Annotated in this window: 45 protein-coding genes and 1 riboswitch (2 of these 46 running past the window's edge); of the genes, 18 read left to right on the plus strand and 27 right to left on the minus strand. The window is 64.0% G+C overall.

All coding sequences use genetic code 11. The annotated features are described in order from the left end of the window. From AC3FOF_RS29175 to AC3FOF_RS29205, 7 genes are all read right to left on the minus strand, one after another. Positions 1 to 169, minus strand: the beginning of a protein-coding gene (locus AC3FOF_RS29175) for a M81 family metallopeptidase (RefSeq protein WP_488728551.1). 1,325 nt of this gene lie to the left of the window's left edge; only the first 169 of its 1,494 coding nucleotides appear in the window; its start codon is at positions 167 to 169; its stop codon lies off the left edge, out of view. 8 nt (positions 170 to 177) lie between these two features. Beyond that, the gene (locus AC3FOF_RS29180; RefSeq protein WP_488728552.1) at positions 178 to 1,437 is read right to left on the minus strand and encodes a Zn-dependent hydrolase; all 1,260 of its coding nucleotides are present in this window, start codon (positions 1,435 to 1,437) and stop codon (positions 178 to 180) included. A gap of 72 nt (positions 1,438 to 1,509) precedes the next feature. Further along, positions 1,510 to 2,214 (minus strand): ABC transporter ATP-binding protein, encoded by a 705-nt coding sequence (locus tag AC3FOF_RS29185; RefSeq protein WP_035811111.1) that lies wholly within the window; start codon positions 2,212 to 2,214, stop codon positions 1,510 to 1,512. Between the two features lie 2 nt (positions 2,215 to 2,216). Beyond that, positions 2,217 to 2,984 carry an ABC transporter ATP-binding protein gene (locus tag AC3FOF_RS29190; RefSeq protein ID WP_017226533.1) on the minus strand — a complete coding sequence of 256 codons (768 nt, stop codon included), beginning with the start codon at positions 2,982 to 2,984 and terminating at the stop codon, positions 2,217 to 2,219. After that, the gene (locus AC3FOF_RS29195; protein ID WP_017226532.1) at positions 2,981 to 3,964 is read right to left on the minus strand and encodes a branched-chain amino acid ABC transporter permease; all 984 of its coding nucleotides are present in this window, start codon (positions 3,962 to 3,964) and stop codon (positions 2,981 to 2,983) included. Before AC3FOF_RS29195 ends, AC3FOF_RS29190 begins: the two co-directional genes overlap by 4 nt. Further along, on the minus strand, positions 3,964 to 4,821 hold the full coding sequence (locus AC3FOF_RS29200; protein WP_017226531.1) for a branched-chain amino acid ABC transporter permease: 858 nt from the start codon (positions 4,819 to 4,821) through the stop codon (positions 3,964 to 3,966). The genes AC3FOF_RS29195 and AC3FOF_RS29200 overlap by 1 nt, the downstream gene beginning before the upstream one ends. 87 nt (positions 4,822 to 4,908) lie before the next feature. Continuing rightward, the gene (locus AC3FOF_RS29205) at positions 4,909 to 6,114 is read right to left on the minus strand and encodes an ABC transporter substrate-binding protein (RefSeq protein ID WP_017226530.1); all 1,206 of its coding nucleotides are present in this window, start codon (positions 6,112 to 6,114) and stop codon (positions 4,909 to 4,911) included. Positions 6,115 to 6,384: 270 nt separating this feature from the next. Between AC3FOF_RS29205 and AC3FOF_RS29210 the strand changes: the two genes are divergently transcribed. Further along, a complete protein-coding gene (locus tag AC3FOF_RS29210) occupies positions 6,385 to 7,200 on the plus strand; it encodes a FadR/GntR family transcriptional regulator (RefSeq protein WP_017226529.1) in 816 nt (271 codons plus the stop codon). Between the two features lie 97 nt (positions 7,201 to 7,297). Next, positions 7,298 to 7,792, plus strand: a complete 495-nt coding sequence (locus AC3FOF_RS29215) for a hypothetical protein (RefSeq protein WP_488728553.1) — start codon at positions 7,298 to 7,300, stop codon at positions 7,790 to 7,792. A 59-nt stretch (positions 7,793 to 7,851) separates the two neighbouring features. Here the strand turns inward: AC3FOF_RS29215 and AC3FOF_RS29220 are convergent, their stop codons facing one another. After that, positions 7,852 to 8,187: a nucleotide pyrophosphohydrolase gene (locus tag AC3FOF_RS29220; RefSeq protein WP_017226527.1), complete on the minus strand. Its 336-nt coding sequence runs from the start codon at positions 8,185 to 8,187 to the stop codon at positions 7,852 to 7,854. A 256-nt stretch (positions 8,188 to 8,443) separates the two neighbouring features. Between AC3FOF_RS29220 and AC3FOF_RS29225 the strand changes: the two genes are divergently transcribed. Then, positions 8,444 to 10,168 (plus strand): alkaline phosphatase family protein, encoded by a 1,725-nt coding sequence (locus AC3FOF_RS29225; protein WP_488728554.1) that lies wholly within the window; start codon positions 8,444 to 8,446, stop codon positions 10,166 to 10,168. 114 nt (positions 10,169 to 10,282) lie between these two features. Here the strand turns inward: AC3FOF_RS29225 and AC3FOF_RS29230 are convergent, their stop codons facing one another. The 4 genes from AC3FOF_RS29230 to AC3FOF_RS29245 all read right to left on the minus strand — a co-directional run bounded on the left by AC3FOF_RS29230 (position 10,283) and on the right by AC3FOF_RS29245 (position 13,746). Then, positions 10,283 to 10,831 (minus strand): hypothetical protein, encoded by a 549-nt coding sequence (locus tag AC3FOF_RS29230; protein WP_488728555.1) that lies wholly within the window; start codon positions 10,829 to 10,831, stop codon positions 10,283 to 10,285. A 102-nt stretch (positions 10,832 to 10,933) separates the two neighbouring features. Beyond that, positions 10,934 to 12,205: a DUF445 domain-containing protein gene (locus tag AC3FOF_RS29235; RefSeq protein WP_488728556.1), complete on the minus strand. Its 1,272-nt coding sequence runs from the start codon at positions 12,203 to 12,205 to the stop codon at positions 10,934 to 10,936. Positions 12,206 to 12,305: 100 nt separating this feature from the next. Beyond that, positions 12,306 to 12,740 (minus strand): DUF3293 domain-containing protein, encoded by a 435-nt coding sequence (locus AC3FOF_RS29240; protein WP_488728557.1) that lies wholly within the window; start codon positions 12,738 to 12,740, stop codon positions 12,306 to 12,308. 28 nt (positions 12,741 to 12,768) lie between these two features. Next, positions 12,769 to 12,881: riboswitch (SAM-I-IV-variant riboswitch) on the minus strand. Positions 12,882 to 12,990: 109 nt separating this feature from the next. Then, positions 12,991 to 13,746, minus strand: coding sequence for a hypothetical protein (locus tag AC3FOF_RS29245; protein ID WP_488728558.1), 756 nt, complete (start codon positions 13,744 to 13,746; stop codon positions 12,991 to 12,993). 197 nt (positions 13,747 to 13,943) lie between these two features. On the opposite strand from AC3FOF_RS29245, the gene AC3FOF_RS29250 reads away from it, so the two are divergent. Beyond that, positions 13,944 to 14,075: a hypothetical protein gene (locus AC3FOF_RS29250; RefSeq protein ID WP_488728559.1), complete on the plus strand. Its 132-nt coding sequence runs from the start codon at positions 13,944 to 13,946 to the stop codon at positions 14,073 to 14,075. Positions 14,076 to 14,318: 243 nt separating this feature from the next. On the opposite strand, the gene AC3FOF_RS29255 is transcribed toward AC3FOF_RS29250, so the two are convergent. Beyond that, positions 14,319 to 15,578: a hypothetical protein gene (locus AC3FOF_RS29255; RefSeq protein ID WP_488728560.1), complete on the minus strand. Its 1,260-nt coding sequence runs from the start codon at positions 15,576 to 15,578 to the stop codon at positions 14,319 to 14,321. 117 nt (positions 15,579 to 15,695) lie between these two features. On the opposite strand from AC3FOF_RS29255, the gene AC3FOF_RS29260 reads away from it, so the two are divergent. Further along, the gene (locus AC3FOF_RS29260; protein WP_488728561.1) at positions 15,696 to 16,730 is read left to right on the plus strand and encodes a helix-turn-helix transcriptional regulator; all 1,035 of its coding nucleotides are present in this window, start codon (positions 15,696 to 15,698) and stop codon (positions 16,728 to 16,730) included. A 10-nt stretch (positions 16,731 to 16,740) separates the two neighbouring features. Here the strand turns inward: AC3FOF_RS29260 and AC3FOF_RS29265 are convergent, their stop codons facing one another. Continuing rightward, positions 16,741 to 17,493 (minus strand): hypothetical protein, encoded by a 753-nt coding sequence (locus tag AC3FOF_RS29265; RefSeq protein WP_488728562.1) that lies wholly within the window; start codon positions 17,491 to 17,493, stop codon positions 16,741 to 16,743. 289 nt (positions 17,494 to 17,782) lie between these two features. Here AC3FOF_RS29265 and AC3FOF_RS29270 point away from each other — a divergent pair, with 289 nt between their 5' ends. Beyond that, positions 17,783 to 18,613: an SIR2 family NAD-dependent protein deacylase gene (locus AC3FOF_RS29270; RefSeq protein ID WP_488728563.1), complete on the plus strand. Its 831-nt coding sequence runs from the start codon at positions 17,783 to 17,785 to the stop codon at positions 18,611 to 18,613. A 110-nt stretch (positions 18,614 to 18,723) separates the two neighbouring features. Here AC3FOF_RS29270 and AC3FOF_RS29275 read toward each other — a convergent pair whose 3' ends face one another. From AC3FOF_RS29275 to AC3FOF_RS29290, 4 genes are read right to left on the minus strand one after another with little or no spacing between them, the layout of a single operon-like run. Then, positions 18,724 to 19,356 (minus strand): OmpA family protein, encoded by a 633-nt coding sequence (locus tag AC3FOF_RS29275; protein WP_017226515.1) that lies wholly within the window; start codon positions 19,354 to 19,356, stop codon positions 18,724 to 18,726. Positions 19,357 to 19,374: 18 nt separating this feature from the next. Continuing rightward, the gene (locus AC3FOF_RS29280) at positions 19,375 to 20,949 is read right to left on the minus strand and encodes a hypothetical protein (RefSeq protein ID WP_488728564.1); all 1,575 of its coding nucleotides are present in this window, start codon (positions 20,947 to 20,949) and stop codon (positions 19,375 to 19,377) included. Continuing rightward, entirely contained in the window at positions 20,949 to 22,220 is a 1,272-nt protein-coding gene (locus AC3FOF_RS29285; RefSeq protein ID WP_488728565.1) for a hypothetical protein, read from the minus strand. Before AC3FOF_RS29285 ends, AC3FOF_RS29280 begins: the two co-directional genes overlap by 1 nt. Before the next feature lie 13 nt (positions 22,221 to 22,233). Then, a complete protein-coding gene (locus AC3FOF_RS29290; RefSeq protein WP_488728566.1) occupies positions 22,234 to 23,253 on the minus strand; it encodes an ATP-binding protein in 1,020 nt (339 codons plus the stop codon). A 656-nt stretch (positions 23,254 to 23,909) separates the two neighbouring features. Between AC3FOF_RS29290 and AC3FOF_RS29295 the strand changes: the two genes are divergently transcribed. Together AC3FOF_RS29295 and AC3FOF_RS29300 are read left to right on the plus strand one after the other, a co-directional pair. Beyond that, positions 23,910 to 26,570, plus strand: coding sequence for a PD-(D/E)XK nuclease family protein (locus tag AC3FOF_RS29295; RefSeq protein ID WP_488728567.1), 2,661 nt, complete (start codon positions 23,910 to 23,912; stop codon positions 26,568 to 26,570). After that, positions 26,570 to 29,956: a UvrD-helicase domain-containing protein gene (locus AC3FOF_RS29300; RefSeq protein ID WP_488728568.1), complete on the plus strand. Its 3,387-nt coding sequence runs from the start codon at positions 26,570 to 26,572 to the stop codon at positions 29,954 to 29,956. Before AC3FOF_RS29295 ends, AC3FOF_RS29300 begins: the two co-directional genes overlap by 1 nt. Positions 29,957 to 30,040: 84 nt before the next feature. Here the strand turns inward: AC3FOF_RS29300 and AC3FOF_RS29305 are convergent, their stop codons facing one another. Continuing rightward, positions 30,041 to 31,672 carry an ATP-binding domain-containing protein gene (locus AC3FOF_RS29305; protein ID WP_488728569.1) on the minus strand — a complete coding sequence of 544 codons (1,632 nt, stop codon included), beginning with the start codon at positions 31,670 to 31,672 and terminating at the stop codon, positions 30,041 to 30,043. A 232-nt stretch (positions 31,673 to 31,904) separates the two neighbouring features. On the opposite strand from AC3FOF_RS29305, the gene AC3FOF_RS29310 reads away from it, so the two are divergent. The 5 genes from AC3FOF_RS29310 to AC3FOF_RS29330 all read left to right on the plus strand — a co-directional run bounded on the left by AC3FOF_RS29310 (position 31,905) and on the right by AC3FOF_RS29330 (position 41,410). Then, positions 31,905 to 33,995 (plus strand): AAA family ATPase, encoded by a 2,091-nt coding sequence (locus AC3FOF_RS29310; RefSeq protein WP_488728570.1) that lies wholly within the window; start codon positions 31,905 to 31,907, stop codon positions 33,993 to 33,995. A gap of 147 nt (positions 33,996 to 34,142) precedes the next feature. Beyond that, complete coding sequence (locus tag AC3FOF_RS29315) at positions 34,143 to 35,156, plus strand: helix-turn-helix transcriptional regulator (protein ID WP_488728571.1); 1,014 nt, start codon at positions 34,143 to 34,145, stop codon at positions 35,154 to 35,156. Positions 35,157 to 35,385: 229 nt separating this feature from the next. Beyond that, on the plus strand, positions 35,386 to 36,711 hold the full coding sequence (locus AC3FOF_RS29320) for a hypothetical protein (RefSeq protein ID WP_488728572.1): 1,326 nt from the start codon (positions 35,386 to 35,388) through the stop codon (positions 36,709 to 36,711). Continuing rightward, on the plus strand, positions 36,708 to 38,711 hold the full coding sequence (locus tag AC3FOF_RS29325; protein WP_488728573.1) for a hypothetical protein: 2,004 nt from the start codon (positions 36,708 to 36,710) through the stop codon (positions 38,709 to 38,711). Before AC3FOF_RS29320 ends, AC3FOF_RS29325 begins: the two co-directional genes overlap by 4 nt. Next, complete coding sequence (locus AC3FOF_RS29330) at positions 38,708 to 41,410, plus strand: helicase-related protein (protein ID WP_488728574.1); 2,703 nt, start codon at positions 38,708 to 38,710, stop codon at positions 41,408 to 41,410. Before AC3FOF_RS29325 ends, AC3FOF_RS29330 begins: the two co-directional genes overlap by 4 nt. Before the next feature lie 316 nt (positions 41,411 to 41,726). Here the strand turns inward: AC3FOF_RS29330 and AC3FOF_RS29335 are convergent, their stop codons facing one another. Then, complete coding sequence (locus AC3FOF_RS29335; protein ID WP_488728575.1) at positions 41,727 to 42,020, minus strand: prevent-host-death protein; 294 nt, start codon at positions 42,018 to 42,020, stop codon at positions 41,727 to 41,729. 248 nt (positions 42,021 to 42,268) lie between these two features. Between AC3FOF_RS29335 and AC3FOF_RS29340 the strand changes: the two genes are divergently transcribed. Next, on the plus strand, positions 42,269 to 44,068 hold the full coding sequence (locus AC3FOF_RS29340) for a methyl-accepting chemotaxis protein (RefSeq protein ID WP_488728576.1): 1,800 nt from the start codon (positions 42,269 to 42,271) through the stop codon (positions 44,066 to 44,068). Positions 44,069 to 45,881: 1,813 nt separating this feature from the next. Here the strand turns inward: AC3FOF_RS29340 and AC3FOF_RS29345 are convergent. From AC3FOF_RS29345 to AC3FOF_RS29365, 5 genes are all read right to left on the minus strand, one after another. Next, on the minus strand, positions 45,882 to 46,898 hold the full coding sequence (locus AC3FOF_RS29345; RefSeq protein ID WP_488728577.1) for a restriction endonuclease: 1,017 nt from the start codon (positions 46,896 to 46,898) through the stop codon (positions 45,882 to 45,884). Between the two features lie 359 nt (positions 46,899 to 47,257). Continuing rightward, on the minus strand, positions 47,258 to 47,698 hold the full coding sequence (locus AC3FOF_RS29350) for a hypothetical protein (protein WP_488728578.1): 441 nt from the start codon (positions 47,696 to 47,698) through the stop codon (positions 47,258 to 47,260). 103 nt (positions 47,699 to 47,801) lie between these two features. Beyond that, positions 47,802 to 48,239: a hypothetical protein gene (locus AC3FOF_RS29355; RefSeq protein WP_488728579.1), complete on the minus strand. Its 438-nt coding sequence runs from the start codon at positions 48,237 to 48,239 to the stop codon at positions 47,802 to 47,804. Then, positions 48,226 to 49,188, minus strand: a complete 963-nt coding sequence (locus AC3FOF_RS29360) for a M35 family metalloendopeptidase (protein WP_488728580.1) — start codon at positions 49,186 to 49,188, stop codon at positions 48,226 to 48,228. Before AC3FOF_RS29360 ends, AC3FOF_RS29355 begins: the two co-directional genes overlap by 14 nt. Positions 49,189 to 49,690: 502 nt before the next feature. Further along, positions 49,691 to 49,984 carry a DUF1484 family protein gene (locus AC3FOF_RS29365; RefSeq protein ID WP_488728581.1) on the minus strand — a complete coding sequence of 98 codons (294 nt, stop codon included), beginning with the start codon at positions 49,982 to 49,984 and terminating at the stop codon, positions 49,691 to 49,693. A gap of 269 nt (positions 49,985 to 50,253) precedes the next feature. Between AC3FOF_RS29365 and AC3FOF_RS29370 the strand changes: the two genes are divergently transcribed. After that, on the plus strand, positions 50,254 to 50,499 hold the full coding sequence (locus AC3FOF_RS29370) for a helix-turn-helix domain-containing protein (protein WP_488728582.1): 246 nt from the start codon (positions 50,254 to 50,256) through the stop codon (positions 50,497 to 50,499). 1,585 nt (positions 50,500 to 52,084) lie between these two features. Here the strand turns inward: AC3FOF_RS29370 and AC3FOF_RS29375 are convergent. Continuing rightward, on the minus strand, positions 52,085 to 52,453 hold the full coding sequence (locus AC3FOF_RS29375; protein ID WP_488728583.1) for a hypothetical protein: 369 nt from the start codon (positions 52,451 to 52,453) through the stop codon (positions 52,085 to 52,087). Between the two features lie 53 nt (positions 52,454 to 52,506). Between AC3FOF_RS29375 and AC3FOF_RS29380 the strand changes: the two genes are divergently transcribed. From AC3FOF_RS29380 to AC3FOF_RS29390, 3 genes are all read left to right on the plus strand, one after another. Beyond that, entirely contained in the window at positions 52,507 to 54,525 is a 2,019-nt protein-coding gene (locus AC3FOF_RS29380) for a hypothetical protein (protein ID WP_488728584.1), read from the plus strand. A 267-nt stretch (positions 54,526 to 54,792) separates the two neighbouring features. Next, complete coding sequence (locus tag AC3FOF_RS29385) at positions 54,793 to 55,485, plus strand: hypothetical protein (protein ID WP_488728585.1); 693 nt, start codon at positions 54,793 to 54,795, stop codon at positions 55,483 to 55,485. A 401-nt stretch (positions 55,486 to 55,886) separates the two neighbouring features. Continuing rightward, complete coding sequence (locus tag AC3FOF_RS29390) at positions 55,887 to 56,801, plus strand: hypothetical protein (RefSeq protein WP_488728586.1); 915 nt, start codon at positions 55,887 to 55,889, stop codon at positions 56,799 to 56,801. 820 nt (positions 56,802 to 57,621) lie between these two features. On the opposite strand, the gene AC3FOF_RS29395 is transcribed toward AC3FOF_RS29390, so the two are convergent. Further along, on the minus strand, positions 57,622 to 57,671 hold the 3' portion of the coding sequence (locus AC3FOF_RS29395; protein ID WP_488728587.1) for an nSTAND3 domain-containing NTPase. Its footprint extends 4,165 nt past the window's final position; the window shows 50 of its 4,215 coding nt (coding positions 4,166-4,215); its start codon lies off the right edge, out of view — the gene reads right to left on this strand; the stop codon is at positions 57,622 to 57,624.

The raw sequence follows: 57,671 nt of genomic DNA on the forward strand, positions 1-57,671 counted from the left end.
CGGCGCCCGCCGCTTCAGCCAGATCGATAAAGGCGCCGATGGCCGTGCGCGTGCCCTTGCTGGCCTGGTAGGCGTCTTCGCCGTAGCTTGGGTGGAAGGACGGCAGCGGCGTCGCCACCGGCGAGAAGGTATTGGTTTCGTGGTTCAGGCGTGCGATCAGGATCTTCATGGGCTTCCTCATGGCAGGTTCGCGGCTTCGAGCATCACTTGCAGCAGGACGTTGCAGCCTGCCTCCAGGTGCTCGGGCCTGGCGTCTTCGATCTCGTTATGGCTGATGCCGTCCTTGCAGGGCACGAAGATCATGGCGGCCGGCGCCACGCGCGCGAGATAGACGGCATCGTGGCCGGCGCCGCTGATGACGTCCATCTCCGGCAAGTCCAGCCGCCGCGCGGCGGCGCGCACCGATGCGACCATCCGCGCATCGAAAGGCTGCGGCGGAAAGTAGACCACCTGTTCGATCTGGATGCTCAGCCCGGTACGCGCGGCCAGCTGCGCGGCGCCCTCACGGAAAGCACGGTCCATGCCCGACAGCGCGGCGTCGGTGTCCGAGCGCAGGTCCACCGTCATGGCAATGCGTCCGGGAATGACATTGCGGGAGTTCGGATGCACTTCCATGCAGCCTACCGTCGCGCGTCCGTGGGGCTGCCGCTCCATTGCGATGCGGTTGACCATGCCGACCAGTTCCGCGCTCACCAGCATGGCGTCCCGGCGCATGGCCATGGGCGTGGGGCCGGCGTGCGCCTCCATCCCGGTGACCACCACGTCGTACCAGCGCTGCCCCAGCGCGCCGGTGACGACCCCGATCGGCACATCGCTGGCCTCCAACACCGGGCCCTGCTCGATATGCGCCTCGAAATACGCGGCCACCGGACGGCCGCCGACCGCCTCGCTACCGGCATAGCCGATCGCCGCCAGCGCCTGCCTCACGGAAATGCCATCGCGATCGCGCTGGCCCAGCACATGGTCCAGCGCGAACTCGCCCACGAAGGCGCCGGAGCCCATCATGACCGGCACGAAGCGCGAGCCCTCTTCATTGGTCCACACCGCCACTTCGAGCGGACGCTCGGTTTGCACGCCGGCATCGTTGAGCGCGCGCAGCACTTCCAGCCCCGCCAGCACGCCATAGTTGCCATCGAACCTGCCGCCGGTGGGCTGGGTATCGATGTGGCTGCCGGTCATCACCGGCGGCAGGCCGTCGTTCCTGCCCGCCCGGCGCGCGAACAGGTTGCCCACCGCGTCGACCCGCACTTCGCAGCCGGCGGCCCTGGCTTGCGCCACGAAGAAATCCCGGCCCAGGCGGTCCTGCCCGGTCAGGGCCAGCCGGCATACGCCGCCTTTCGGCGTCGCCCCGATCGCGGCCAGGCGCATCAGTGAGTCCCATAGGCGCGCGCCGTCGATGCGAAGGCCGGCCAGCGTGGCGTCGTGCTGCGTCAACATGGTGCCTCCTCTCGCTGCTTGCAATTGTGATTGCTTGTGAATGCTTGTGAATACCTGCGAATAAGCGGCCGCTCAGGCCGCCAGGCCCACGCCCAGATAACGGTCCTTGACGGCCTCGTCGTCCCGGAACGCGGCGTTGCTGCCGCTGTAGACCACCGTCCCTTGCTCCAGGACGAAATGCCGGTCGGCCAGCTGCATGCAGACCTCCAGGTTCTGCTCCACCAGCAGGATCGATACGCCGGCGGCTTTGATCATCTTGAGCTGCGCCACGATCTCCTCGACGATGACCGGCGCCAGGCCTTCCACCGGCTCGTCGAGCATCAGCAGGCGCGGATGATTCATCAGCGCGCGGCCGATCGCGAGCATCTGCTGCTCGCCGCCGGACAGTTGCGCGCCGCCGTTGCGGCGCCGCTCGCGCAGGCGCGGGAAGATGCGGTAGATGTCATCCAGTTGCCAGGGAGACGCCTTGCGCGCGCCGAGCTTGAGGTTCTCTTCCACGGTCAGCAGGCGGAAGATGCCGCGGTGCTCTGGCACCAGGCAAAGGCCGTCCGCCGCGATCCGGTGCGGCATCATCCCGGCGATGTCGCGGCCCTGGAACAGCACGCGTCCGCCGCGCGGGCGCACCACGCCCGCGATGGCCTTCAGGGTGGTGGATTTGCCGGCGCCGTTGCGGCCCAGCAGCGTGACCAGTTCGCCAGCGCCCACCGCCAGCGATACGCCTTGCAGCACGTGGCTCTTGTCGTAGTAGCCATGCACGTCCTGGACCTCCAGCATCATCGTCATTTGCGGCCTCCGGTAATCATGTTGCCGAGGTAGGCGGCGCGCACGCGCGGATCGTTGCGCACCGCATCGGGCGGGCCTTCCATCAATACCTTGCCCTGCTGCATCACGGTCACCGTGTCGGAGATATCCATGACGATATCCATATTGTGTTCGATCAGCACCACGGTGTGATCCGCGCTCAAGCCGCGAATGAGGTGCTTCATGGCGGCCAGGTCATCGATGCCCATGCCGGACGTGGGCTCGTCGAGAAAAATGGCGCGCGGCCTGGCGGCCAGCGCCATGCCCACTTCCAGCCGCCGCTGCTGGCCGTGCGACAGCGTGCCGGCTTCCGCGTTGGCGACACGGGTCAGCTCGAGCCGTTGCAGCACGCCGTCCACGGTGTCCGCGCAGGCCAGTTGGCCGCCCGGCCGCCGCCAGCAATCCATGGCGCGGAGCGGGCTGGTGCCGAGCGCCGCCAGCCGCAGGTTCTCGCGCACCGGAAGATGCGTGAACAGGCTGGTGACCTGGAATGAACGGGCAATGCCCCGCTGCACGCGTTGATGGTCAGGCTCGTGCGTCACGTCCCTGCCGTCGAACAGGATGGTGCCCGCGGTCACCGTGCCGGTGCCGGTCAGCATGTGGAACAGCGTGGTCTTGCCCGCGCCGTTGGGCCCGATCACCGAATGCACGGTCCCGGGCATCACCCGCAGGTCGACACCACCCAGCGCATTGAACTTGCCGTACGCCTTGGTAATCCCGCGCGCTTCCAGAATCGCCGTTGTCATGCTTGCTCCTCCTGTCCGAGCGGCTGCGCCGGGGCCCGGCCCGCCTTGCGCCACAGCATCTCGCCCAAGCCCCACAGCCCGCGCGGAATAAACAGGCTGACCGCGATCAGCAGGAAGCCGAGCAGCATCAGCCAGCGCGGCCACAGGGTCGACAGCCAGTCCGACAGCAGCACATAGAAGGCCGCGCCCAGGACCGAAGCAAAGGCGTTTCCGGTGCCGCCGATCACCGTCATGATCAGGATCATCTCGCTGGTGTGGTAGTCGATATTGGTCAGCGGCGCGATGCCCATCAGCATGGCGTGGAGCGCGCCGGCCAGTCCGGTGATCGCGCCGGAGAGCACGAAGGCCAGCAGCTTGAAATGCCTGACGTTGTAGCCGACCGCCTGCGCGCGCTCCTCGTTGTTGCGGATCGCGAGCAGCGTGCGGCCAAACACGGACTCCGTCACGCGCAGCACCAGGAAGAACACCAGCAGGAACAGCACCGCGACAAACGCGTAGAACTGCCACGGTCCGGCCAGGGACGCCAGGCTGCCGCCGAACAGCGAGAGCGGCGGGCGCGGGATATCCAGCAAGCCGTTGTCGCCGCCGGTCAGCTCCGGCGTCGTATAGGCAAGGAAGTAGAACATCTGCGCGAACGCCAGCGTCAGCATCACGAAGTACGTGCCGCGCTGGCGAATGGCAAACCATCCGACCAGCGCCGCCGCCGCCGCGCCCAGGACGATGGCAAGGCCCAGCCCCAGCGGCAGCGGCAACGCCAGCCGCGTCAGCGAGATGCCCAGCCCATAGCTGCCCAGGCCGAAGAAGATGCCCTGGCCGAAGGACAGCAGGCCGGTGTAGCCCAGCAGCAGGTTGCAGGCCATCACCGCCATGGCATAGACCAGCACTTCGGTGGCCAGCGTGCCGGAGCGCATCGTCAGCGGCAACACCAGGGTCACGCCCAGCGCCAGCAGCCAGAAGCGATAGCGTTTGAGCATCTCCATCATCCCCTCCCCAGCAAGCCATGCGGACGCAGCAGCAACACCGCGGCCATGGCCACATAGATCATCAGCCACGCGCCTTCCGGCCACAGCGTGCTCATCAGGCTTTGCACCACACCAACCAGCACGCCGCCCACCAGCGCCCCGGTGAAACTGCCCAGCCCGCCCACCACCACCACCACGAACGCCACGCCCAGCGCCTCCACGCCCATGAACGGCTCGGCCCCGCGGATCGGCGCCGCCAGCACGCCGGCAATGGCCGCGGTGGCCGCTCCCAGCGCGAACATCAGGCTGAACAGGCGGAAGATATTGATGCCGAGCAGCGACACCATCTCGGTCGATTCGCTGCCCGCGCGCACGGCGCTGCCCAGGCGCGTGCCTTCGAGCAGCCACCACAGGCCCACTGCCAGCAGCGCGGTGAAACCGATCACGAACAGGCGGTACTTCGGATAGACGAAGCTGCCCCACATCACCACGCCCTGGAGCGACTCGGGCGGCGCCACGTTGACCCCGAGCGGACCCCAGCCGGTGATGATCAGCTCCTGCGCGACCATCGCCAGGCCGACCGTCACCAGGATATGGAACTCATGTGCAAGCGCATAGACGTGGCGCAGCATGAGCTTCTCGGTCAACCAGGCGAACGCGCCGACCAGCAGCGGCGCGGCGACCAGCGCGACCCAGAAATTCAGGCCAAGCTGCAAGGCCTGGAAGCACAGGTAGGCGCCCAGGGCATAGAAGGCGCCGTGGGCAAAATTGACGAAGCGCAACAGGCCGAAGATGATCGACAAACCCACTGCCAGCAGGAAGTAGAGCATGCCGATGCCGACGCCGTTGACCACCTGCAGCAGGTAGACGTTCATAGGCTCGAGCGGGAAGCTTGGACGGGAAGGACGGGCCTGGCACGCCCCGTTGCCGGGGCGCGCGGCCTGCGGGTTCCTGGCGGCTGGTCAGGCCATCTTGCACAGGGTCTTGTCGACGGGCAGGAAGGACTTGCCGGCGCTGATCACCTCGGCATAGTCGTCCTTGTCCTTCATGCGGCTCTTTGCCTTGCCCTTGAGCAGGTAGTAGTCCTTGATGACCTGGTGATCGGCCGCGCGCACCTCTTCCGGTCCGGTCAGGCCGTCGTACTTCATGCCCTCGATGGCCGCCACCACCGCCTTGGGATCGGTGGTGCCCGCCTTGAGCATGCCGTCCAGCATGATCTTGGTGCAGATATAGGAACCCGCCAGGCTGTAGTTCGGATTGCTCTTGAAGCGCGCGTTCGCCCGCTTGACCAGCTCGCGATTCAGCGGCGAATCGGCGCCGTGCCAGTATTGCGCGCCGAAGTACACGCCTTCGCACAACTCCGCGCCCAGCGATTCGAACTGCTCCAGCCCCGACGCCCATGCCACCAGGATCGTGGTGTCCTTCTTCATGCCGAAGCTCGCCGCCTGGCGCAGCGTGTCGGACGACTGCTGGCCGAAGTTCAGGATCAGCAGCACATCCGGCTTGGCCGCCAGCGCATTGGTCAGATAGCCGCTGAACTCCTTCTCGTTGAGCCCGTGATAGCTGTTGCCCACGTGCTCGATGCCCTTCTCCTTGAAGACGCTCTTGGCCGCGGATAGCAGGCCCTCGCCGAACACATACTGGGGCGTGATGGTGTACCAGCGCCTGGCCTTGGGCATGGTGTCGATCAACGGCCGCACGGTGCGCTCGATGGCGCCGAAGGTGGGCACCGACCAGCGGAAGGTGGCGCGGTTGCAGTCCTTGCCGGTGATCTCGTCGGCGCCCGCGGTGGTGACGAAAACGCCGCCGAACTTTTCCGCTTCCTTGCCCATGGCAAGCGACTCCGAAGACAGGATGCCGCCGGCGAAGTAGCGGGCCGCGTTTTTCTGCGCCAGTTCCTGCATCTTGCGCACGGCAGTGGCCGGCTTGCCTTCCGTATCGAGCACGCTGTAGCGCAGGCTCTTGCCCAGCACCTTGTCGTACTGCTCGAGCACCAGCTTCATGCCCAGGTCGGCAAACTTGCCGTTGGCGGCGAAGGGGCCCGACATCGGCACCGGACAGCCAAGTTCGATCGCATCGCCGGCGGCCGCCAGCGCGGAGCGGGCCTGCACGAGCGCGGCAGGGACGGCGGACAGCGCCGCCAGCTTCAACAGGTTACGACGATTCATGTCTCACTCCTCTCGATGGGGATAGCCACCCAGGATGACTGGTAGCCGCCCGCATCCGGTGCGCGAACATCCTCCAGCCTTTTATACTATTTATCATGATAAATAGGTGAGACGATAGTAGGAGGCGTATCCTTCAAAGTCAATAGGAGGAAACGCAGCAAGGGAGTGGCAGCGGCAGGGAGCGCCGGCGCCGCCCGCGACCATCGCAGCCTGTAGAATCGGGCTCAGCGCGGACCAGTGGCACGCGGCAATCAAAGGGATGGAAACAACATGGCACCGCTACGAGGCGATGGCGCCAGGACGATCGAGATTCGCAAGCAGAAGCGGGCCGACCTGGTCGCCGAGGAACTGAAACGCCTGATCACGCAGAAGAACCTGCGCCCCGGCGACAAGCTGCCGCGCGAGATCGCCCTGCAGCAAATGTTCTCGGTCAGCAAAAGCACGATCCGCGAGGCGCTCAAATCGCTCGAAGTGCAGGGCCTGGTCAGTGTCAGCACCGGCCCCTCGGGCGGCGGCACCATCGTGGAGGTGCAGCTGGACCGCACCTTCCAGCTGATGCAGAACTACCTGTTCTTCAAGGACATCGGCATCGCCGATATCTACACGGCGCGCAAGCTGCTGGAGCCCGAACTGGCCGCCGGCGCGGTGCCACACCTGACGGAAGAGGATTTTGCCGCGCTGGAGCGCACCATCGACCAATGCGACCCGGCCTCCGCCGCCGCCATCGATCCGCTGAACCAGCGGCAGGAAGATCTCAGCTTCCACGACATCCTGGCGGCCGCCAACCCGAACCCGATGCTGCGCTTTTGCTGCGAACTGATCAACGAGATGATCCGGCACCTGGTGGTGTTCGGCAACGACACGCCAACCTGCGAGCACGAACGATTCGGCGCGGCCAATGTGAAGTTCCACAAGAAGATCCTGGCCGCCGCGCGAGACCGGGATGCGGAAAAAGTCCGCACGCTGATGCTGTCGCACATGGAAGAGTGCACGCGCTATGTCACCCGCATGAACGGCAAGATCAACGGGCGGCTGGTGCTGGACTCGGAGATGCCGCGGCGCGCCAGGAGCGGCCGGGCAGGCTAGGACGGGTCCATCGCACCTTCATGTAGCTCCACCACCCGGCGGCGAGCGCTTGTGCCCGCCGCCACCAGCGTATTACCACCCAATGCACAACAAGAAGATGAACAAGCCTTTCTTCCGTCTTACCTTTGCCGCGCTGATTCTTTCGGGCTCGGCAGCCGCCCATGCGGCGGCCATGCCGCCCTTGCCCGCCCTGCTCGAATGCAAGGGCGCAGCCAGCGGCGTGGCCGCCTATGTCGACGCGCTGGAAGAAGCCGGGCTGCCCGGCTGGAACAGGAATGAAGAACTGAGCGGCTTCGCATCGGCCGTATGGCGCGCGCCCAAGGCCGTCACCGTCGCCGGCCTCGCGGCGCAGGACATGCGCTTTGGCGACTACCAGCTTGGCAACTACACCGCCTACGGCATCACCGATGCCACCGACCTCAACGCCGTGGCAAGCCAGCTCGGCCTGCGCAGCGTGGCCGGGCGTGGCCTGGCCCGGGAAAGCACCGGCGGCGCGTGGATCGTGGCCCGCGAGTACAAGGGGCGGGTTGAAGTCGGATGCGAGTATCCGAATCCGCGGCTTGGCGGGCAGAAGGGCGCAGCGGCACGCTGAGGGCTGAGGGCTGGCAAGGGCGCCGCCCCTGCCCTGCCTGGCTCAGGCGCGTCGATATCTCACTTCCCGCCATCCGTCCTCACCGGGTACTTCAGCGCGTTCATCTCCATCTTGGCCTTCACCGCCGCGTCCAGATCCACATTCAGCGCGGTCAGCAGTTGCGCCAGGTAGATGGCGATATCCGCCAGTTCCTGTTCCACGTGCTCGCGCTCATCCGTGGACATGATCTCGCGCGCTTCGCTCTCGGTCTTCCACTGGAAGATCTCGACCAGTTCGGCCACTTCCACGCTGAGCGCCATGGCGAGGTTCTTGGGGCTGTGGTACTTGCCCCAGCCGCGGGCTTCGCCGAATTCGGCGGCGGCATTCTGGAGGGCTTTGATGTCGATCAGGGTCATGGCGTGGTGCTGTGGAATGGTCTTGCCGGGCGTAATCGCATCATAGCTGAACGCCCACGCCCGGCCACGCCGGCGCCCGGAGCGCCATTGGCATCCTGCCGATGAATCCGCCATGCCCGGCAGTCAGGGGCGGCATGTGCGGCTCAAGGCGCCCAGTACAATTTGTTACTTCTCCGGCTTTTTGCTGACACCGATCGGACATGGGCGATTGATAGCGTCTCCCGGCTGCCCTGTGGCAGTCAATTGAGGAGATGTCATGCGAGCAACAAAAAGGCTTACCCTGGCCGTGGCGCTGTCGCTGTCATGCGGACTGGCAACGTCCGCACGCGCGGACGACGACGCCCGTCAGCCGCGTGCCAAGCATGTGCTGCTGGTTTCGGTCGATGGCCTGCATCAGGCCGATCTGGACTGGTTCGTCAACGCCAATCCGGCTTCCACCCTTGCGCAACTGGTGCGCCATGGCGTCGCCTACAGGAATGCGCAAACGCCCTTCCCCTCGGACTCCTTCCCCGGCATGGTCGGACAGGTCACGGGCGGCAACCCCAGGACCACCGGCATCTACTACGACGACGCCTACAGCCGCAGCCTGCTGCCGGCCGGCACCACGGCGGCCAATTGCCGCAGCGCCAAGCCGGGCGCTGAAGTGTATTACGCCGAAGTGATCGCCAAAGACCTGAACCGGCTGGACAGCGGACAAGGCATCCCCGGCCTGTACTCGGATTTCTCCAGGATCTCCCAACTGACCGGGCGCCCGCAAGACCTGATCGATCCGGCCTTGCTGCCGGTCTCCGCGCAGACCTGCCAGCCGGTCTACCCGCACCAGTATCTCAAGGTCAACACGATCTTCGAGATCGCGCACAAGCACGGCCTGCGCACCGCCTGGTCGGACAAGCACGCCGCCTACGAGATCCTCAACGGGCCGTCCGGCCAGAGCATCGACGATCTGTTCGCCCCCGAAATCAACAGCTCGGTCACCGACCCCTCGCTGCCCGCCGGCCCGGGTGACGACTGGACCAAGGACAACACCAACACCCAGCGCTACGACAGCTTCAAGGTACAAGCCGTCCTCAACTGGATCAAGGGCCACGACCATGCCGGCAATGGCACGCCCGGGACTCCCGCCATCTTCGGCATGAACTTCCAGGCCGTATCCACCGCGCAGAAGCTCAACAAGTCGAACTACTACCCGGACCCGAGCAATACCGGCAACAAGGTGGCCGGCGGCCTGGGCGGCTACACCATGAACGGGACCGTGCCCGGCGCGGTGCTGCAAAGCGCGCTGAGCTTCGTCAACAACCAGCTGACGGCCATGGTGAGCGCGCTCGACCGCACCAACACGGTGGTGGTCCTGTCGGCCAAGCACGGCCAGTCCCCGCGGAACCGCGCCGATCTCACCATCGTCAACGATGGCGACATGATCGATGCGCTGAACTGCGCCTGGGAAAAATACGCCGCCACGTGCAAGGACCCATCCAAGCCGCACCTGGTGGCGCATGCGATCGACGACGACGGCATCCTGATGTGGTTCAACGACCGCTCCCCCGCCGCCATCGGCTTTGCCAAGAGCTTCCTGCTGGGCTATTCCGGCAACGGCCTCGGCTCCGACGCCGCCGGCAACGCGATCGCCAAGCCCTTCAGCCAGGCGGGCGTGAGCAGGATCTACGCCGGCGAAGAAGCCGCCGACCTGTTCGGCGTGGCGCGCGGCGACGACCGCGTGCCGGATCTCGTCGGCATCGCGCAGCAGGGTACCGTGTGGGCCGGCGGCAAGCTGTCGAAGATCGCCGAACACGGCGGCGACGCCAAACAGGACCGTCACGTGCCCATCGTCGTATGGGGCGCGGGCATCGACCAGAATATCGTCGACGAACCGGTCCAGACCAACCAGATCGCGCCGACCATCCTCGCCTTGCTTGGACTCAAGCCGCACGAACTGCAAGCGGTGCAGGCCGAGCACACCAAGGTACTGCCGCACCTGCATTGAGCGGAGCCGGGGCAGCAGCGCAAGCTGAACATCCCGGCACGGGAAGCAGCCCCGCGGATGCCGGATCCGCGGGGCGGTCCCGCACTCCCGGCCCGCAGCGCCGGCACGCCAGCCTCATGCGGGCCTGGGCGCCAGCGCGACATCCAGCGCGGCAGGCTCGCACTCCTGCCGCAGCAGGCAGGTGGTGTCGTGCGAAGCCAGCTCCCGGATCCACGCGAGCGGCGCTCGCGCGCCAGCCCGTCCGGAGAACGTCATGGCCGTCCGCAACAGCATCGCCATGGCGCCAGCCAGGCTGCGCGAGCCGGCCAGGATCCAGCAGCCCGCCCGTTGCACCGGCAACTGGCTTGCGGAACCCCGCACCAGTGCCACCTCCAGGCTGCCGGATCGCCGTGCCGCATGCATCGCCTGCACCGGCCCCATGGCATTCCACAGCGCGCGCCCCTCGGGCCCGCTCAGGCGCGCCGCGTCCACCAGATGGATGACGACATCGCCGTGCCCGCCCCGCACCCACTCAAGCCGGCCATCGAAGGTGGGGCAATGCATCAGGATGCCCTGGGCTTCCTGCTCAGGCACGCCCCAGCGATGCACCGCGACGCGAAGCGGCCGGATACCCCGCGTCGTCATACGGGGCGTGATCGGCTGGATGGAGTGCTGCTGTGCCATGACGGGGCTCCTTGTTCCGGATGCCCCAAGTCTGCCGGCCGGACCGGACAGGAGACTGTCCGGTCGCGCACATAGCATTCATCTCCGCCGTGCCGCCAACGGCTACCGCCCCAGGAAGGCCGGCAACTGCGCGACCAGGTAAAGCGCCGCGCCGATCAACCCGCCCACGACGGTGCCGTTCATGCGGATGTACTGCAGATCCCTGCCGACGTTCAGTTCGATTTGCCGGGACATCTCCCGCGCGTCCCAGCCACGGACCGTGCTGCTGATGTGCCTTGCGATGAATTCCGCAAAATCCGGCGCCATCCCGCGCGCCGCATCGCGCAGGTGGTCGTTCAGCGAGGCACGCAGGGAGGCATTGCGCGCCAGCTCCGCCCCGATCCAATGGCCCGCGGCGGCGACCTGCCGGTGGATGGCGGAGTCCTCCTGCGCCAGGTCGTGCTTTATCCACAGGCGCCAGTCCGCCCAAAGGCCGCCGATATACGCATTGAGCAAGCTGTCGCTCTTCAGCTGCTGCTTGATGCCCTCGGCCCTGGCCTGAAACGACGCGTCGTCCTTCAGGCGCTGGATCAGGTTGTTGGCCGCCGTATCGAACGCCTTGCGCAGCTGATGGCTGGCGTCCTGCTCCACCTGGTTCAGCACGCGCCCGAGCGCTGCCGCGATCATGTCGGCGCCGTTGTTGCCGATCCATTCGGTAGGCAGGAGCCGCTCCTTCCGGCGATGCTCGCTCTTCAGCCACTCGACGATCCTCTCCGAGATAAAGGCGCGGGTCGCCGGCTCATTGAGCAAGGCGATCAGCTGCGCGAGCGACTGGTCCAGCAGCGTCTGGTGCCGCCCGTTCCTGGTCAGGCTTTCGAGCATGCCCGCGGCGGACTGCGACAGGTCGACCTTGTCGATCATGGCGTGCACGGCATCCTTCACGAAGGCCTTGATGTTCTCCTCGTCCAGCACGTCGAGCAGGGTACCGGCCGCTCTCGCCACCACATTGCCGATCTCCCGCGCGTTGGCCGGCGCTGCCAGCCATTCCGACACGACTCGCGCCGGATCGTGCTTGCCGATCAGCGCGACGATGGACGGCACGTCAAGAAACTTCTCCTTGACGAACACAGCGAGGCCATCCGCGATGTCGTCCTTCTTGCGGATGATGATGTTGGTATGGCCGGAGAGTCCCGGCAGCGGGATGCGCCGGAACAGCGCGGCCACGGCGAACCAGTCGGCCAGGCCGCCGACCATGGCGGCCTCGGCTGCCGCCCGCACCCAGTCGGTCAGGAAACCGCGCGGGAGCAAGACGGTGGTGGTGAAGACGGCGCCGGCGAACAACAGCAGGGCCAGCGCCTTGCGCTTTGCGGTGTTGAGTTCTTGTTCCTGCTGCATTGGGCGATGGAGTGATGGACTTTGACTTTAATTTTGACTTTGACTTTGACTTTGGCTTTGACTTTGCTGTTGCGATCCGCCGCGTCCGATCCATGCCGGTTCAGCGCAAGAGAATCAACTGCGGCACGGCATCTGCGCCGGACCAGATGATCGCGTTCTGTTCATGCCGCGTGCCAAGTGCCTTGGCCGCATCCAGCGTCAGCCCAAGCACCAGGAAGCTCGCCTCGCCGGGCCACTGGTTCGAGGGGTGCTGGCCGATGCCTTCGATGAACCGCAGGCCTGCCTGCGCCAGCTCGCGCGCCAGCGCTTGCTGGCGGCGCGCGTTGACGGATGCGTCTTCGCCGGCTGGCTGGCTGAAGGGGTTCCAGGCCGTGATGAATGCGCTGCACTGCACGCCCGCATCGGCATGCAGTGCAGCCAGCAAAGCGTTGGGCTCGCCCACCTTCAACGTAACCGGCGCATCGCCATGAACATGGTAATGGGTCTCCAGGTAAGCCTGGACGAGCTCGGGACCGATGACTGAGGCAGAAAACAAAAAACCCTCCGTACAAGGAGGGGCGACGCGCTGCCCGCTTGCTTGCTCCCTGAAGATCAGGAAGCCACATCCGCTATCGCGATCCACCTTGCCCGGGAAGGCAGGTTGGCTTGGGCGTCGACCCAATTCAGAATGTGGGCGGATTGGATCATGCGGGGTTGGGGGTGTCAAGGGCGCTGGCCAGCCTGCCCTGTCCGCTCTTCCGGGTGCGAGGCTGGCGTGCCGTCGACACCCCGGCACTTCAGTTACGCTAGCAAGCCAGGTCCGGCCAGGGAAAGGCGACCACCACATCGGCGCAGGATTTCTCGAAAGGCCGGGCGGAATATTTCAGGCGGCGGGCGATGACCCCGGTGGTCTGGCGAAGCGCGGCGATAGCCGCGCTCGGGCCTGCAATGGAGATCCAGGAGGGCGCCGCGTATCCCTCGCCAAACAGGGAAACCAGGTCGTCCTCGATCTTGCCGGCCAGACGCTCGGGATCGGGATCGCATTGCCGCAGGAGCAGGCAGGTCGCGTCGAGCGCGGCAAGGTCCCGCAACCACCGGAGCTGCCTGCCGCGCGCGCCCGCCAGCTCCGACGGCTCCAGGGTCGAGCGCAACAGGATGGCCAGGGCGGACGCAATGCTGCGCGAGCCAGCGAGAATCCAGCTGCCGGCGCGAACTACCGGCAACTGGCTGGCCGAACCAAGGACCAGCGCCACCTCCAGGCTGCCGGTCTGGCGTGCCTTCCTCAAGGCCTGCACCGGCACCATGGCATCCCGCAGGTGGCCGCCACCGCTGGCGCCGCTCAAACGCGTTGCATCCACCAGGTGGACGACCACATCGGCCCGCGCGCCAGCGCGCGCCCCCTGCACCCAATCGATCGCGCCCGCAAAGGTCGGGCAATCCATCATCACACCTTGCACTTCCTGCTCCGAGAAGCCCCACCGCCGAATCGCAACCCGCAACGGCGTGATAGGGCTCAACTCGTCATGGCGGATGGTCATTTCGAGGTAGTCGTTCTGCTGCATACGCAGGCTCCTGTGTTTCGGTGGCCGCAAATCTGGCGCCCAGAGCGGACATTCCGTTGTCCGGTACCGCATCTGGCATTCGCCTCCGTCGTGAAGGCAGCGGTACGGCGATACGCAGCTATACGGATACCTCGATACGTCGATGCATCGCCAGAAGACGAATCTGGAAAGGACAGGATCGGGACCACGCTGGCAGCGTGCTGGAGCACATCGGCGTCTGGAAGCACAAGAAGTACCTGGCGCAGCCCTTGCGCGCATCGGGCGATGGGCTGGCGGGTGCGGCACCCGGCACACCAGTGGCGATCGAGGAGGTAGTGCGCAAGTCATAGGCTTGCGCCGGAGACACGGAAGGGGTGCCTGGCGCCCCCTCGGTTGCCACGCGCGGATTGCCCGCGTCGCGTGGCTCGGTATCCGGCAGCGGGGGCGAGTCGCCAAAGCCCACCACAATCACCCGGCGCCGTCTCCGCCGTCATGCCGCCGGATCGACGGCAACGGGGTGGGCATGAACGACAGCGTCCGAGAGGGGGATTAAACCTTGCGGTCCGGTGTGGGTGGATGCGCCAGTGATGTACTCACCGAGAGCGGACGCCATCGTCGGATGGCGCGATTTGCCCCACGCCACGCAGCACGAGGCTGCCAACCGGCCGGCCGGACACTGGGCACCGTCGCTGCGCAAACTCAAATCGCCCCGTGCCTGCCAGGCGCTGAATCAAAGCCTGATCGGTCTGCCGAACGTCGCGGTTGGTCGAGCGCACTCGAAGCCAGTAGTCCAGGGATTCCGGCCGTTGATGCTTCTCAAATGTTGCGTTCCTTCCGCCGACGATGACAAATCCCCTGCCAAGGGACTCCACCCAGTTCACCAGTTCGTCGACATCGAAGTACCCGTTGGCGTAGTGGAATGGGAGATAGTTTCCCGCTGCCGCCACGGCGTCCTCCTTCGGCTCTTGCGAAAGCACCGGCTCGGGTGGCTGGACAATGACCGATGGCGGCAGGCCATAGCCGAGCATGAACAACGCAGCTTCAATCCTGCGCAGGCCATTGCCATCGGCACACCAATGGGCGCCGGATTTGATGCGGGCGGCCTCCAGGATCCAACTCGCATAGACGTTCACACGTGCCCACGCCTCATCGCCTCCGCTGACGCCGAGGCGCTTGAATCTGAACCCGTCCCCGGACGGATTCCGGATTTGCGCGCTCATGCCGGGGGCCCATCGGAACGCCAGCGCTTCCGGGACGCGCCCGACAAAGCCGGTCGAAGCCAGAAATCTCCTGACCAGCCAACCCAAGGCTGCCCCTACCCGGCTGTCATAGATGATGATCCCATCGCAAAGCAGTGAGAACACCTTGGTATAGCCTGCATTCATCCGGACGCGCCCATTGAAGACCCTGAAGTCCGGGTTCTCGGATTCCAGGGCATGCTTGCCAGCAAGCAAAGCCGCCGGAAGCCCGAAACCTTGCTCGTCGGCCCAGGCCATATTGTATGCAGCCGCGCGCGGGCTCAGCCCCCAGTGCATCGTTGCCGCGACGGCATCCCGCACCCTGGCCACATCCTGCACCTCCCCTTCAAGCGATACCCTGAGTTGTTGCTGGACGGTCTGCAGCAGTGCTTCGTTGGTCCCGTAGTAGGCTCGCCTCCACCAATAGCGCTCGAACAGATCCTCGAGACGGCCGGCGATGTTAGCGAGGCCGAATTTTTCGTCGAAGTCGGCTGGCGCGTGCAGATAGTGGAAGCGGTAGGGAAAGTCGAGGGCCTTCGAGCCGTTGATGACGCCCGCCAGGTAGTCGATGAACCCTGCGACTTCGGTCTGGCCGAGATATTGACTCTTATTCATTTCGGCACGCTCCTTGTGTGGTTTTGGCCGGGCTCGGATATTTGGACGGGAACTGGACAAATCCTGTCCGGTTCCATACGATTCGATAACTTACAAAAAGTTACAAACACCCACCCCATGATCTCCCCGGAACATCAAGCTGTGTTGGACGCAATGGCGCAGCACCCCAACCGTGTCTGGCCATCGACGGAACTCAAGAAGATCATCCGGGGACGATTCCCTGAATTTCAGGATCGCAAGGCGCGGCGTGTCCTCGAGCATCTCGAGAACGAGCGTCTTCTCGAACGCGAGGGCGAAGGGCCCGCCACCCGCTGGAAGCTCCTCGCCAAAGGCCCGAAAGACGCGATCCGCCCCTCGGTCGACCTGGCCCTCGCCCTGCTGAAACTCCGGCAACTCGCCAAACATCATCTCCCGAACGGTGTTATCGGCGACCTGGAGGGATACTTTGAGGGCGCCGCCCGCGTGCTCCATGAAAGCGCGTTCGATACCCGCCTGGAAAACGCCCGCGCCTGGATGGGAAAGACCGCCCGCCTGGACCCCGGCTACCCCCTGATCCCGCCCGATGTCAGCGAGAGCATGTTCGAGACGATCTGGGCGGCGCTGTATCGGGACGAGTCCCTCCATATCCACTACCGGAAGGCCGACCAGGACGCCGCGGAACCGAAGGAACACAAGGTGCTGCCGTATGCGATCGTGGAGAAGGGGCCGTTCTGGTACCTGGTGGTGAGAGGCAAGCGCTCGAGCGGCAAACAGGGGGAAGCATTCCTGTTGCGCTTCGACCGGATCCTCGAAGTCAGGAACCTTGGCTACGAACTGGCACGGGAGGACGATTTCAATCTCGACGCCTTCATCAAGAAGGAGAAGGTGCTGGAGTGGTTTCCGGAGGTGCCGGAACAGATCGTTCTGCGCGTGCGGGAGAGCAGGGCGATTCCCAGCCAGTTCCGCGCGGTGAAGCTGGCGGCCGACCAGGCCATCGAAGAGGAAGAAGGCGGATTTACCCTCACCGCCACCGTAACGCCCTCCGTCGCGCTCAAGAATCTTCTGCTGGAGCGCTCGCCCTTTGTCGAAGTCCTGGCTCCACGGCACCTGCGCGAGGAAATCGGCGGCCTGCTGCTTGCCGCGGCCCAGCGCTACGCAGCAGACCCGGTGTAGCGCACGGCGCTCAGCGCGCCAGGTCCGGCCAGGGAAAGGCGACCACCACATCGGCGCAGGATGTCTCGAAAGGCCGGGCGGAGTATTTCAGGCGGCCGGCAATGATCCCGGTGGTCTGGCGAAGCGCGGCGATAGCCGCACCCGGACCGGCAATGGAGATCCAGGAGGGGGCCGCGTATCCCGCGCCAAACAGGGAAACGAGATCGCCCTCGATCTTGCCGGCCAAGCGCTCGGGATCGGGATCGGATTGCTGCAGGAGCAGACAGGTCGCGTCGAGCGATGCAAGGTCCCGCAGCCACCGGAGCTGCCCGCCGCGCGCGCCCATCAGCTCCGACGGCTCCAGGGTCGAGCGCAACAGGATGGCCAGCGCGCCCGCCAGGCTGCGCGAGCCGGCGAGAATCCAGCAGCCGGCGCGGACTGCCGGCAACTGGCTGGCCGAACCAAGCACCAGCGCTATTTCCAGGCTGCCGGTCTGGCGCGCCTTTCGCATCGCCTGTACCGGCCCCATGGCATTCCACAAGGCGCCGCCGTTGGCGCCGCTCAAACGCGTTGCATCCACCAGGTGGACGACCACATCGGGCCGCGCACCGGCGCGCCCGCCCGGCACCCAATCGATCGCGCCGGCAAAGGTCGGGCAATCCATCATCACGCCTTGCACTTCCTGCTCCGAGAAACCCCACCGTTGAATCGCAACCCGCAGCGGCTTGACAGGGCTCGGCTCGTCATGGCGGATGGTCATTTCGAGGTGTTCGTTCTGATGCATAAGCAGGCTCCTGTGTTTCGGTAGCCGCAAGTCTGGCGTCCAGACCGGACATTCCGTTGTCCGGTACCGCATCTAGCATTCACCCCGGTCGTGAAGCAGCGATACAGCGGTACGCAGATACACGGATACATCGACACATCGCCGCGAGACGAATCCGGACTCCAATACCGGCTGCGGGGCGTCGACATCCGGACGCACAAGACGCACGCGGCGCATCCCTTGCTCGCGCCGGGCGATGGGCCGATCATGCAATTTCGCCGTTGGGCGGAAAACTTACGGGGAACCAAGAATGGATAACGATCAGGACAAGATCGAAGAAGCCGCGCACTGGGTAAAGCATGCGCGAGCGCTGCTGGTCACGGCGGGCGCCGGCATGGGTGTCGACTCCGGTTTGCCCGACTTCCGAGGGCCCGAAGGATTCTGGCGGGCCTACCCCGCGCTGGGCGCCGCGGGCCTGAACTTCCAGGACATTGCGTCACCCCACGCATTCGCCGCCCGCCCGGCGTTGGCCTGGGGCTTCTACGGCCACCGCCTGGCACTCTATCGGCGCACGCGCCCGCATGCCGGCTTCGAGATCCTGCGGCGCTGGGCCGAGGGCATGCCGGAGGGATACCGGGTCTTCACGTCCAACGTCGACGGACACTTCCAGCGCGCGGGATTCGCGCCGGAAAGGGTACACGAGTGCCACGGGTCCATCCACGTGCTGCAGTGCCTGGAGCCCTGCTGCGAACGCATCTGGAGCGCGGACGGCTTCACCCCCGAGATCGACGAAGCGAACTGCCTGCTGCTGAACGAGCCGCCCAAATGCCCGTATTGCGCAGGCATGGCCCGCCCCAACATCCTGATGTTCGACGACTACGCCTGGGTCGATCCGCCGACGGCCGAATCGAGAGCCAGGCTGGACGCATGGATCGGCGCCCGCAATGACATCCTGGTGATCGAGGTTGGCGCAGGAACGGAGATTCCCACGGCCAGGCGCTTCGGCGAGCGCCAGGCCACGCAACTCATCCGGATCAACGCGCGGCAGGCCGGCGTGCGGGGCGGAAAGCACAATATGGGGCTGGCGGGAGCGGCGCTCGATACGCTGATGGCCATCGAAGAGGTGGCGAGCAGGTTATAGGCTTCGGCCGGAGAGACGGAGGTGGCGCCTGGCGCCCCCCGTTGCCACGCCCACCTTCGGGAGCACGACACCTCCTGGCTGTCGTGACGGCGAGCCAGGAGGCGGAACCGCTAGCGCACGAAGCGCACTTCCACGCGGCGGTTCCTCGCGTCGCGTGGATCAGCGTCCGGCAGCGGGTGCGAGTCGCCGAAGCCCGCCACAATCACCCGGCGCGCCGTCTCCGCCGTCATGCCGCCCGTCAGCAAGCGGCGCGCCTCGCGCGCACGCGCCGCCGACAGCGTGTAGTTGTCGTCATAGACTGTGCAGAAGCGCGCGAAGTCCGTGACGGGACTCTGCACGGGCAGGCTGTCCGTATGTCCTTCCACGAAAATCTGCCCCTCCTTCGCCTCCGCCAGGTAACGCGTGACCTCGCGGTCGACGCTCGCGAATGCGGCTTTGGCTTCAGCCGTCACGCAGGCACTGCCGCGAGAAAAGACATTGTCCTTCAACGTGATCTTGCCTGCGGCCGGATCGAAGGCAACCAGGCCAGCCGCGCCTTGTGCCTCGAACGCGCGCTTCATGTCGGTCAGCATGGCTTCCACCCGCTTTCTCTGCGAGGCCTCGCCTTTTTCCGCTTCCTCCTTGCGCTGGATTGCTGCAAACTGGCTCTGGAGAATGGAGACCACAAGCAACAGCATCACCACCGCCAGGGTTCCCGCCATCAGGTCTGCAATGGATACCCATTCGTTCGGCTTGTCCTTCATCCTTCGCACCGCCCCGGGTTATTGAACTTTGACATTCTCGGCCGCCGGCTGCGCTTGCGCGCGCTTCTGGATGCGTGCCAGGTGCGTCAGGATCTGGTCCATCTGCCTGCGGCTGTCGTCGTCGCCCTTTGCGCGCAGCGCCAGCATCTGGTCAAGGGCGGCAAACAGGCGGCTCTCCTTATCCGCGTCGAAGAGATTGCCAACGGCTTCCGATATGTTCCTTGCAGCCGCGCCCAAGTCTTCCGCTTGTTGCGCACCGCGGTCGACCGCAGTCCTGCTGATGTCAATCATGTCATGGAAGCGCTTCTCGAGCGACGTCATGCGCTGGCCCGATTCGGAAACTGCCTTCAATCCCATATGGATACTGGTCGCGACCTTGTCGATGGTGCCTTGCATGGTCATCACCAGCGCCTGCAGCTCCGAGCTAATGCCGGTGAACTCGCCAATCGCGCTGTTTTGGCGCTTGGTTGCCGCTTCCATGGTCGCGTCGATCTTGCCCATGGTGTCCGCAACGCCGCTCTTGAGCGCATCGACCGCAATGGAGATATTCGACGTCGTATGGTCAAGCTTGTCGGCCATGGAGGCAAGGTTTTGCTGGAAGCCGACGTTCATCTCGCCGATGTTCTGCGAGAGGTCGCGTTTCAATCCGTCGACCACTTCGGCGATACCGTGCTCGAAGGTTTCAACCCCCTTGTGCAGCGCCTCGGCGGATGCCGCTACCCCGTCGGCCCCTCTCGCCATCTTCTCGCCCGCAACGCGCATGGCTTGAATGTTGGCGTCATTAGCCTGAACGAAGTGTTCCAGCGCCTCCTGGGTCTTCTTCACTGTCTTGTTCATCTCCTCTGCGGAGGCGAGCTGTGCCACCGCACTGTCCCGGATCTCGGCAATCGCCGTCACGGTGCCCGCGGTGGATTCGGCTACGGCGTGCAGAGGCTCTTTCAGCTCTTCGGTCTGCGCGTCGATGGCTTGCGCAATCTGTTTTCCGATGGATGCCATCGCCTTGATCACGCTGTCATGCATGCGCGCCTCGCGTTCGCCGCTGGCTTGCCGCGCGCGCTGCAATACCTCGTTCAGATTGGCGGAACACCATTGCAGCCGCCGCTCCTCGTGGCGAGTGAGCGTGCTCACGGTCTTCAGCAGCAGGAAGAAGAGAATCCCCCAGGCCGATGTCCTGAACTTGGTGCCAAGCCCCTCCATCATGTGCGTCAGGCCCTGCATCGTCCCGGCCATCGCCGCACTGTCGGGCTGAGGCTTCGCGAGCATCGCGGAGGCATCGTTCAACGCGATGCCAAGGCCAAGGAATGTGCCAAGCAAGCCGAGGATCAGCAGGATGCCGGGCATGACCTCGATCGCCTTCTCCGGGCGAGAGGCCACCACGTCCGACATCTCCGCCAGGGAAACGGGCGCCGCCTCGGCGCCATCCACGCCTCCGGCAGCGCGATTCTGCCAGTTGCTCTGCCACGTCTGCGGTCGCGCCATGCGCCAGACCCCGTATCCGGTGCTGGCAAACATCAGGAGCATCAGGGCACCGATAAGGCCCTGAACCAGTTCCGCGCCCGGCGACAGGAAACGAAGTACATCAAGAATAGACATCAGGCCTCCACCGCGACCAGTTGCGCGGCGCGCTCCCTGCTTGCCGCTTCAAAGATGTTCGAGAAGTCGATCACCAACGCTTGCTCCTCCTCGCCCAATTGCTCCCAGCGTTTGCCGAACTGCAGGCAATCGATCAGGATCTGGCCAGCCTCGGTGCCGCTATCCATCAGGTAGTCGAGTTCCTGTTCGCGCAGGGCGGCCTCGTCCTTCTCCAGCAGTTGCAGGAAGCCCTCGGCCGCCTGCACGTAGATGCGGAACTCCGCCGTTTCCGTCTTAGCGGCTTCCAGCGCGCTCATGCCGGCATTGACCCTGTCCTGCAGCGCAGGCAGCGACGTCGCTTCCTCCGGCGTCAGCGATTCGCTCTTTTGCGCGCGCAGCATGCGATTGAGCTTGATGCGGTTCTCGATGACCTCGGATTCCAGATGCTTGCCGGACGCCTCGCGGGTCTGAAGGTCGGCCGCCCAGCCGATGATCAGTTCCTCAAAGACAAATGGAACCAGGCGCTTGCCGAAGCGCACTTCGACAATCGCGTCAAGGCGCTCGGCGTCGGCATCCGACAGCACGGGCTTCTCGGCAAGAAGATCCGAACCGGCTTGGACGAGGAACATGTCGTCCGGGGTCACGGCATCCACGCTCGACGCTTCCCGAAGCTGCATTTCCGCGTTGGCAAGCAGCTTCTGCGCCGCGCGAAGCCGCAGGTAATGATCGAAATCCCGGACGGTATCGCGTTCGAGAAGATCATCGATCCGGCTGCGCACCAGCATGGCATCGATCATGAACCGCGAGACCTTCAGTGTATGCTGCGCACTCTCGGCAGCGCTCGCCTCGGCCTCTCTGAGAGCTTCCTTGTGCTTCTCTGCTTCGGCCGCCGCCGCCTTGCCCAGGATCTTGTCCTGGTATGCGCGGGCTGCCGCGATGGCCCAGGCAATGGCATCGTCAAGCCGCTTGGCGATCGCACTGTCGCCAAAGACAAGCGTGAAATCGATGCCCTTCTCCAGGATCTTGAGTGCCGATTTCATCCACGGGTGCGGCGCCGCGGCGCCTGCGGCGGCTGCCGCAATCTTTGCCTTGGCTAGCCACGGCTTGGCCTTGGCATAGAAGCGCTTGATGTCGCCGACAATCTGCTCGCCCTGGTCGGCCATCACGCCGACCACCTTGGCCGCCACCTCCTTCACCTTGCCGTAGGCGCTTTTCACCGCGGACGCAACGCTGCCCGCGGCGCTGACGAAGGCCGAAGCCACGCTCGAAACGAAACCAGAAAACCAACCCACTTTCCCCTCCTGTTCAGGTATCGATACCCAGCAGCCTCTTCGCCGTCTGAGCCATTTCACTGCGTTCGCGGCCGACCGGACTGCCGACCTCCTTGCTTGCGCTCCTCACCTCCGCTATCGCCGCGCCGATGTCCTCCATGCGCAGGCGTGCGGCAACGCCGGCTGCCTTGGCCCACAGCAAGGCCTTCGGCAGCGCCAGCCGCATGCAGGTGCGGATATCGCGCCCGCACAGACCATCAGAGCGCCGCGCAGCGTCGTCGAGCATGACTTGGCGGTCCTCCGCCAGCGGGATGCCGTCGATCAGCATCCGCTCCCAGATGCCTCTGCGCGTATCGAGATCGGGCAAGTCAAAGTGCACGTGATGCGTGATACGGCTGCGGAATGCCTCGTCATAGTTCCTGGCAAAGTTCGTCGCGAAGATGACGATGCCGTCGAAGCGCTCCAGTTCGATGAGCAGTGTGGAGCGCATGGCATTGACTTCGTTGTCGATGCCTTGGGTTACGGAGGACAGCCGCTTGCCCAGCAATGTGTCGGCTTCGTCGAAGAACAAGACGGCATCGAGCTCATAGGCGGCCCGGAAGGCGGCCTTCAGGTTCTTCGCGGTTTCGCCCATGAACTTGCTTTCGAGCTCGGCGATGCTGATCTGCACGATCTCCATGCCGAGCGTGCCGGCGAAGGCTTCGGCCGCCATGGTCTTGCCGGTTCCCGGTGGCCCATAGAAATTCAGGATGGTGCTTCGTCCCATCGGATCCACCGCGGCGAAACCCCAGTCCACGTAGATCTGATGATGAAAATGGATCTTGGCGACACTCTCGTCGAGCTGGCGCCGGGTCGTCGCCGGCAATACCACGTCCTTGTCGAGCACGTAGCGTGGCGACCGGCTTTCGAATGCGGTGCCGGACGCCTGTCCCTGTGCTGCCGGTGCCGGGCTCCTCGGCGCCTTGGCAATCGGCTGGGCAGATTCTTCCAAATTGGTTCTCCATACGGGATGCGCCGGGCCAGGCGTGCCGGCTCCCGGCATGCCTTCCGACATGGGCTGGGACGCTGCTCTGCCTGGTGCGCCCCGCGGATATCAAATTCCGCCGGCGTCCGGCCACCCGGCTGGCCACATGAAGTTGGTCCTCCTGATACCGAGTAGCGGGTACCGGGTACGTATTCATGGCGAGCGAGGTTGTCCGATGCCGAGCTTTGACCAGAACAGATCGAATATCGGCAACCGAGAGGTTAACTTGAAGCCACATGGCATTTCTGGATGACCCGAGCTCAAGTAAGCGAGGCTGCTGGTGCTGGCCGACAGGCAGTGCAGCGGCCGCAGTAGGGTGAGCATTGCGCTCTGGTTAGGGCGGGGTACGACGAAGCACCGGGCGACAGGACCATCCGGCGGGCCGCCAGGCGGCATTGCGTGCGTCCGCTCGACTTGCCTGTGACGCTGCCAATGCACCAGCGCTTCAGCAACTTGCAACCAGGCACCAGGTCGTCCGCTATCGTTCGTCCTGCTTGCCGGAAACACCGGATTCAGCCACCGGACACCATTTTGTCCGGTGCATCGTCTAGCATTGCGCGTCGGCATCGACAGACGGCAGCGCGCAGCCGTCCTGTACCCCACCCCAGAGGGGTTATCCGCGGCAGGCCGCATCCTGAATCATGCGCGGGGCATTCTGGCATTACACAGGTGTGGAGGTAGGAATCTTGATAGCAAGTCATCGTCGGACCATTGTCCTCCAGGGCCGCCTGGCGGCGCGCGAGTGGCGCCTGAAGGCCGCGCGCGAACGCGCGCTGGGGATCCATATCGTGAGCATCGAGCAACTGGCCGCCCGTCTCGCGGGCGGCTTCCTCAAGCCGATGGACGACGAGAGCCTGCGCGCTGCCATCCAGGCCGCGCTGCCGCCGACGCAACTTGGCGAACTGGATAGCATCAAGGATCTTCCCGGCATGGTCGATGCCGCCGCCGACACGCTGCGCAAAGCCTGGTGCGCCGGCATCGACCTGCAGGCACGTGCGCACCGGCATGCCCGCCTGCACTCCCTGGCCGAACTCGAAGCCGCGGTACTGGCCCGGCTGCCGGCCGCGATGAAGCGGCCGGCGGAGCTCGCCGCCACCGCCATGGAACGGCTCGCCCACGCCCCCGCGCTGTTCGGGCCGATCGACCTGACGGGTCTTGCCGATGTGCCACCGTGCTGGCACGCGTTGCTCAAGGCCATTGCCACGCGCACGCCGACCCGCTGGCTTGGCGGACCCCATGCCCCCCCGTCGTGGCTGGAAGGCAGCGCGATCGCCATCGAACAATCGGCGGCAGTGCAGCCGGGCCTCCACGTGGTGAGCGCCTCCACCGCCTATCACGAAGCCATCGAGGCCATGCGCTGGGTCCGAAGCCTGCTCGCCTCCGGGCGCGCGCGACCGTCCGAGATCGCGATTGCATCCGTCGCACCGGCGGAGTACGACGACCACTTCCTCGCGCTGCGCGCCGACGCCAATCTCGACCTGCATTTCGTGCACGGCGTGAAGGTGACCGCGAGCCGCGAAGGACAGGCCGCCGCGGCGCTGGCGGACATCCTGGTACGTGGGCTGACCCAGACCCGCATGCGCCGGCTGGCCACGTTGCATACCGGCGCCAAGGGCGCTTTCGAGACCCTGCCCCCGGGCTGGACGCGCATCCTGCCGGCGGACGCGCCGCTGACATCGGCGCGGTCCTGGGACCGCCTGCTCGACCGCCTTGGCGCCGAAGCGTGGCCCGACGGCACCGACCACAGCGGCGCGCTGCGCGAACTCGTCGCGCTGCTGGACAAAGGCATCCAGGCCGCGAGCGAAGCCGGCGAAGCCGTACTTGGCGGACGCGCGCTGTCCATCTGGCGCAAGGCGCTGCTGGCCGGACCCGCCGCGTCGATCGACGTAACGCTGGAGAGCCTGAAGCAGGACGACGGCCTGGAAGCCTGCGTCTCGGTGGCATGGATGCCGGCCAGCGAACTGGCCGCGGCGCCGCGGCGCTTCGTGCGCCTGCTGGGCCTGAACTCCTCGCGCTGGCCGCGCGGCATATCGGAGGACCGGCTGCTTTCCGACCATATCGTGCCGGCGCAGGAGCTGGATCCGTTCCCGGTCGCCGTCGCGGACCGGCACAGCTTCCACACGATCATCGCCAGCACCGCGGGCGAAGTCGTGCTGTCGCGCTCCCGGCGCGACGGGGAAGGGCGCGTCATGGGGCGTAGCGCCCTGTTGCAAGGCATGCCTGCGGAGACCTATCTGCGCCGCAACGCGGTACCCGAACATGCCTTCAGCGAGACCGACCGCCTGCTTGCGCGGCCTGCCGAGTTCCGCGCCGGCGAGCAGGCAATCGCTGCCATCGGCTGCTGGCACGACTGGCATGTGCCCGAACTCACGCCGCATGACGGCATCGTGCGCGCCGACCACCCCGTGCTGCGGGCCATCCTAGAACGGACGCAGTCGGCCAGCTCGCTGAAGCAACTGCTGCGCAATCCGCTCGGCTTTGTCTGGCAGTACGGCATGCACTGGCGTACGCCCGAGAGCGGCAAGGAGCCGCTCACGCTGGAAGCAGTGCACCTGGGGAACCTGGTCCACCTGACCCTGGACGGCGCCCTGTGCGCGCTGGAAGCCCAGGGCGGCATGGCGGGCGCCGGGCGCGAGCAGATCGTCGCGGCGGTCCAGGCCGCGGCATCCTCCGCCGCTGCGCTATGGGAGGCCGAACAGGCAGTGCCTCCGCGGGTGATCTGGCAGCGGAACCTGGACGATGTGCGGGACTGGTCCGTGCGCGCGCTGACCTGGGAGGACAATGTCCTGCCGGGCGCCTGTGCCTACAGCGAAGTGCCGTTCGGCGGCGCCTCGCCAAAATCCGCGGCGTCGCCGCCCTGGGATGCCGCCGTGCCGGTCGAGATTCCGGGCACGGGCATCCGTATCTCCGGCTATATCGACAGGCTGGATATTTCCCCGGACGGCAGCCGGGCCGTGGTGCGCGACTACAAGACCGGCAAGCCGATCAAGCCTGATGCCAGGCTCGACGGCGGCAAGGAATTGCAGCGCTGCCTGTACGCCTTCGCCGTCAAGGCGCTGCTAGGGGACGACGTCGAGACCACGGCCTCGCTGCTGTATCCCCGTGAATTCCTCGAGCTGCCGCTCAAGGATGCCGACGCGGCACTGACCGAGATCTCCACCCACCTGGGCACCGCCCGCGCCAGCCTGCTGGCCGGCGCCGCCGTGCCCGGCACGGATACCGGGGGCAGCTACGACAAGTTTGCCTTCGCCCTGCCTGCCAACGCGGCAGCCACTTACTGCAAGCGCAAGTTCGCCGCTGCAACCGATCGGCTCGGTAATGCGATCCTGGTCTGGGAGGCGAAATAATGAATACCACTGCCATGCCCCTGAACGACAATCACGCGCGCCGCACCGCCATCGCCGACCATGGCCGCTCCCTGCTGGTGGAAGCGGGCGCCGGCTCGGGCAAGACCGCGGTCATGGCCGGCCGGATCGCCATGATGCTGGCCGAGGGCATCGCCCCCCGGCATATCGCCGCCGTGACCTTCACCGAACTGGCCGCCAGCGAGCTGGTCATCCGCGTGCGCGAATTCGTCGACGAGCTTACCGCTGGCCGCATTCCCAAGGAACTCAGCGCTGCCTTGCCCGACGGCCTCGGCGCGCACCACCAGGCGCACCTGCACGCCGCCAGCGCGGCCATCGACGAGATCACCTGCTCCACCATCCACGGCTTCTGCCAGCGGCTGATCAAGCCCTATCCGGTCGAAGCCAACATCGACCCCGGCGCCGGCATCATGGACCGGGACCAGGGCGACCTGGCCTTCGTCGACATCGTCGAAAGCTGGCTGCGCGAACAGCTGGACGGCGCGCAAGCGGGCCTGATCGCCGAACTGGTGCTGCACGATCCCGAGGGCACGGTCAAGCTGGTCCACCGCATCGTCGACGCGCTGCGCCACCGCCCCCACACCACCGTGCGGGCAGCACTGCCGCTGGCGCCGCTGGTGTCCGGCTTCCGGCGCACGGCGGCCGAGCTGGGCGCGTTCGTCGCGGGCTCGGAGGTACAAGAGTCCGGCGTCATGGAGATCGACAGCCAGTTTGCGGACATGGCGCGAGCGCTGGACTTCCAGCTGGCCGAAGACCGGCCCGCCGATCTCGCCAGGCTGGTGATGACCCGGCCACATGCCGCGCTTTGCACGACCGAGGGAACCTTCAGGGTCCTCAAGCGCAAAGGGAAATGGGGGGAAGCCGCCAAAGCCGCCGGGCAGTCCAAGGCAGAAGGCGAGCAAGGCTACGCCGCAGCCGCGCTGCTGTACCAGGCGTGCTGCCTGGCGTGGCAACAACTCGAAGAGCAAGTCGCCAGCCGCGTGCTGTCCGCCATGGTCGAGGCCGTGCAGCCCGTCATCCAGCGCTTCCGCGACTACAAGCGCGCGGCGGCGCTGCTCGACTTCGACGACCTGATCCTTGCCGCGCGCGATCTGCTGCGCGATCACGAGCCCGTGCGCCAGGCGCTCGCGGCACGCTATCGCCACGTGCTGGTGGACGAGTTCCAGGACACCGATCCCCTGCAGGCGGAGATCGTATGGCGGCTCTGCGGCGAGCCCGCCAATGCGGACGCACGCGACGACTGGACCCGCTTCGCGATCCGCCCCGGCGCGCTGTTCCTGGTAGGCGACCCCAAGCAGGCGATCTACCGCTTCCGCGGTGCCGACGTGGCCGCCTATGTGCAGGCACGCAGCGCCTTCGCCGCGCTGGATGCCGGCAGCGTGCTGCCGATCTCCACCAACTTCCGCTCACGCGCGCCGATCCTCCAGTTCGTGAACGAGCGCTTCCAGGGCGTTCTTTCCGCCGACGGACAACCGGGGTTCACCGCGCTCGATCCGTTCCACCACGCGGACCAGGCGCAGCGTTGCGTAGTCGCGCTGGACATCGAGGTAAACGCCGAAGGCGACCAGGCCACGTCCGAGCAGATGCGCGACGCCGAGGCCGACGCCGTCGCGAAAATGTGCGCCCGCATGATCGGCAGCCAGGACATCGCCGACCGCAAGAACGGCGCGCGGCGCGCCTGCCGGCCCGGCGATATCGCGTTGCTGGCCCCGACCGGCAGCGACCTGTGGCGCTACGAGGCAGCGCTGGAGCGCCGCGGCATTCCGGTCGCCACGCAGGCCGGCAAGGGCTTCTTCCAGCGGCAGGAAGTGCAGGACCTGATCGCGGTGACGCGCGTGCTGGCGGATACGCGCGACACGCTCGCGCTCGGCGCCCTGCTGCGGGGCCCGCTGGTCGGCCTGGCCGAGGAAGCGCTGCTCGACATCGTCTGGGCGCTGCCCCGCCGCGAGGATGCGCCCGATGCGTTGCCGATCCTGGATCTCAACCTCGACACAGAGAGCGTCCGGCACCGCCTGGCGCGCGACGTGATCGGCAAGCTGCAGGCGCTGCGCCGCAAAGCCAACGCCACCACGCCATACGACCTGCTGTCGCAGGCCATCGACGTGCTGCGCGTGCGGCCCATCCTGCTGGAGCGCCACCGCGGCCAGGCCGAGCGGGCGCTGGCCAATGTCGATCTCTACCTCAACCTTTGCCGAGCCTATGCCGTGCGCGGGTTGCGGGCCTTTGCCGAAGCCATGACGGCGGCGTGGACCGATGCGTCGCGCGCCAGCGAAGGCCGCCCCGATGCGCAGGAAGAGGCGGTGGCGCTCTACACCATGCACGCCGCGAAAGGGCTTGAATGGCCGGTGGTGGTGCCGATCAACACCATGACGCAGGTGGTGGCGGCGGACACCGCGGTAACCGACCGCGCCACCGGCCATCTCTACTGCCCGGTGTTCGGCATCAAGCCCGCAGGCTACGAGGCAGCGCGCAATGCCGAGAAGGCCGAACTCGAACGCGAGCGGATCCGCCTCTGGTACGTGGCAGCCACCCGCGCGCGCGAACTGCTGATCCTGCCGAGGCTCGACGTCGAGGTGAAGGACTCGGCGTGGATCTCCCTGCTCGATCTCTCGCTGCCGGAACTCGATGCACTCGACCTGGAGACGCTGACGGCCGCGGCAGGCACCGCCTCCGCGGCAACGGAGAACCACCAGACCAGCGAAGGCTTCGGCAATGAAGCGCTGGCCATCCTGCTTCAACGCAGGCATCTGGACTGGCGCGCGCCGAGCCGCGACGAAGGCGCCAACGGCCCGCTGCTGCAGGAAGAAGTCCCCGAGATCCTGATCGACGCGGGCGAAGGCCACGCAAGCCGCGCCGCATCGTTCCCCGTGGTCCAGGGCGGACGCGAACGTGGCCTCGTCATCCACAAGCTGCTGGAAGAAGTGCTCACCGGCGAGACCCGCGACGCCACGGCGGCGCTCCAGGCGCGCGCCGCCGAACTCATCCGGACGCTAGGCGAAGACGCGCACGACGACGCCGCCATCGGCCTGTCGCCCGAAGAAATGGCGGACTGCGTGGCACGCACGCTGGCCCTGCCCGAAATCGCCGCGCTGCGGCCGACACTGGTACCGGAGTTGCCGGTCTATGCCTCGAACGTCAACGGAAGCACGGAGCAAGCCACCGTCGGCATCGCCGACGCCGCCAGCTTTGCCGAGGACGGCAGCCCGCAGGTCATCATCGACTGGAAGAGCGACGTCCATCCGGATGCGGCGACACTCGATCACTATCGCGCCCAGGTGCGCAGCTACCTGGACATGACCGGCGCGGTGCGCGGCTTGATCGTGCTGGTGACGCCGGGGCTGGTGATACCGGTCGCGGCGGCGCGATAGCTGCCCATGGCGCACCGTTGCCGAAAACCTGATCCTCGCCAGCGCGAACGGAGCAAATCCGTGCAATATCGAGCGGCGCCGCCCCTAGATCCTGTCCAGCAACACCGCGGCGGCGCGCTCCGAAAGCACCAGCACCAGCTTCATCGTCGCCCGGGTAGCACCGACGAAAAGCCTTCTGATCTCCTTCTCGCTCATCGTCTCGAAGTCGATCTCGGCAAACACGATGGCCGGAGCCGACTGCCCCTTGAAGCGAAAGACGGATTCCGCCAGCACCTCGCCATGCGAGTAGACCGGCTGCCCCTGCGCATCGTAGCTGCCGGTAAAGGCGCGCAGCTTGTGCGGGCCGAGCTGGTCGTAACCGAGCAGCCGGGAATTCTCGCGGCCCCGGTAACTCAGCAGCGCAACGTCTTCCTTGCGAAAGCCCGCCGCGTAACACAGGCGGATGCCTTCCTTGACCGACTGCAAGAGCCCCGCATTGTCTTCATAGACAAGGAACTCCACCTCGGCGGTGGAAATCGGCGCCGTGGCCTCGATCTCGATCTCCGGCGGCAACAACGGCTGCAGCAGCTTGACCACCGCACGCGGGCTGCGGAAATTGCTCTTCGCGCGCAGCCGCACCCAGCCCGGCAACGCTGCCGGCGGATGGCCATAGAGGTTCTGCATCGGGTCTTCCAGCCAGAGCACCCGCGCCTCCGGGCGCGCATGCCGCAGCACCAGATCGCGCCACGCTGGCGCGAAGTCCTGCCCTTCGTCCACGATCACCGTGTCGAAGAGAAACGCCTCGGGAACGGGCAGCCCCTGCACGTCCGCGACGAGTTTCGAGAACGCATCCGGCTGGCTGAAATCGGGCATCCCGCCGCTGTGGCGGAACAACTGATCGCACAACATGTGAAATGTGCAGACCAGCCCGCCCGCAGGCGCGATGCGCCCAAAATGATCGGCCAGGGGCCGGTTGAAGCAAACATAGAGCGGACGCCGCCCGCGCAGGACCGCATCGCGATACTCGGCCAGGGCAAGCTGCGTCTTGCCCGAGCCCGCGGTGCCCGTCACCCGCAGGCGGAAAGGCTCGATATCCAGCTGGCGCGCCCAGTGCGACAGGCCGCCTGACACCCGCGTCACCAGCGTGCGCGCCTGGCCGATCAGGGCGCTGACATCGGTCTCCAGCTGGATGGTGTCGCACAGGAAACGATGGACCCGCTCAGCCAGCGGCTGCGCCTCGCCCGGCGGCAGGATGGCCTGGATCAGGCCGCAGAGCTGGTCGCGCCGCCGGGCATCGACAATGCGCTCGGGCGACAGCCCCGCGGTCAGGGGGGACTGGACGGTATAGTCCGGGCAATAGAGCAGGTGCTCGATGACCACCGGCTGCCCGTTCAGGCAACGCATCAGCTTGGCGCGCAGCCCATCCGCCGTGCGGCCCATCTGCACCGATACGAACTTGATCTTGCCCGCGTAGTTCTTGGCGAGGCCGTCGGCGGTCTCCTCCAGAAAGCCGCTCTTCTGCTCGATGATCAGCAACTGTCCCGCGCGGTTCACGACCACAAAGTCGATCTCCCCGTAGATCGCATGCGCGCGCTCCACGTTGGTCCAGTGCACGGAGTGATAGACCGTATAGTCGTCGGGCAGGCCGGCGGCCAGGATGGCGAGCGTATCGAGCTCGCGCTGGACGGGACCGCTCGCCTCCATGGTTTCCCAGTCGTCGGGGATTACGCGTGCCACTGGAGTTCTCCACTGTGTTCAGGATCACGCGAGAATACCCTAACGCCCCCGCTTGTAAAGCCGCGAATACCGCCCCTGCCCGCGCTGCCGCCACGTCCGGCTAGCCGGGAGAGCGGGCTGACCGCCAGGCAGTCCGGCAGGCGCGGCGCCCGCATCGCCCCACTGCATGCGACACATGTTGACGCATGCCTGGCGACAATGATCTCCATTCAGACTGGAGATCACCGTGATCATGCGTCGCCGCCCACCCCGCTATTCCCGTATTCCGCCGGAGCTCCCGCCGATCGTGCGGCTTTGGCTGCTTCGCTTGCTGGTTCCCCTGGGCGCCCACCAGGAGTTCGTCCAGCGCAGCGGATTCAGCAACGACACGCTGGCGCAGCTGCTTGGACTGGAGGAATGGATTGACCCCGAGTCCGAGGATTTCAATCCGAAGACGGTCCGGACGCGGCTGCGCAAGCTGCATCGGGAAGCGGAAGACCAACGCCACGAGCCCCAGTTCTCCGCCTGCCTGGAGAGCAATATTGCGCGCCTGGCCGAGCTCGTGGGTCTGTCGGACACGGACTGCCGTATCCTGGCGTTTGTCGTCATGCTGAAGAACGAACGCCTGCTCGACGACACCGCAGACTGGCTTGGGCACCTCTCGTCGGCCAAGGTGTTCCATGTGCTTGGGGTGCTGCTCGATGTGCCAGAGCCGGATGTCCGCGATGCCCTGAACACGCAGGGTGTCCTGGCGCAGTCCGGCCTGGTTTGCGTCGACCGCAGTTGCCGTTGCACGCTGAACGGCAAGCTGGAGTTGCTTTCGGACAGTTTCGCCGACCATATCGTCTCCTCCGACGCCGACCCCGTGGGCCTGCTGCGCGACACCGTGGCGTTGGCAGCGCCGGGGCAACTGGCGCTGGCGGACTACGAGCACATCGGCGCCTCCCTGGCCGTGCTCAGGCCCTACCTGCGGCACGCGCTATCGTCCGGACGAAAAGGGGTGAACATCTTCGTGCACGGCTCGCCCGGCACCGGCAAGAGCCAACTCGCCAAAGCCCTGGCCAAGGATCTCGGCAGCGAACTCTTCGAGGTAGCCAGCGAGGACGACGATGGAGACCCCATCAACGGCGAACGGAGGCTACGGGCCTTCCGGGCTGCCCAGAGCTTTTTTGGCCAGCGCCAGGCGCTGATCGTCTTCGACGAAGTGGAAGACGTCTTCGACGATGGCGAAGGCATCTTCGGGCGCAAGAGCACGGCGCAAGCCCGCAAGGCGTGGATCAACCGGATGCTGGAGGCGAACCCGGTACCCACGCTGTGGCTGTCCAATTCCGCGGGCGGCCTCGATGCCGCCTTCATCCGGCGCTTCGACATGATCATTGAGTTGCCGGTACCGCCCAGGAAACAGCGCGCCAGGATCATCGAAAGCGCCAGCGCGGGCCTGCTGGACGCCCGCGCAGTGGAGCGCGTGGCCGAGTCCGAGGTATTGGCACCGGCCATCGTGACCCGTGCAGCATCGGTGGTGCAGGCCATCCGCGAGGAGCTGGGTCCGCAGGGGGCGGCATCGGCCATGGAACTGCTGATCGGCAATACGCTGGAGGCGCAAGGGCACCCGCCGATCGGCAAGCCGGACCCGTGCCGCTTGCCGGAAACCCATGACCCGGCCTTTACACACGCGGATGCCGATCTGGCCGAACTTGCCGCGGGCATAGTGCGAACCGGGACGGCACGGCTTTGCCTGTACGGTCCGCCGGGCACCGGGAAGACCGCCTATGGCCGCTGGCTGGCCGACCGGCTGGAAGCCCCGCTGCATGTGAAACGCACCTCGGACCTGATATCCAAATGGGTTGGCGACAGCGAAAAGAATATCGCCCACGCGTTCAGGCAGGCCGAGCAGGATGGGGCCGTACTCCTCATCGATGAAGTGGACAGCTTCCTGCAGGACCGCCGCGATGCCCAGCGGAGCTGGGAAGTCAGCCTCGTCAACGAGATGCTGACGCAGATGGAGTCGTTCTCCGGCGTGTTCGTGGCCTCGACCAATCTGATGCAGGGGCTGGATCAAGCCGCGCTGCGGCGGTTCGACCTGAAGGTAAGGTTCGACTACCTCAAGCCCCCCCAGGCGTGGGGACTGCTTCTCCGCCACTGCCAGGCGCTCGCGCTTGCGGCACCCTGCGCAGACCTGCAGGCCCGGCTCGGCCGCCTCAATGTGCTGACGCCGGGGGATTTTGCAGCGGTCGTCCGCCAGCACCGTTTCCGGCCTGTCGGCTCTCCCGCGGCATTCATCGCCGCGCTCGAAGCGGAATGCGCCGTCAAAGAAGGGGCGAAGGGCATGCTCGGCTTCCTTTGATGCCGATCGGCGTGGAATAATCCATGAGCCCGCTTACGAGAATAAGAATGCGCTCACTATCCAGGTCGAAGTTGCCAGCCTTCCGTGCATGCCCCAAACGGCTCCGGCAGTATTCTCCCGGCCCCGACGGCCTGATGCACTGACAGCATGTCCAAGCGTCCCGACACGATCGAAACCGTCCTGCTGGCGCTGGAACTGCTTCGCCGCATTCCACGCAATCGCAAGGTCTCCGCCACCGAATTGCATAGTCAACTGACCAATGCAGGACTCTCAAGGGATCTGCGGACCATCCAGCGCCAGCTCGAAATGCTCAGCGAGCATTTCGAGATCGAGCGCGACGACAGCAGCAAGCCTTATGGCTACCGCTGGAAGGAGAGGGCGAACGGACTATCGCTGCCCGTGCTCAATGAGCAGGAGTCGCTCATGCTCGCGCTTGCAGAGCAGCATCTGCAGAATCTGCTACCAGCCAGCCTGATGAAATCAATGGCTGGATTCTTCCAGCAGGCGCGTACGAATCTCGGCCCCCAGGCGACCGGCAAGCGTAGGCAGGAGAAGGAAAGGGAGTGGCTGTCCAAGGTGAGAGTGGTCAGCACCACGCAGCCGCTCCTGCCGCCGAAAATCAGACCCGGCGTATTCGAGGCTGTCAGCAATGCACTCTACGGAAACCTCTGGCTGAAGCTCGACTACAAGAATGCGGCCGGGCACCGGAAGACCGCAAACGTGATGCCATTGGGCCTGGCACAGCAGGGCGCGAGGCTATACCTGGTGTGCCGCTACGATGGATACGACAACGAGCGCAGCCTCGCCTTGCATCGCATCGCCTCGGCGCAAGCCTCGACACACACATTCGAACGGCCGAAGGACTTCGATTTGCAGAAATACGATGCGGATGGCCGGTTCGGATTCGGGGAGGGAAAACGCATTCGCCTCACCTTCCGCATCGACAAGGACCCAGGCTTGCACCTGCTGGAATCCCCTCTGTCGTTGGATCAACAGATCGCGGAGATTGGCAATCAGTTCGAGATCAGCGCCACCGTCGTCGAGACCGCGCAGCTCGATTGGTGGCTTCGCGGATTCGGCAGCCAGGTGACCGATATACGGCGCGTCCCCGTCGCGATTGCCGATCCTGATCCGGCTCCGGCGGACGGCGCCTTGCCGTGATCCGTCCCGCGGCATTGAAACGTGGCCGGCAGACACTCCGGATAGGCGAGGATCCGTAACAACGCGACCACGAAATTTTGGCTATGGAGAAGCCTGGCATTGGTGTATTCAGCGACAGGTATTCAGGAATCGGTGCCGGATGACGATGTATTGGATGGCTCGATGTATTCGATGGCTATTTCTTGGGCCGAATTTGGCCTGGCAGATGTAGGAATATCAGGTACCTATCATGACATTGACATGGGGGCTTCTTGGCCCCGGGAAGCTGGCAAGCGAGCGGCGCACAAGAACATTGGGCGTAGCTTCATCAATCCGTTCGTTCAACGACCTGGCCGTGCCGGGCCTCGGGGGCGTGTGGTTCGGCAAGCAGTTGTTCCTCGCCACCCTGGGCGTACGGATTGCCCAGTGCGCGGGGGAAGAGGGTAAGCACCTCACCAATATCGAGACGGCCAACGCCGTCGAGGCGCTGGCCTGCTGGCTGGCATTCGACAGCAACGACTGGACACGCGATCCGCGCCTGCGCGGCAGCACGAAAATGCAAGGCAAGACCGACCTTGGATTCAAGGCCCTCCGGCAACGCAGTTTCTATGTCACGCAGCCCATGCGCATGGCCACCGTCCAGGCTCTGCCGGCACTGGGCCTGGTCGAGGCCGACAGCGTGCGATTCAACGCATTCGCTTGTTCGCAGGCCGGCAACAATTTCCTGGACGCCGCTTGCGAAGGCTTCCTGCCCTTCAAGCGCAGCGTCATCGCACATTTGCTCCAATGGGCCCTCTCCAAAGAGGACAGTGTCACCAGCCCCCCCCTTCGTGCCGCCTTGTCCCCCACCATACCGCTCCCCGAACGCGCCCGGGAGCTGCTGATGGAACGCCTGATCCAAGGCGCTCACAGCGAGAGCACCGAGGCCAAGCAACGGCGACGCGCGGCATTGGACTGGGTGGAGTCGCTGCGAGCTGCGCCCAACCCCTCCTTCTCCTGGGAAACCAGGCCGGCACAGATCACCAGTAGTCAGCATTGGGAGGATTTGAAAGCCGGTGCCTTGTTCCAGTCGGCGCGCGACGCCGCAATCGCGGTCCTGGATGCCCTGGAAGCGCACATCGGCAACCTGGGGCATGGCCAACGCTTTTCGCTCCTGTCCCGGGTTCCAGACGCCGTAACGCTCCGGCTGGTGGCACTGAGGCATGCCGCCGATATCTTCCTGAAGGCACGGCACACGGACAAGGAAGCCAATGACTTCTGTGGCGAGTGCAGCAGCGAAGACCACGCGAAGGTCCTGAAGCAGCTGGTGGAGCGGGATGCGCGCGTACTGCGCCTGAAGGGGCAGGAGGTCGTCCCGGGGCCGGCGTTCCGGGGCGTACCACTGCCGAAGCAGGATAACGACGAGAACCGTGACGACGACGATTCAGGCATCGAGGCACCCCGGGTCAAGGGCAGCATTTCATGGCCGCAGGGCTTGTCGCCCCGCATCCCGAACCTCTTCCTGCTCAATGCGGACCTGAGAGGCGAACTGGACCAATGGCTGGACATAACATCAACCAGGCAGGATAACGAATGAGCCGAAGCAAGCCACCACTGGCGTTCCCTACGCTTGCACAGCATTTCGAAACCCCGGAAGATCATCTCGGCTGCTTCGGCTGGGTATGCGGATACTCGGCGGATGCGGAGTTTCTCAACACCGCGGCAGAACTCTTTACGCGCCAAACGCAAGCCCAGCGTGCCAGCCTTGGCAATACCGCGCTGGCACTGATGCTCGACCCCGGCAACCCGGCGATCTCCTTCATCGACGCCCCCGGTGTCGCCCATCTGCCGATTCGCACGCTGGCGGACAAGCCATTCGCGCTCTTGCACGCGAAAGTTGCCTTGCTCGGATTCCGCCACCAGGACGATTCCGCCCGTTGGACCGTGCGGCTGATCGTATCGACCGGCAACTGGACAAGGCAGACCATGGAGGAAAGCCTGGACCTGGCCTGGTGCATCGATGTGCATAGCGACGAGCTGGACGCTGCCAATGCCGATGTCCAACAGCGTTGCGCAGACATCGAGGCGGCGCATGCGCTGTTCTCCGCGCTCGTCCCGACGTTCGACACCCGCATTCTGCACGCGCGGGGGAGCGCGCATCCCAGCGATACCGCCGTGGCGATGTCGCGACTGGATGCCCTGCTCTCGCTTTGCGCCAGGCACTCAGGCAAAGTCGCACCCAGGTTCTTCGACAATCGAAGGAAGTCCCTGCTGTCGCAGCTGGGCGCCCGCATCCGAAACACCGGGACCGCCGTACAGCGCAATTGCCTTGCGATGGGTTCGGGATACTACGAAACCGCGGCGACGCCGGGCCTTGCACCGACCGTGCTCACGGACATCGTCGCCTCGCTGCAAGCGGAAGGGCTCCTGACGGCGAGTCCCTCGCTGGACGTCTTCGTCAACCCCGATGCCTGCCAGGCCGTGGCCCAGTCGGTTGACGCCATGACCAGGGCAGGCTTCAAGGTCAGTGCGCCAGGGCAGCCGGAAGCCATCTTTGGCGGCGGGGCACGGCGCACGCTGCATGCCAAGTTCCTGTTCAGCGCCAACTATCGGCAAGACTCCAACAACTGCAGCAGCGCCTGGCTTTATCTCGGATCCGGCAACCTGACCAAGCCCGGCTTCGCCAAGGCGATGCACCCGCATGCCGGCAACCTGGAGGCCGGCGTTGTATTCGCGCCGCCGCCGCTGTTCTGGTGCGACCTGCCCGGCACCCCTCCCGAGCAGGCTGTAACCAACGTGCTTCCCGTTCAATGGAACAGCCAACTCGAGGCGAATATCGGACTGACCGCCGGCGGCGATATGCCGGACCGCCCCAACCAGTACATCGCACCGCCCACTGCATGGATGCTCTGGGACGAAACGGGCACCTCCGCAGGACTCTTGAGCCCGGACCACGGCGCCGCCGGCTTCGATGTGCTCGACCCAACGGGCCAAGCCTGCGCAAAGGCCTCCGATGGTTTCCTCTGGCCGGCTTCCCGGCCCCGCCAGGTAACGGTACGCTGGACTGCCGATGGCCAGGCACGGACAGCCGAGGTGCCGGTGGTCGATCCGTTCGGCCGTATCGCGGCAACGGCATTGTCCCAACTGGACCTGACGGAAGCCTGGTGGCAACTAGCCAGCTTCCCAATGCCGCCCGACAACGAAGAAGACGCATCGGCGGACGACGGCCAGGAAGCCGGCAATACCCGCCGCACGCCCGGTAACGCGCGGCCGGGCGTCACCGGCTATCCGATCCGGGACATGATGCAATTGATCGAGCAACTTGCCGCCAGGCAGACCCGGATCGCCGAAGCCGATTGGGCAGCCTGGTGCTGCCGGCTGGAGCAGACCTTGATGCGTGCCGCCGACAGTCACACGGTGCAGGTCTTCCGCGAACTGGAGCTCAACCCGCTCAGCCCCCTGCAGGCGGCGCCATTCCGCCCGGATTTTGCGGAATCGGGAGATACGCTGGCGGGGCAGGTGTATGAGGCCGTCCTAGCTCGCATCGAACAGGCGTGGCAGGTAAACGGATTGCCGGCAATCGGAGTACAGCAATGAAACAGACGTTCCAAGGATGGGATGCGGTCGCACAGAAGCTGGTTGCGGCCGCCAAGGCACAGGCCAGCTTCGCCGAAGATGGCAGCAGTGCCGGCTGGCTCAATGAGGGGCAGCGGGCAAGCCTGCAGGGCATCGCCAAACGCCTTCCGCGCAGCGGCCTGATCATCGCCGACGAAGTCGGCATGGGTAAGACGCGCATTGCCACCACGGTTGCGCGAAGTGTCATCGAAGCGGGCGGCCGCGTCGCCATCCTTGTGCCGCCCGGCCTGGGATTCCAATGGCGCGCGGAACTCGCCGACGCGGGTGTCAAGGACATGCCGCCACTTCTGCGCAGCCTGCCGCAGTATTTCGCAGCATGGGAATCCGACGATGTAGACGAGCATCAACCATGGTTCGATCAGAAAGCCGTCCTGATCTCGCACTCCTTCGCTAACTGGCGGCTTGGGCGGAAGAGCGACACATGGCGCTGGGCATTGCTCCCGCAGTTGTATGCGCACTGGCGCAAGGAAAACGAGAAGCGATTTCCCCGCCATTACCACGACAACGAAAAATTATCCAATGCCTCGCCCCGTAGGGCAGCCATCAGCATCGCGCGGGCAATTCACGCCTCGCCGGACAGCCAGGCAGACCAGGTCATGCGCAAACTGGCTGACAGCACCCCCTGGCCAGGCGCACTCGATCCGCAGGCGTACGGCCGCGAGGAGGACCTGCGCCACTGGCTGGAACGTGCTGTCGGGCTAGGCCTGGGCACGTTCGACCTCGTCATCGTCGACGAAGCGCACAAGAGCCGGAAGTCCGACAGCATCCTGTCTGGCCTGCTGGAGCGCGTGGTGTTGCCGAACCAATCGGTTCGCCGCCTGGCGATGACCGCGACCCCGGTCGAACTCAACGCAGCCCAATGGAAAGACGTGCTCGCTCGTATCGGCGTGGAGGCCCAGGCGGTGGCGTGCATCATCGACGACTATGCCAAGGCCGTTGACCGTGCGCGGCAGACGCCGACCAATGAAGGCACAAGGTGTGCATACAAAGAGGCAGCCAGGAAATTCCAGGAAGCGCTATCGCCCTACCTGCTGCGCCGTGACAAGCGTGAGGATGCGCATGTGCGGGAATTTGCCATCCGAGCGCAGGCACCGTTGCACGCCTATCGCAGGGACGCCGAGATTGTCGTCGACACGGCAAGCCTGGATCCGTCGTGGAAACAGGCCGTGTGCGCTGCCGAAGCCTTGTCCGTTGCGGCAACCCAGTCCGGTAGCCGGAGCGCCAAGCGGTTGCGCCTGACTTTCGGCAACGGACATGGCATTTCCGCACTGATCCGCCAGGTCAATCATGACGTTGAAGACGACTACAAGGCAAGCCCGTCCGTCAGCGCCGACCAGGAACCGGACGATGCGGATACGGACGCCATCGCGGATACGGAAAGCGCTGCCTCAACAGCCCCCCTGGACAAACGCGAGCAACGGACCGACTGGTGGATGCGGGTTCTGGCAAGTGCGTTCCAGGAAACAGCGGAACCGCTCTTCGAGCATCCGGCCATCATGGCCGCCGTGAGTGCGATCGAAGAAGTCACCGCGCGAGGCGAGAAGGTGCTGGTCTTCGGGCGCTTCACCAAACCGCTTCAAGCCCTGGTGGATTTGCTCAACGCACGCGCCATGCTGCGTTGCCTGGACAAGGGTACCCCTTGGCCTCAGGCCAAGGTGCCCGATGATGGCTGGGAAGCTATGGCGGCAGCGCACCGGCAACTGCAACGGCCGGGCAGCCTGCAGCGCGAGCAGATCGAAAGTGCATTGTCCGAGCAATACAAAGGCCTCGAACACCAGCGCGAACGGTATCGCGACCGCCTGCTGACGCATATCCGTGCCGGACTGGCCGAACACGCGGACAATGCGCGAGCCAAACGGCTGTTCGAAGCCTTCAGCAAATCCGTCAGCGACACACAGCAATCCGGAAACGAACGCTCCCCGCTCGCCGTGGTGGCAAAGGCAATGCAGGAACTGCTGGGCCAGGATACCGATGCATTCAGCCCCAAGGCATTCGCATCGGCATTTATTGAACTCGTCGAAGCCTCCGCGGACCGGGACGAAGGCGATGCAGACGGCAACGGCACACTCGACGCGGAGGAAGCCACGGAGTTGTGGGACGTCCTGGAAAAGCGTCTGGACGCGGAGTACAACCGCCCACAGGGCGGCTTTGCCCGCCTGATGTTCGGTGGCACCAAACCCGATACACGCAGACTGCTGCAACTCGCGTTCAATCGGGAGAACAGCTTCCCCAAAGTATTGGTCGCCCAATCCATGGTGGGGCGTGAAGGTCTCAATCTGCACAAGGCATGCCGCACAGTGGTGCTCCTGCATCCGGAGTGGAACCCGGGTGTCGTGGAACAACAGATCGGGCGTGTAGACCGCGTAGGCAGCTTGTGGGAGACGCGCCTGGACGACGCCATCCGGCGGGGCGTCTCCCCGGACGACCTGCCTCGGATCGAGATACGCCCCATCGTCTTCAAGGGCACCTACGACGAAAGAAACTGGGAGGTGCTGCGTGAGCGCTGGGACGACCTGCGCGCCCAGTTGCACGGCGTCGTGATCTCTCCGCTGATCGCAGCCGGTTACGGCATCCCCCAGCGGATCGTCGACGAGATCAACAGATCCGCACCCAACTTCTCCCCGCGGACACCCGGGCGCGAACCTGACCCTGCCGCTTGAGGGCGCCGGTCAAAGGCACTGGGAATGACAGCAGGCGACGGGCCGGAGCAAGACCCGTCGCCGCATCGGCGGTGCAACGCGCGCCGCTGCCCACGCCGCCCGCTGGCACAACACGTCAAGCGATAACGATGGTGGGTACAACACGCACCCGCCAGCGACTGGAAGCCTCCTGTCAGGCACTCAAAGGCCGTGCATCGGCCGATATCGAGCCGATCGCCCAGCTCACCGGGCCGGAAGGCCCCGCCCGACGATCAGGACCTGTACGCCGCCATCCACATCGCGGTAATCGCTCGGGAATGCCTTGGGCCAGGTATCGTCAGCCATGGCTTGTACGAGCACCGGCATCGCTATCCAGCCAATCCAGCTCAGCAAAGACGTCCACAGCCTCAGTCACCTTGCCCTCAGCGATCTCCTCCTGGCCGAAGGCAAGTATCTTCAGTAGCGCGGTGGTTTGTTCTTGTGCCTCATGGCTAGCGATGTCTTGCATCACAAGTTTGGCCTCGCGGTTCCGGGTGATGATCGGCGGCTCATGGGTCTCGCTGGGCCCGGTGGCGATGCGCGCTGCATCACTCCTCAAAGAACGGATCGGCTTGATACCCGAGGGTTTCACAGGCGTTCCTGAGGACGGTTCAGGCGTGACCGAATCCAGCCTGGATTCTGTCCTGAGTCCACGGCGCAGATGACGACCACCGCACAACGCCCGCCGACCAAAGCGACTGCCAAGCCGCTGCCCACCGATTCTGCCGGACCATCCAAGCGCCCTCGCGCCCCGCGCCTCAAGTCTCCCCCATCCCAACCGTAAACACAGCGACAAGCGACATCCCGCCCTGACCGGGCATCAACCGAGAAGACCCACCCATGCTCTCCTCCCTCCGAGCGCGCATCATGGCCGTATCCGTGGCCATCGTGGTAGCCGCGCTAACCGTCAACGCCGTCCTTAACCATGTGGTGGCCAGTTCGTACAACGACGAAGCCATCGATAACAGCCTGGCCGCCGTGCAGAACGGCCACGTCGGCGCCATCGCCGACTGGATTTCCGGCCACACCCGGATGATCGACTCCCTGCAGGATGCCGCGCTGCAGGCCGATCCCGTTCCCGCGCTGAAGCAGGTGGCAGACGCCGGCGACTTCACCAGCGTCTTTGTCGGCTTCCCCGACAAGAGCTACAAATTCTCGGACGCCACCGGCATCAAGCCCGATTACGACCCCACCGCCCGCCCCTGGTACAAGCAAGCCGTGGCCGCCGGCAAGCCGATGGTGACGCCGCCCTACGTGGCCGCGAGCTCCGGCAAGCTGGTGGTGACGTTCGCCGTGCCCATCATGCGCGACGGCGCGCTCAAGGGCGTGGTGGGCGGCGACGTGTCGATGGACAGCGTGATCGCCAACGTCAAGGGCATCCGCCCGACTCCGGCCAGCTTCGGCATTCTCCTGACCCAGGCAGGCCAGATCGTCGCCTACCGGGACGACAAGCTCACGCTCAAGCCGGTGTCGGACCTCGCACCCGCCCTGACCGCCGACAAGCTTGCGTCGTTGCGCGACGCCAAGGCACCGATGGAAGTGGAGGTGGCCGGCAACGCCAGGCTGCTGCGCGCCAGCGCGGTGCCCGGCACCGACTGGATCGCCGTGATCGCGCTCGACAAGGCCGAAGCCACCGCCGGCATGCGTTCGGTGCTGATGGCATCGCTGCTCGCGCTGGTGGTCATTGCCTGCGTGGCGGCCGCCATCGTCGGCGCGTTCACCGCGGTGTCATTCCGCCGGCTGTCCCAGATCCGCGATGCGATGCGCGCCATCGGCTCCGGCGATGGCGACCTGACCCAGCGCCTGCCCGCCGACGGCCGCGACGAAGTCGCGCAGATTGCCGGCGCCTTCAACACCTTCGCCGACAAGCTGGTCAGCGTGATGCGCCAGATCCGCGACGCCAGCGAATCCGTGCGCGCCGCCGCCGACGAGATCGCCGCCGGCAACGTCGACCTGTCCCGCCGCACCGAGTCCGCCGCGGCCAGCCTGGAGCAAACCGCGGCCTCGATGGAAGAGATCACCGCCACGGTCGGCCAGTCCGCCACCTCCGCGAAGCAAGCCGACGCATCCGCCATCACCGCCTCGCGCGTGGCCGCCAGCGGCGGCGACGCCATCGGCGAAGCGATCCACACCATGGGCAAGATCGAACACGCGTCGGTCAAGGTCTCCGACATCATCGGCGTGATCGAAGGCATCGCCTTCCAGACCAACATCCTGGCGCTGAACGCCGCGGTGGAAGCCGCCCGCGCCGGCGACCAGGGCCGCGGCTTCGCCGTGGTGGCCGGCGAAGTGCGCGGCCTGGCGCAACGCAGCGCGCAGGCGGCAAAGGAAATCAAAAGCCTGATCGAAGCGACGGTGGGCAGCGTCACCTCCGGCTCCGGCCAGGTGCGCCGCGCCGGCGAGACCATGACGGAGATCGTCGGCAACGTGTCGAAGGTGACGAGCATCATCTCCGAGATCACCCACGCCGCCATCGAGCAGACCCGCGGCATCCAGGAGGTGAACCGCGCTGTCAGCGAACTGGATGAGATGGTGCAGCAGAATGCGGCGCTGGTGGAGCAATCCACGGCGGCCGCGGCGGCGCTGCAGGCGCAGGCCGTGGGGTTGGCGGGGGTGGTGGGGCAGTTCAGGTTGGGGTGATTCTTGGGTAGTGCCAGCGCATGTGCCAGGTAGTCCGCGGCGATGTCGTCAGCAATAGCCTCCAGATCCTGGACAGGATGCCGAGGTGGTTGCAGGTGAATTGAGATTGGAGGACCTGCATTGCGCCCGAGCGCGTTCGCTGTTTCCGCTGAGGATGTGCGTTGCCATCGGCAATGCCACCAACGACCACGACGCCTTGCTGCTACGGAAAACGGCGCTGCCCTCGCAGCCCTAACTGCGCGCCCGGACATCGACTGCCGATCGCGTACGAGAGACCACGGGCTGCGTCGATGTCGGCCTGGCGCAATACTGCCCTCCTGGATCCAGGAGCTCGACAGCGGGTGCGACGGCACCCGCGACGCCAAATGCGATCAGAATCAGCGCGATGCCCTGCGCGGGGTGGTTGCTGAAATACCCGTTCGCTAGCCGGTGGATCACGATGGCCTCCACAGCACGGCGGACGGCGCTTCGGGGTTGGGCGTCATCATTTCAATGACGCGTGCCAATACAACAAGGCCAGCGAGCTGGCGATCTAGCCTGTTCCATCCTCTAGCCACATTGCCTCCGATCATGTTGCTCACTGACAGGTGATTCTGTCAGTCAAGCCGATCAATCCAGTGTGGCGTTTTGACGGAATTATTGTGCCCCACAGAAGGAGGGCCGGGTTATGCAAAAGTCAAGGGAATTAAAGTGCTCGCAGCGTCGGCTTCGCGACTGGCCGAGCTGCCTTGGCGAGTTGTTAAGCCAATCCGGCACCGCAGTGGGACGCCTGTCCCGCCGCTATCGATCGCCATCGCACATTGTGCGCGTGGGGGGGGCAGGTACATGCCATCGCGGCACGGCGACAGGACGATGAGGACGACGGCTTCAAGCAACCCATGCGATGCAAGGACTGGGAGATCGTGGTGCCGGAGCTGGTGCATGAGGCGTGATGCGCCGTGGGAGACGGCGGTGTACGCCTGCTGCCGCATCCAGCTGCTCGGCCAACTGCGTGATCGCGAGCCGGGGCCGACAGTTTTCCGGCATACCGCTACGAATCCAGTCCTCATACGCGATGAAGTCCTGCGAGTCGATTGCCAATCCGATGAGCGCCACATTCTCGGCAGCGAGCGCAACGATGCCCCATAGCGCCGAGCTCCCCACCCTGAGTGCGAGCGCCAGGATCACGGAAAGGATGGAGAACAGATTCAGATGGCGCGGCGTGAATCTGATCGAGAACTACTCGTTTCCCGCGATTCCGGCTGCGTTCGAGCTCGCGCTCGAAGGTCCATGACGGGGTCTAATCCGGCCTCTGAATGTCGAGCGAAAAGAAACTGCGAATAGCTGGTAATGGCGAACTCAGCCGTCAGACCGATCCCTGAACTATACCGGCACGCCTGCCGCCTCATGTTGCCATTGCTCCCGGCTCAAGAAGGGGGCATACAGTGCAATCACTAATCCCCGCCTGTATGTTGCATCGGGCGATTCCTATCGACTTACCAAGGAGCAAGAAAAGGAGCATGTGTACGCCGACGATGGCGACAGCGCTTTGCCCGCGTAGTCCAGGCTAGCCGGCGGTCCGAGATCCGTCTTCGTTGCAGGGCGGGGCCCCGAACAACAGTGGGCGCTGCTTGAGGACCACCAACATCCCCTCTCGGTACAAAACACCTGCCACCCGCGAAGCATACTGGCGACTCGAAGCCAGTCCTTCACTGAGATCGCCCGTCGGGCAAGTCTCCGCGAACGACCGCCTTCCGCGCTGCAACTGCCGTTCCTTTTCCAGATTGTCCAGCCATCGGTCGGAACGGTGCTGGGCGACTTCATGGCGAGAACACTAACTTCCGCGGCGGATTCTGTCGATCCACATGTCCAGATCGTCGCGGTCGACCTTGCCCAATTGATAGCGATCCCGCTGGATTCGCTGGGCAGCACCTCGCGTCAAGAAAGTACTGGTGACGATGAAAGCTTTGGACGCGCCAAACTCATCCCTGGTATCGGCCAACTCCCGCACAACGGACAGTCCAACCTTATTTCCCACTTGTTTTTTCTTTGCCTGCCAGAGCGTTTTGAATAGGCCTAGGGGTCCAAGATCCTTGATCGCGATCACGTCCACACCGCCGTCTTTCGACCCCTCCATCAGTTCGACCTCGTATCCGTCCGCCTCCAGAAGTTCTGCTATCAGCTTCTCAAACTGGCGCCAGTGCAGGTCGTCAATATCGCTGGATTGTGCTAGCAGCGCCTGAAGAACGGAATAACTCGGTGAAAAGCGAGCTACCTCAAGTCGCGATTCTGGCAGCAGGATCGATCGAGGCTCGAAGAAATACTCGGACCCGATAAATTCGTCCCAGTGGCTATAAGCGTTCGTGTTATGGGACAGGAATAGAGCTAGGGATCGCGACTGGGGGTTGGCAGCCAGCAGACGTTCGATGTACGCGACCAGAGGCGGCTCTGCGTCGTGTGCTTCGTCGACAACAATGAAAAAGCTCGCAGTTTTACCCAGTTCAACGAGAGATGATCCGAGCTCAGAGTGCAGCACCTGATGAGCGGATACAGAGATTCCATTACCGCTTGTATCTTTGAGGTGTTCCGCGCTATCAACAAACGCAACGCCCCTTTCCTCGCCGACGATACGCCATTGATTAACGAGAGCCCGATTGTGGCTAATGACCAGCATATTGCTATTACGCTTCAATCGGAGCAGCTCATGTCCTGTGTACTGTGCAACTGTCGTTTTTCCCATTCCGGAACTCGATATGAGGCGGGCCCGCTGCCCATCGTCTGCCAGATATTTCGCGACAAACGCCAACTGCCAGTCGGCAAGTTGGGGGATTTTCCTTTGCATATCGGTCATGGGAAAAAGTGAGGTATATTTTCCCGCTACCGTATCACAGGTTCTGGAGCATGCTGCGGCGGGAATGACTCCTGGTACCATCATCCAATGCGCAACGTAACCGGCCGTCTGCACAAAGCGAATAGGATCGCCACATGGGCGATAATGCGACTGGCTATGCCTCCGACACCCACCGGCGTACGCTCGCGCCGGTGGGCGCGGTCTGCATCAGAATCGCTGCTGCAGCAACCGTGCGGAAGTACTTGGGCAATAACATAGACGGCCATATTATCGGCAGTCTCAATGCACTGCGGGTTCTTTGCCGCAGCCTGCCGTTTGACAACAGGCGGCTGGGCAGGGAGAAGTCATCTAGCTCATGCCTAGCGACTCTGCGAGGTCGGTTCCGGAGCTGGGCAGCAAGGGTGCGGACACCCCGGCATGAAATTGATATGCGCAAAATTCGGCGGTTCCGCCGACTTGCCACGTTTGTAGCGCGGTATTTCCATGGAGATCTTGCTCGCCGGTACATCAAATGTCGTCAGCAAAGTCTCCAAGTGGAATGCGCGCTTGTGCGCGAGAGCATGACTAACACCATGGGCGGGGGCCTCGTACAGGATAATGTGAAAGCCCTTTTTGTTCTCATAGGCTGCCGGGTCGTCGATCATCCACTCCGCCAGTCTGCGAACCTCCGAAGCCGGCAGGCGATCCACACCGGGCTCGAAATTGCTGTTGAAGGAAATATCGAAGCTGCAAGCCAAGGCGGGCTGCGGCAAGATCGCTGCCGCTGCAGCAACCGTGCGGAAGTACTTGGACAATGACATAGGCGGCCAGGTTATCGGCGTTCTCAATGCTCTGCGGGTTCTCTGCCGCAGCCTGCCGTTTGACAACAGGCTGCTAGGCAGGGAGAAGTCATCTAGCTCATGCCTAGCGAATCTGCGAGGTCGGTTCCGGACCTGGGCAGCAAGGGTGCGGACACCCCGGCATGAAATTGATATGCGCAAAGTCCGGCGCCGCCGATTTGCCCGGGTTGTAGCGGGCGATTTCCATGGAGATCATGCTCGCGGGCACACCAAATGTCGTCAGCAACTGCTTCAAGTGAGCCGTGCGCTTACGCGCGAGCACATGACTGACACCAAACGTGGGTGCCTCATACAGGGCAATGTGAAACTCCTCCTTGTTCTCATAGGCAGCCGGGTCATCGATCATCCACTCCGCCAGCCTGCGAACTTCCGAAGCCGGCAGGCGATCCGCACCCGGCTCAAAATTGCTGTTGAAGGAAATGTCGAAGCTGCAAGCCAGGGCGGGCTGCACAAGAATTGCAACCGCTGCAGCAACAGCGCGGAAGTACTTAGATAATGACATAGGCGGCCACATTATCAGCATTCTCAATACACCTGGGATTCTTTGCCGCAGCCTCTCGCTTTGCTCTAAATAGCTGATAGAAAGGATCCTCGGTCGCCATGGCATCCTGGAAGTGGGAAACCTCATGCACGAGCGTTAGCAACTGCGAGTCCACGAGGTCAGCGTAGGGCGAAAGGTTGCAAAAATTCTGTGCAATGGCGATGGTGTGGGTCTTCGTATCCGGAGCACAAACTGCGGCCGCGATTCGTGGATTGTTGCGTGTTTTAGGCGTGCAACCGATGTATTCCATCGTCTCGTCGGAGTATCGAACAAAGTTGTCGGCGGTCAGGCTCCTGAGGATCGACTCGATACGGGGAATTCCCTCAAGCAGGCGTTGGCGGACCCTTTCATCTGATACGCCAAACCACATCTCGACTCGCGCCCGATCCGCGTGGCCCCACCGTCGAAGCTCCACCAACCTCTTGCCGCAACACGAAACGGCCGTGTCACGGAGCCTGAGAATGAGGCTGCGAAACTCCGCGTTGCTCATGTTCGCACAAATCCGCTCCGAATCGTTCACGAGGTTCCTTGGCCCGTCCGACAGCTTCTCGGCGGCGAGTGGTGCGAAAGCGCCAGGTGCTGCCAAAGGCTGGAGGTGGCCTGTTCGGTCCACCTCAATGATGAAGTCCTGCTGTGATGGGATGACCAGTGGCTTGTTCGTGCATTGGCACATCACCCTGGCGCCCCGCACAAGAATCTGGCGTCCGTCCATGAGCGTGAAGTGCGGATAGGCGTCGTTCATCGCCGGGCCACCCACCTTGCAGGCTGGACAGGTGGCGTGGTCGCCCTCAGCCGCTACGGGGACACCGTGATGCGTAAAGCCGATCACCGTGGAAATCAGTACCCCGCCTGTGGCGGTCTTATCGCCATGTTTCAGGGCCTCTCGCATATCGCGCATGCCTTCCTCCATTGCCAGGTCGCCGACACTCAAAGTGGTCGGACGCCTTGCCAATGTGCCTGCGGATCGCCTTGCCGGCTATGAGAAATGTCTGCAATATCGCGCAGAAATTTCTCTTAGCGCGTGGGAGGCAAGAACTTGGGCGACGGGCTCTCATCCGGACGCCACGAGCTTTCCCCTTTGTGCACCAACTCTTCCGAGTCATCTGTTGCAATCGCTCCCTACTCTAACGGGGGCCATGCGTTGTCCGGCAGCAAGGGCTCGGCGCTCAGCCTGGCTTCCATGGCGGCGGCCCGTGCTTCGGCAGCGGTGCGCGGGCGACGTTGGCGGGCGGTCATGGGTACCTCCTGTTTGGCGATCGGGGTGCGATCTCAGACATCGGCATGTGGATGAGCGGCGTTGCCGGCCATCGTCCCGGCACGCGACGGCGTCGGGGGCTTGCCTCGCCAGGCGTGTGTATCCCCACCGCCTGCGCCTTGCGGGCCGCGGTGCAGGTGTGGGGAACGGGTGTGGCTCAGTACAGCGCTTGCATGCGGTTCACGGCTTGGTCCAGCTGCTGCTTCAGCGGCGCCAGCAGGGCATGCAGGCCGTTGTTGGCGGCTCGCTCGCCGGCCTGTAGCTCCAGCAGGAGCAGGAGGGATTCCAGGCCGGCGCTGACGCGCAAGAGGTCGTGGCAGGTTTGGTGGATGGTTTCGCGCTGGGGGTCGCCTGGCGGGGATGTCGCTTCCTCCGGCAGCAGCGCCTGGGCAAGCATGCGGAGCTCGGATGGATCGGCGGCGGGAGCGAGAGTTTTCTGGCGTGCAGTCATGGGATCACCTTTTGGCGAATGGCAGGGTGTGTTCAACAACCAGGTCCCCGCCAAGGTACTGGCGGCTGCTGGGTACTGCGATTACCCCGGTCATGTCCTGCAGGTCCCCTCTTGTGAGGGACTGCTGCAGGGATCCCTTTTTTGATTCAGTGGTAGCGATATTGCGAAGTCTGACGTGCGTGTTCAGAGGCCTTGTTCACTCAATGGCGTGGCCAGTTTGGGTAATATCGTCCGTGGTCTTATCGTCATCATAGACCGAGCATGGCGAGATGCCAATAGCTTCCCCAAGGCACGGTGGTGCCGCCCCTCTTGTTCAACTGGGTAACGCGATCCGCGAAGTCCGACTCAGGCAGAACCTGTCCCAGGAAGAGCTTGCCCATCGGGCTGGTATCGATCGCTCATACATGAGTTCGGTTGAGCGGGGAGGGCAGAACCTGGGAGTGATGCATCTCTTGAGGATTGCGACTGCGCTTGAGGTTACGGTTGCGGAGTTGATGGCGGTTGCGAAGCTTTGAGTCGCAGCGTTTTCCCGGTCGTCAACACGGTAGGTCAGCTTGCGCTGCGCGCGAGCCGGAATGCGATCAGGCGATGCAGCGCGTAGCTCGGACGGATGGGCCTCAAACATTAAATCGCAACAGGGACCAAAACTCTGGCCCAGTTCGCGCGCCGCCTGGCATGTCATTGAACGGGCCATGCAATACGAAAGGAGTGATGGCTCCAGGAGCTTCAGCCCCTTCACCGGGAGGTGAGACAAGACGTCATCGCGCGCGGCAGCCATACACATATGCTGCGCGGCACTGATTTTGACGACGGTTGGACCAGATTCCGGGCTGAAGTGAATTGGCAAGTCCAATATTCCTCCTGTCGAAGACGGGCTCAGGTGCGTGCGCTCAAAAATTCGCGACAGCGATGCACGCAATGACGTGAGCAGATTGGCCGCTCCCGGCATGGCAAAGGCTTCCACCGCAAATCAGAGGGGCGCAAAGGCCCCTCCGCATGGTCCATAATGCGGCTGATCATTCTCAGCGCGAGTCGACACTTGCCGCCTCACAGAGGGCGGCGGTCGCCATCGCACGACGCTGCAAGGTGGGCTCGCGCCAGGATGTCGTGAACGAAGAAGCGACGACCGACGTGCGTGCACGGGGGTCCGCCCCTGTTCGCAAGTCGCCCGGTCGCTCACTAACTGAAGTTGGCGAACGAGGCTAAATTTACCTAGTAACGCTTAAATAGCCCAATTGAAATGCGCGATCGGGTAGAAGAGTTGATAGATTTCGTTGCAGGCGGACACCGGCGCTTCAAGCGCATGGAGGAACTGACCGGGGTGAAGTCCGATAGCTGGAAGAACACGTGCCGCAATCAGCAGCGCGTGACCCAGGAGATGGTGGAGGCTATTGGGGCGGTGTGGCCTCAGTATGCGTACTGGCTCGTCACGGGGAAGACGGACGAGGAACATGGGCATACATCGCCGATTCGGGATCGGATTGCGCGGGATTTGGAGAAGGTTAGAGCGGGGGAGGGATAGGGGTCCGCTAAGGAGCTTCGTCGGGCTTCGGTCACCGATTTCCGGGGAAGGCTGCAAGGATCTTCAAGAAGAAGTAAGAATGCCCCCGGTACCCCATAAGCCTTGGATCAAGGTTGGCGCCCAGAGGCATTGGCTGCGGACCAGAAACCAGGCAGGTAGGGTAGTCGCGGTCAAGGCCAGATGGCTCTGATCGACCCGATACGGTCTTCCGATGCGCCATCATTCAATGACTTGAACTGGTAGGGAATGAGATGTTGGTGGCTGCTCTCCAGTGGCGCGGTTGTGGCGAGACCAGCGTTTGACCGAAGGGGGCGTCAAATTGATGGCGCCGCAGCGAGAGACAATCCGGGAACTTACTTCAGCAACCCTTGAAAAGAAAAACGTCCATCAGTACAACCAATGGACGTTTCCGAAAGCATGATGGCCGTTAGGGGGACGTACACGTGAAGCTCGATGCCACGGTCGGATCGCCCCCGACGTACTTCGGGTACTGCGGGCACAACTGCCTAACGATTCCGGCTCGCGGCGCTATCCCCGCCGTCAAAGCCTTCGCCAACCCGCAGGCAACTCGATCCAACTTACTCCGGGTCGAGCATGCTCGGCGGAAGCGGCGTGCAGTCGTCGAGCGTGGTTTGGGCGTCCAGAACGATCTCCCGCGCTTCGTTGAAGGCCTGCGGGGTGATCTTTGCGCGATCGATCAAGTGAGCCGCGCGCCGCAGTGCTTCGGGCAACGACTTCGTCCGCACCATCTCTTCGCCATACGGCAGATCGTCCAGGGAGAGGCGTCGGTCTTCGTTCGCGCTCTCGAACTCGGCATCAATCTGGCCAGCGCACGTGCGGTAGTGCGACACCGCCGCGCTGGTGCAAGCCACCGCTTGCTCCAATTGTTCAGCCTCCTCTACGGTCGGCGCAGCCTCTATGGCGTCCGGAACTATAATAGTGCCCATTGCATCACTCCATGTTGCAGCACAGGCTCTCGTGACTTAGTCGAGAGCGCAGCATGCCTTTGATTGGTAAAGGAAAAAGCCCCGCCAAGGGCGCACTGCTGCGCGCCCCTAACCGGACCAGCCAAATGCTAGGGGGGAGGGGATATCAAGGCCACCGGAAAGGACAAGAGGCGATGAACGACGTGCCAGACCAGCGATATGCGATGACCCCAACCTACGAAGAGTTGTTCGAGGAGCTGGCTGTCGGATTCGGGCTGGCGAGCTCCCAGGCCGAAAAACTCTCCACGGTTCGCTCTTGGACAACCAAGCAGACCCGTTACTCGACCAAAACGCCGCACCCTAAAATTCGAGGGCTCGCCAACGAACTTGTGGCGCTTCTTGCTGGGGAAGACCCCGAGGCTTCGGAAATAGTACGCCACTGGCTGCGGCAATATGAGGCGCTGCTATCGCATCTTCGGGCAACGCCTCTTTTCACTCGGCGCGGGCATGGCGATGGAGTAGTTCTGTTCCTTCACGCGTGGGTGCTCCCCCAAACGGCCGTGGTACTTCGGTGTGCTCAGGAATTCGGCAAGACATCACCTCTATTTCACATCCCTGACCTGTTGCCGCCCCTCGATGAGTCTTCTTACGATATCGTCGCAGCGGTCAAGGAGGTTGTACGGGCGCAGATCGCGTCAGAAGAGCTAGGCACGGTAGCGTCGGAATTCAGATCCGCGCTGAACAAGCTTGACGCACGTTCAGACAAGAGGCTCGCTACCATTGAGTCGGAACTCGAGGCGCTTAGGACCGCTCTGACGATGCACCTCAGCGAAGACGCGCTGAACGCAGCCATATCCCGCGTGCGCGCTGCCTACATCGCTGGCATGGCGGTAAAACGACTCATGGCGCGAATGTCGTCGCTTGTGCCAGGTGACCCTGTCACCCATTGGCGAGAGTTACGCCGCCGTTTTGAGCAGTTGCCGGAGCTTGATCCAGAGGCAGCTCCCGAGAGTTACCCGGAAGTTTCTCGAATCACGGGCTATCACCTGCATCTGTTTGGGGAACTGATGAGGTCGATCGATCTCGAGGCGTTGGAGCGACGGGGAAATTCGCCTTTCAACTTGCTGCGTGCATGGCTCTGGAAGCGCCTAGATCATGTTGCGGCCGCTCGGTGCCGACCCCTGCGCGACCTCCATTCTTTGTTGGAAGGCCACTCCATAGACGCCGAGGCCTTCGATGTCGCCATGACTGCCTTCCAAAATCACGATGACCAGCCAGTCTTGGCGGCCTACGGGGACCTCGCCCGGGCGCGCTTCTTACTCGCACAATCCGATGCCGACGGTGCCCTCGCCCATGTTCGGCGCGTACTGGACCATGCGGAGACCCGGCAGCTAGGCAGTTTGGGAGCGGCCGCGGCTCGATTCGCAATAGCGCTGGCGGTAATGTTCAGTCAGAAACTGAACCGAGGAAGCCTGGACCCATTGGTCATCCACTTTGCGCAAGGAACGATGCAGGAAAATCTTCTCTCAATCCCGCATCCGACCGTGTTCGCCTCTTTCTCGCACGCGCCCACCCTGACCTCGTCCGACGAAATGGTCATGCAAGCGATCTGCCTGTTCAACACGGAGTACATCGCAATGATCCCGGGGCTTGCGAGACCATACTGCAACCCGTTCGGGCGCCTGGATCACGCAATCGGCGATTACTTCATCTATCGAGACGAAGCAATCACCGCCAGCAAGGACGGGACGAACCAATGTGGGATTGATAGCAATCCGCCCGGTGACACCCCTGACTGCATCCTTGCAAAGGCCGTCGAGCGAGCTTTCCCTCGGAGCGGGCGCAAAGGTAGCTACCTACGTTTCGCCACCATCCCACCCTACGAAGCCCTGCGCGATCTATCGTTCTATCATCCGCGGCTATTCGGGAACCACTCCGCGGGACATGATCTGTTCATGGCACTGAACCCGAACCTTCTGCGCTACCAGACGTTGAAAGAGAGCGAACAGAAGGCTGTTCTGGGACATCTGGATCAATCGGCCTACGAGGCTGACGTAGCCCGGTACAAGGGCCGGGGACTAGGAGCGAATTAGCTCGAAACAAAGTGACGCGACCCGCGTCACCCAGATAGTTGGGGAGTCACCTCGCGCCTTGGGTGAATTCGCAGACGATCGCTCCATTCGGCATCCCGTCATGTGTTCGGAACAGGGCTCATGCCACAACGAGCGTTTGCAATCGTGGACAGCTTTAACCATGGTCATGCAGCAAGTCCTGCGGCAAACTGTGGACTATTGGCGACAGCTTTTGTCCACACGTAGCAGTGATCAACGATACCGAAACAAGAAAACAGGGGGAGTTCCATGGCAGTCGAAGCGGCCAACGCGAGTTGGTTGACGCTGGTTGCGTCAAGTGCCGTTGTTAGTGCGCTGGTAAATGTCGGTTGGAACGTGTGTTCAAAGCTGCTCGATCGGAAGCGCGAAGACGAGAAAGATAGGAAGAGAGTCGGGCACGTCTATCTCGACATTGCTTTGCAACTGGAAGGCTTCGCCAAGCGCAGTGACGCATATCTTTACGATATCAGCAACGCCCTTTGGCATCGCGCTACGTATCACGATGAATCCTACATCGACAAACTCAAATCGGTCTCGCTTTCCTTCGAGCCGGAGCCGAACTGGACTGAACTTCCGATACCGTTCGTTGCACGTCTGAAGGCGCTGCCTGGGCAGTTCACTTCCACAGAACGATGGATTCGCGACCAGTGGGACAACTGGGCGGATATTGAGGACGTCTATCATCTGGAAGAGCAGTGCATTGCCTACTACGGCATCAAAGTCCTAGACGTCGCTGACGATATCCGTCGTGAGATTGGGGCTGGCACAGGCGACAGCGGAACGTTGAGAAAACACTTTATTTCCGAGATCGACGCGAGAAGGAAGCGCTTTGCAAAGGATCGCACTGCCGTCACCCTGATTCCTGAACTTGAAGCAATGTTCAAGTCGGAATTTCCAGAAGGTCCTGACAACTCGAAAGCGGTTGACGCACACGCCACGTAAGAGAGCCGTCTTCGTCAACTTCTGTAGCTATGGAGCATCGCGTCCCTTCCTGGCTGGTCTCGGCCCCAGACGTGTCAAGAGCATCTCGACGACCGTGGACTTGCCACAGCCAATGTTGCCGGTGACGGCGATCCGCAAGATGGGGTTCGTCACGTGGAGTTGGGGACGCGGCTTGCTCGGATGCACTCTAAGATGACTGGGACCAAGGCGACGTTACGCCCATGGAGGCGGTCGAGATGGATGACTTCGAGCGGCGTCTTGCCCGGCGGTATGCGCCTGCGCAGCACCGAAACCTGACTGAGGTAGGGTGGCAGCCAGGAAACTGAGAAACCTCCGAGAAAGGCCTTGTAGAACAACCCGGTGTATGCCCTATGCTGAATCTCAACTGCGGAGCGAACCCCATGGACCGACTATACGATGCACCGGATGAGCAAGGCAGCGGCCTCACAGCCGACATTTCTCCGGCGATCCCCAGCTCGGTGGGCGGTCGTCTTCGTCTCGTTGAGAGCCCCCGGAATGCCGCAAGGGCGATCGTTCAGTACTTCCCTGCGAACTATGTACAGGACACGCTTGACATACTGCAGGCTCGTAACGCCTTCTATGAAGCGCAAGGCAATCGCAGCATCTTTGCTTGCTCCATCGCACTCGCCGAAGCATTGATGCGAGTACTAGAGGGCTGGGGGCTGAAGCGGAGCTTTCCCGCTATGCCTGGGCTGCGCGACAAGGAAGACGTCGTAAGGTGCCTGCGTGTTCTGCGTGAGCCCCTTGCGAAGCTGGCTGAATTGAGTATGAACCCTCCGCGGCTGCATGGGCGTAAGCGCGTCGCGCCGGGGCCGCTGTACACCCCTCATGAACTGGATCAAGCGGTCTTGACCCTGCTCATTGCGCTGGCGGATGGCATCTTCAAACGCTGTACGCAGGCGACATACTTCATGAAGGCCTTGCTGCTTCTGACGGGATATACCGTCGCATTCGACGGTCGCGTCAAGAAGGGGGCCACACTCGCCGGTCTGAGGAGTATGTACAGGGGCTTTCCGGTTGCGAGCATTCGAGAGTCATCCACGACGCACGCATCGCTCGCCATTCTGACGCTACCCTACCTTGTGGGGGAGGCTTGGTATGCCGAGCCGGAGGTCTTCGAGGAACTCATCGCGGAGGTCGGCCGTCATTCCGCGTGGGCGTCGGTGGTATCAATGCTTCGCCATCCGGCGCGCCTGTTCGACATCCTGCTTTTCGTGCAAGGAAAGCATGGACTCGTACTTCTGAGATATGAGGGTACCGGGGGATGGCCCTGGTACGAGTCGCTGGACCGGTGAGGGTAGCGGGGAGGTAGGAGCGACTCAGGCCTTGGTCAGTCGAACCCTGGCGTGGCCATGACGCGAGATCGCGTTTGCCAAATGCCGGCAGGTCGCGTGAGTTCGTCAACATGCATATAGTCGACCGCCGCTTGCAGACAACGTGATGCTGGTGCCGGCCGCGCGAAAGGAGAGGGCATTGCGATTCGCGTTTGGATAACTAACGGATGCACGAGTTCGGGGTCGGCCACGTCACAGCTCTCGGACCTCAACGACAAGCTTGTCGGTCTTGGTCCGTGCGCTTCGCTAACGGCAGTTTCCTGGACGAAGCGGTCGTCTGAATGGCACGGTCGGGGCGACATCGAACGTCGCTTCCTGGCCCCATCTCTGCCGCTCTGCGCGCCCTTGGCGAATGACCCGTATAAGAGCACTCCCGCCGCTGAATCCAGTGACACGCTGGCGCGCACACGAAGGAGCTGTCGCGTCATAGCAGCTCCCAGTGATGCATGCGTGGCCCATTGCAACATGCTCACGGAGTGGCTGGCGAAGGGACAGTCATTCGCTGCAGCCGTCGAAACGTTCAAGGAGCATCCTCGCGTGAGTTACGGCGAGGGCAAAATGACACTCGAGCGCGTCGGCGTGCGTATTATTTTGTTGGAGCGTGCAGCCCAGTTCCAATGTAAAGGCCCGACACCTAGTCGGACGCACATCCCGGTACATGACTGCATGCTGTGGACCTGGCCCGAAGGGCGGTGCTCCGACCATTGCTATCCTTCCTGCAGTTGCCCGGCACGTCGGCCGCATCAGCCGGTGCAACGCCGATCGTGGTGGCAGGGCATGATCACTCCATACCGAACATCTCGGAAAAGGTGATCACTGGCATGGTTGATC

The sequence above is a fragment of the Cupriavidus sp. 96C5-1 genome (genome assembly GCF_057798855.1).

Coding starts and splice junctions, on each gene's coding strand:
- AC3FOF_RS29255 (WP_488728560.1), bottom strand. CDS start 15,578: ATGAATAAGAGTCAATATCTCGGCCAGACCGAAGTCGCAGGGTTCATC.
- AC3FOF_RS29235 (WP_488728556.1), bottom strand. CDS start 12,205: ATGCAGCAGGAACAAGAACTCAACACCGCAAAGCGCAAGGCGCTGGCC.
- AC3FOF_RS29290 (WP_488728566.1), bottom strand. CDS start 23,253: ATGTCGGAAGGCATGCCGGGAGCCGGCACGCCTGGCCCGGCGCATCCC.
- AC3FOF_RS29280 (WP_488728564.1), bottom strand. CDS start 20,949: ATGTCTATTCTTGATGTACTTCGTTTCCTGTCGCCGGGCGCGGAACTG.
- AC3FOF_RS29315 (WP_488728571.1), top strand. CDS start 34,143: ATGTCCAAGCGTCCCGACACGATCGAAACCGTCCTGCTGGCGCTGGAA.
- AC3FOF_RS29345 (WP_488728577.1), bottom strand. CDS start 46,898: ATGACCGATATGCAAAGGAAAATCCCCCAACTTGCCGACTGGCAGTTG.
- AC3FOF_RS29260 (WP_488728561.1), top strand. CDS start 15,696: ATGATCTCCCCGGAACATCAAGCTGTGTTGGACGCAATGGCGCAGCAC.
- AC3FOF_RS29200 (WP_017226531.1), bottom strand. CDS start 4,821: ATGAACGTCTACCTGCTGCAGGTGGTCAACGGCGTCGGCATCGGCATG.
- AC3FOF_RS29220 (WP_017226527.1), bottom strand. CDS start 8,187: ATGACCCTGATCGACATCAAAGCCCTCCAGAATGCCGCCGCCGAATTC.
- AC3FOF_RS29365 (WP_488728581.1), bottom strand. CDS start 49,984: ATGACTGCACGCCAGAAAACTCTCGCTCCCGCCGCCGATCCATCCGAG.
- AC3FOF_RS29185 (WP_035811111.1), bottom strand. CDS start 2,214: ATGATGCTGGAGGTCCAGGACGTGCATGGCTACTACGACAAGAGCCAC.
- AC3FOF_RS29245 (WP_488728558.1), bottom strand. CDS start 13,746: ATGCAGCAGAACGACTACCTCGAAATGACCATCCGCCATGACGAGTTG.
- AC3FOF_RS29320 (WP_488728572.1), top strand. CDS start 35,386: ATGACATTGACATGGGGGCTTCTTGGCCCCGGGAAGCTGGCAAGCGAG.
- AC3FOF_RS29350 (WP_488728578.1), bottom strand. CDS start 47,698: ATGTCATTGTCCAAGTACTTCCGCACGGTTGCTGCAGCGGCAGCGATC.
- AC3FOF_RS29330 (WP_488728574.1), top strand. CDS start 38,708: ATGAAACAGACGTTCCAAGGATGGGATGCGGTCGCACAGAAGCTGGTT.
- AC3FOF_RS29340 (WP_488728576.1), top strand. CDS start 42,269: ATGCTCTCCTCCCTCCGAGCGCGCATCATGGCCGTATCCGTGGCCATC.
- AC3FOF_RS29230 (WP_488728555.1), bottom strand. CDS start 10,831: ATGGCACAGCAGCACTCCATCCAGCCGATCACGCCCCGTATGACGACG.
- AC3FOF_RS29370 (WP_488728582.1), top strand. CDS start 50,254: ATGCCAATAGCTTCCCCAAGGCACGGTGGTGCCGCCCCTCTTGTTCAA.
- AC3FOF_RS29380 (WP_488728584.1), top strand. CDS start 52,507: ATGCCTTTGATTGGTAAAGGAAAAAGCCCCGCCAAGGGCGCACTGCTG.
- AC3FOF_RS29360 (WP_488728580.1), bottom strand. CDS start 49,188: ATGGAGGAAGGCATGCGCGATATGCGAGAGGCCCTGAAACATGGCGAT.
- AC3FOF_RS29210 (WP_017226529.1), top strand. CDS start 6,385: ATGGCACCGCTACGAGGCGATGGCGCCAGGACGATCGAGATTCGCAAG.
- AC3FOF_RS29375 (WP_488728583.1), bottom strand. CDS start 52,453: ATGGGCACTATTATAGTTCCGGACGCCATAGAGGCTGCGCCGACCGTA.
- AC3FOF_RS29215 (WP_488728553.1), top strand. CDS start 7,298: ATGAACAAGCCTTTCTTCCGTCTTACCTTTGCCGCGCTGATTCTTTCG.
- AC3FOF_RS29325 (WP_488728573.1), top strand. CDS start 36,708: ATGAGCCGAAGCAAGCCACCACTGGCGTTCCCTACGCTTGCACAGCAT.
- AC3FOF_RS29310 (WP_488728570.1), top strand. CDS start 31,905: ATGCGTCGCCGCCCACCCCGCTATTCCCGTATTCCGCCGGAGCTCCCG.
- AC3FOF_RS29355 (WP_488728579.1), bottom strand. CDS start 48,239: ATGTCATTATCTAAGTACTTCCGCGCTGTTGCTGCAGCGGTTGCAATT.
- AC3FOF_RS29195 (WP_017226532.1), bottom strand. CDS start 3,964: ATGGAGATGCTCAAACGCTATCGCTTCTGGCTGCTGGCGCTGGGCGTG.
- AC3FOF_RS29385 (WP_488728585.1), top strand. CDS start 54,793: ATGGCAGTCGAAGCGGCCAACGCGAGTTGGTTGACGCTGGTTGCGTCA.
- AC3FOF_RS29265 (WP_488728562.1), bottom strand. CDS start 17,493: ATGCATCAGAACGAACACCTCGAAATGACCATCCGCCATGACGAGCCG.
- AC3FOF_RS29390 (WP_488728586.1), top strand. CDS start 55,887: ATGGACCGACTATACGATGCACCGGATGAGCAAGGCAGCGGCCTCACA.
- AC3FOF_RS29225 (WP_488728554.1), top strand. CDS start 8,444: ATGCGAGCAACAAAAAGGCTTACCCTGGCCGTGGCGCTGTCGCTGTCA.
- AC3FOF_RS29190 (WP_017226533.1), bottom strand. CDS start 2,984: ATGACAACGGCGATTCTGGAAGCGCGCGGGATTACCAAGGCGTACGGC.
- AC3FOF_RS29300 (WP_488728568.1), top strand. CDS start 26,570: ATGAATACCACTGCCATGCCCCTGAACGACAATCACGCGCGCCGCACC.
- AC3FOF_RS29270 (WP_488728563.1), top strand. CDS start 17,783: ATGGATAACGATCAGGACAAGATCGAAGAAGCCGCGCACTGGGTAAAG.
- AC3FOF_RS29205 (WP_017226530.1), bottom strand. CDS start 6,114: ATGAATCGTCGTAACCTGTTGAAGCTGGCGGCGCTGTCCGCCGTCCCT.
- AC3FOF_RS29180 (WP_488728552.1), bottom strand. CDS start 1,437: ATGTTGACGCAGCACGACGCCACGCTGGCCGGCCTTCGCATCGACGGC.
- AC3FOF_RS29275 (WP_017226515.1), bottom strand. CDS start 19,356: ATGAAGGACAAGCCGAACGAATGGGTATCCATTGCAGACCTGATGGCG.